At 38.9% G+C, this 57671-nt stretch carries 47 protein-coding genes, 2 tRNA genes and 1 pseudogene (2 of these 50 cut by a window edge); 45 read left to right on the top strand and 5 right to left on the bottom strand.

The genetic code is table 11. The features are described 5' to 3' along the window. From BLO53_RS00505 to rny, 8 genes are all read left to right on the top strand, one after another. Positions 1-1405, top strand: partial view of a peptidoglycan D,D-transpeptidase FtsI family protein gene (locus tag BLO53_RS00505; RefSeq protein WP_092058219.1) — the 3' portion only. 53 nt of this gene lie to the left of the window's left edge; 1405 of the gene's 1458 nt are visible here — the last part of the coding sequence; its start codon lies off the left edge, out of view; the stop codon is at positions 1403-1405. 73 nt (positions 1406-1478) lie between these two features. Beyond that, the gene (locus tag BLO53_RS00500) at positions 1479-1805 is read left to right on the top strand and encodes a hypothetical protein (RefSeq protein ID WP_092058217.1); all 327 of its coding nucleotides are present in this window, start codon (positions 1479-1481) and stop codon (positions 1803-1805) included. 28 nt (positions 1806-1833) lie between these two features. Continuing rightward, complete coding sequence (locus BLO53_RS00495; RefSeq protein ID WP_092058215.1) at positions 1834-2847, top strand: DUF2953 domain-containing protein; 1014 nt, start codon at positions 1834-1836, stop codon at positions 2845-2847. Positions 2848-2911: 64 nt separating this feature from the next. Next, complete coding sequence (locus tag BLO53_RS00490; RefSeq protein ID WP_051196755.1) at positions 2912-3256, top strand: GerW family sporulation protein; 345 nt, start codon at positions 2912-2914, stop codon at positions 3254-3256. A 32-nt stretch (positions 3257-3288) separates the two neighbouring features. Beyond that, positions 3289-3825, top strand: coding sequence for a hypothetical protein (locus BLO53_RS00485; RefSeq protein ID WP_092058214.1), 537 nt, complete (start codon positions 3289-3291; stop codon positions 3823-3825). Positions 3826-4160: 335 nt separating this feature from the next. Next, complete coding sequence (recA, locus tag BLO53_RS00480) at positions 4161-5231, top strand: recombinase RecA (protein WP_051196713.1); 1071 nt, start codon at positions 4161-4163, stop codon at positions 5229-5231. Then, positions 5176-5868, top strand: a complete 693-nt coding sequence (locus tag BLO53_RS00475) for a regulatory protein RecX (RefSeq protein WP_092058212.1) — start codon at positions 5176-5178, stop codon at positions 5866-5868. Before recA ends, BLO53_RS00475 begins: the two co-directional genes overlap by 56 nt. A gap of 130 nt (positions 5869-5998) precedes the next feature. Beyond that, positions 5999-7546, top strand: a complete 1548-nt coding sequence (gene rny / locus BLO53_RS00470; protein ID WP_092058210.1) for a ribonuclease Y — start codon at positions 5999-6001, stop codon at positions 7544-7546. Positions 7547-7632: 86 nt separating this feature from the next. On the opposite strand, the gene BLO53_RS00465 is transcribed toward rny, so the two are convergent. Further along, entirely contained in the window at positions 7633-8688 is a 1056-nt protein-coding gene (locus BLO53_RS00465; protein WP_092058208.1) for an acyltransferase family protein, read from the bottom strand. A 177-nt stretch (positions 8689-8865) separates the two neighbouring features. Here BLO53_RS00465 and BLO53_RS00460 point away from each other — a divergent pair, with 177 nt between their 5' ends. The 29 genes and pseudogenes from BLO53_RS00460 to BLO53_RS00325 all read left to right on the top strand — a co-directional run bounded on the left by BLO53_RS00460 (position 8866) and on the right by BLO53_RS00325 (position 45449). Then, positions 8866-9240, top strand: a complete 375-nt coding sequence (locus tag BLO53_RS00460) for a metal-dependent transcriptional regulator (protein ID WP_092058206.1) — start codon at positions 8866-8868, stop codon at positions 9238-9240. Between the two features lie 96 nt (positions 9241-9336). After that, positions 9337-10866: an RsmB/NOP family class I SAM-dependent RNA methyltransferase gene (locus BLO53_RS00455; protein ID WP_092058510.1), complete on the top strand. Its 1530-nt coding sequence runs from the start codon at positions 9337-9339 to the stop codon at positions 10864-10866. 21 nt (positions 10867-10887) lie between these two features. After that, positions 10888-12612: an ABC transporter ATP-binding protein gene (locus tag BLO53_RS00450; protein WP_092058204.1), complete on the top strand. Its 1725-nt coding sequence runs from the start codon at positions 10888-10890 to the stop codon at positions 12610-12612. Then, complete coding sequence (locus BLO53_RS00445; protein WP_092058202.1) at positions 12609-14339, top strand: ABC transporter ATP-binding protein; 1731 nt, start codon at positions 12609-12611, stop codon at positions 14337-14339. Before BLO53_RS00450 ends, BLO53_RS00445 begins: the two co-directional genes overlap by 4 nt. A 73-nt stretch (positions 14340-14412) precedes the next feature. Further along, on the top strand, positions 14413-16059 hold the full coding sequence (locus BLO53_RS00440) for a putative manganese-dependent inorganic diphosphatase (RefSeq protein ID WP_092058200.1): 1647 nt from the start codon (positions 14413-14415) through the stop codon (positions 16057-16059). A 51-nt stretch (positions 16060-16110) separates the two neighbouring features. Then, entirely contained in the window at positions 16111-16413 is a 303-nt protein-coding gene (locus BLO53_RS00435) for a hypothetical protein (RefSeq protein WP_143003186.1), read from the top strand. 16 nt (positions 16414-16429) lie between these two features. Beyond that, a complete protein-coding gene (locus tag BLO53_RS00430; protein ID WP_092058196.1) occupies positions 16430-17032 on the top strand; it encodes an NUDIX hydrolase in 603 nt (200 codons plus the stop codon). Between the two features lie 63 nt (positions 17033-17095). Continuing rightward, a tRNA-Leu gene (locus BLO53_RS00425) sits at positions 17096-17178 on the top strand. A 95-nt stretch (positions 17179-17273) separates the two neighbouring features. After that, positions 17274-18359 carry an HD-GYP domain-containing protein gene (locus BLO53_RS00420; RefSeq protein ID WP_092058194.1) on the top strand — a complete coding sequence of 362 codons (1086 nt, stop codon included), beginning with the start codon at positions 17274-17276 and terminating at the stop codon, positions 18357-18359. A 187-nt stretch (positions 18360-18546) separates the two neighbouring features. Continuing rightward, positions 18547-20016 (top strand): DUF6937 domain-containing protein, encoded by a 1470-nt coding sequence (locus tag BLO53_RS00415; protein ID WP_092058192.1) that lies wholly within the window; start codon positions 18547-18549, stop codon positions 20014-20016. Position 20017: 1 nt separating this feature from the next. After that, positions 20018-20545, top strand: a pseudogene (locus BLO53_RS19915) (MFS transporter); the annotation flags it as partial. Further along, entirely contained in the window at positions 20525-21874 is a 1350-nt protein-coding gene (locus BLO53_RS19825; protein ID WP_092058508.1) for an MFS transporter, read from the top strand. The pseudogene BLO53_RS19915 and the gene BLO53_RS19825, both read left to right, overlap by 21 nt. A 1-nt stretch (position 21875) precedes the next feature. After that, positions 21876-23237, top strand: a complete 1362-nt coding sequence (locus BLO53_RS00405) for an MFS transporter (protein ID WP_092058191.1) — start codon at positions 21876-21878, stop codon at positions 23235-23237. A gap of 205 nt (positions 23238-23442) precedes the next feature. Next, complete coding sequence (locus BLO53_RS00400; RefSeq protein ID WP_092058189.1) at positions 23443-23769, top strand: anti-sigma factor family protein; 327 nt, start codon at positions 23443-23445, stop codon at positions 23767-23769. 42 nt (positions 23770-23811) lie between these two features. Next, complete coding sequence (gene polA, locus BLO53_RS00395; RefSeq protein WP_242875259.1) at positions 23812-26055, top strand: DNA polymerase I; 2244 nt, start codon at positions 23812-23814, stop codon at positions 26053-26055. A gap of 16 nt (positions 26056-26071) precedes the next feature. After that, positions 26072-26695 carry a dephospho-CoA kinase gene (coaE, locus tag BLO53_RS00390; RefSeq protein WP_092058187.1) on the top strand — a complete coding sequence of 208 codons (624 nt, stop codon included), beginning with the start codon at positions 26072-26074 and terminating at the stop codon, positions 26693-26695. Between the two features lie 29 nt (positions 26696-26724). Further along, positions 26725-28899 (top strand): cell division protein FtsA, encoded by a 2175-nt coding sequence (locus tag BLO53_RS00385; RefSeq protein WP_092058185.1) that lies wholly within the window; start codon positions 26725-26727, stop codon positions 28897-28899. A gap of 598 nt (positions 28900-29497) precedes the next feature. After that, entirely contained in the window at positions 29498-30295 is a 798-nt protein-coding gene (locus BLO53_RS00380) for an MBL fold metallo-hydrolase (RefSeq protein ID WP_092058503.1), read from the top strand. 131 nt (positions 30296-30426) lie between these two features. After that, complete coding sequence (locus BLO53_RS00375) at positions 30427-30699, top strand: ACT domain-containing protein (protein ID WP_026487928.1); 273 nt, start codon at positions 30427-30429, stop codon at positions 30697-30699. 53 nt (positions 30700-30752) lie between these two features. After that, positions 30753-32117, top strand: coding sequence for a PFL family protein (locus BLO53_RS00370; protein WP_092058183.1), 1365 nt, complete (start codon positions 30753-30755; stop codon positions 32115-32117). A gap of 293 nt (positions 32118-32410) precedes the next feature. Continuing rightward, positions 32411-32833: a GntR family transcriptional regulator gene (locus BLO53_RS00365; RefSeq protein ID WP_092058181.1), complete on the top strand. Its 423-nt coding sequence runs from the start codon at positions 32411-32413 to the stop codon at positions 32831-32833. Then, complete coding sequence (locus tag BLO53_RS00360) at positions 32826-33731, top strand: ABC transporter ATP-binding protein (RefSeq protein ID WP_092058179.1); 906 nt, start codon at positions 32826-32828, stop codon at positions 33729-33731. The genes BLO53_RS00365 and BLO53_RS00360 overlap by 8 nt, the downstream gene beginning before the upstream one ends. Then, a complete protein-coding gene (locus BLO53_RS00355; RefSeq protein WP_092058176.1) occupies positions 33703-35895 on the top strand; it encodes a DUF6449 domain-containing protein in 2193 nt (730 codons plus the stop codon). Before BLO53_RS00360 ends, BLO53_RS00355 begins: the two co-directional genes overlap by 29 nt. Next, positions 35873-36763, top strand: coding sequence for a carbohydrate ABC transporter permease (locus BLO53_RS00350; RefSeq protein WP_242875258.1), 891 nt, complete (start codon positions 35873-35875; stop codon positions 36761-36763). The genes BLO53_RS00355 and BLO53_RS00350 overlap by 23 nt, the downstream gene beginning before the upstream one ends. An 8-nt stretch (positions 36764-36771) precedes the next feature. After that, positions 36772-37698, top strand: coding sequence for a carbohydrate ABC transporter permease (locus BLO53_RS00345; protein WP_051196710.1), 927 nt, complete (start codon positions 36772-36774; stop codon positions 37696-37698). Positions 37699-37720: 22 nt separating this feature from the next. Further along, positions 37721-39322 carry an HlyD family efflux transporter periplasmic adaptor subunit gene (locus tag BLO53_RS00340; RefSeq protein ID WP_092058172.1) on the top strand — a complete coding sequence of 534 codons (1602 nt, stop codon included), beginning with the start codon at positions 37721-37723 and terminating at the stop codon, positions 39320-39322. Then, positions 39322-40575, top strand: coding sequence for an ABC transporter permease (locus BLO53_RS00335; RefSeq protein ID WP_092058170.1), 1254 nt, complete (start codon positions 39322-39324; stop codon positions 40573-40575). Before BLO53_RS00340 ends, BLO53_RS00335 begins: the two co-directional genes overlap by 1 nt. A gap of 17 nt (positions 40576-40592) precedes the next feature. Continuing rightward, positions 40593-43022 (top strand): ABC transporter substrate-binding protein, encoded by a 2430-nt coding sequence (locus BLO53_RS00330; protein ID WP_092058168.1) that lies wholly within the window; start codon positions 40593-40595, stop codon positions 43020-43022. 312 nt (positions 43023-43334) lie between these two features. Further along, a complete protein-coding gene (locus tag BLO53_RS00325; protein WP_092058166.1) occupies positions 43335-45449 on the top strand; it encodes a cellulose binding domain-containing protein in 2115 nt (704 codons plus the stop codon). Positions 45450-45580: 131 nt separating this feature from the next. On the opposite strand, the gene mscL is transcribed toward BLO53_RS00325, so the two are convergent. Beyond that, positions 45581-46063: a large conductance mechanosensitive channel protein MscL gene (gene mscL, locus BLO53_RS00320; protein ID WP_092058164.1), complete on the bottom strand. Its 483-nt coding sequence runs from the start codon at positions 46061-46063 to the stop codon at positions 45581-45583. A 132-nt stretch (positions 46064-46195) separates the two neighbouring features. Here mscL and BLO53_RS00315 point away from each other — a divergent pair. From BLO53_RS00315 to BLO53_RS00300, 5 genes are all read left to right on the top strand, one after another. Continuing rightward, positions 46196-46266: transfer RNA gene (locus tag BLO53_RS00315), tRNA-Gly, on the top strand. 256 nt (positions 46267-46522) lie between these two features. Next, entirely contained in the window at positions 46523-46699 is a 177-nt protein-coding gene (locus tag BLO53_RS18900) for a bacteriocin (protein ID WP_143003185.1), read from the top strand. 210 nt (positions 46700-46909) lie between these two features. Continuing rightward, entirely contained in the window at positions 46910-47884 is a 975-nt protein-coding gene (locus tag BLO53_RS00310) for a calcium/sodium antiporter (protein WP_092058162.1), read from the top strand. Between the two features lie 37 nt (positions 47885-47921). After that, a complete protein-coding gene (mnmA, locus tag BLO53_RS00305; protein WP_092058160.1) occupies positions 47922-49046 on the top strand; it encodes a tRNA 2-thiouridine(34) synthase MnmA in 1125 nt (374 codons plus the stop codon). A 73-nt stretch (positions 49047-49119) separates the two neighbouring features. Further along, complete coding sequence (locus BLO53_RS00300; RefSeq protein ID WP_092058159.1) at positions 49120-49986, top strand: ROK family protein; 867 nt, start codon at positions 49120-49122, stop codon at positions 49984-49986. Positions 49987-50103: 117 nt separating this feature from the next. On the opposite strand, the gene BLO53_RS00295 is transcribed toward BLO53_RS00300, so the two are convergent. Next, positions 50104-50739, bottom strand: coding sequence for a hypothetical protein (locus BLO53_RS00295; protein WP_092058157.1), 636 nt, complete (start codon positions 50737-50739; stop codon positions 50104-50106). Positions 50740-50959: 220 nt separating this feature from the next. Between BLO53_RS00295 and BLO53_RS00290 the strand changes: the two genes are divergently transcribed. After that, positions 50960-52600: a hypothetical protein gene (locus tag BLO53_RS00290; RefSeq protein WP_092058155.1), complete on the top strand. Its 1641-nt coding sequence runs from the start codon at positions 50960-50962 to the stop codon at positions 52598-52600. A gap of 38 nt (positions 52601-52638) precedes the next feature. Then, complete coding sequence (locus BLO53_RS00285; protein WP_176757089.1) at positions 52639-54297, top strand: glycoside hydrolase family 9 protein; 1659 nt, start codon at positions 52639-52641, stop codon at positions 54295-54297. A 120-nt stretch (positions 54298-54417) separates the two neighbouring features. Here BLO53_RS00285 and BLO53_RS00280 read toward each other — a convergent pair whose 3' ends face one another. Together BLO53_RS00280 and uxaC are read right to left on the bottom strand one after the other, a co-directional pair. Beyond that, entirely contained in the window at positions 54418-55440 is a 1023-nt protein-coding gene (locus BLO53_RS00280) for a LacI family DNA-binding transcriptional regulator (protein WP_242829041.1), read from the bottom strand. Positions 55441-55444: 4 nt separating this feature from the next. Next, on the bottom strand, positions 55445-56863 hold the full coding sequence (uxaC, locus tag BLO53_RS00275) for a glucuronate isomerase (RefSeq protein WP_092058151.1): 1419 nt from the start codon (positions 56861-56863) through the stop codon (positions 55445-55447). Positions 56864-57100: 237 nt separating this feature from the next. On the opposite strand from uxaC, the gene BLO53_RS00270 reads away from it, so the two are divergent. Further along, positions 57101-57671, top strand: partial view of a UxaA family hydrolase gene (locus tag BLO53_RS00270; RefSeq protein WP_092058149.1) — the 5' end (the start) only. 932 nt of this gene lie beyond the right edge of the window; the window shows 571 of its 1503 coding nt (coding positions 1-571); it begins with the start codon at positions 57101-57103; the stop codon falls past the right edge of the window.

Below are 57671 nucleotides of genomic sequence, written 5' to 3'. Positions count from 1 at the left end.
AAGATCAAAGCCAATCATTGTACTATCGGTTTTTTATATTGCTTTATTTGGATCACTTTTGGGATATATCTGTAATTACGCATATAGCAACAAGCAGGAACTTTTTAATAACAGCTATAATACAAGACAGCAGATTATACTTTCCCAGAATTACAGGGGTGAGATATTATCTAGAAATGGCGATGTCCTCGCTTATACAGAAACTGATTCTGATGGAACAGAAAAAAGAGTTTACCCATATGGCAAGGAATTTGCTCATGTAGTTGGCTATTCTACAAATGGTAAGGCCGGAATAGAGGCCATGGCCAACTATTATCTGATAAATACAAATATTGACCTTCAGGATAAGGTTAAATATGAGGCTGCTGGTTCCAAATATCCAGGAGATAACGTTTATACAACTCTTGATGTTAATCTTCAGGAGGTTGCTTTTAATGCACTTTCTGCAAGAAAGGGAGCGATAGTTGTAACTGATCCAAAAACCGGAGAGATACTTGCTATGGTATCAAAGCCTGATTTTGATCCAAATACCATTGCTGATGAGTGGGAGTCTATGATAGCAGATACTTCTCCTGATGCTAAACTTCTAAACAGGGTAACGCAGGGAGTTTATCCTCCTGGATCAACTTTTAAGATAGTTACAGCACTTGCCTATATCAAGGCACATCCAGATGATTACAAGAATTACAGATTTAGCTGTAATGGAAGATATAACTACGATGGTAACACTATTTCCTGCTATCACGGGGAAAATCATGGAGCTGTGGATTTTACCAGTTCTTTTGCCAAGTCCTGTAATTCATCATTTGCTAATATTGGACTAAGCGTAGATAGGGAGACCTTTGACAGGGCCTTGGAGGATCTTTTGTTTAATCAGGAGCTTCCCCTTACAATTAACTATTCTAAATCCAGCGCTGAATATGATGCCGCAACTTCAACCGGCGATATAATGCAGCTTTCAATTGGACAGGGAACAACTAGTGTAACACCTATTCATATGAATATGATCACCTGCGCTATTGCCAATGATGGTGTTCTTATGAAGCCATACCTTGTAACTTCTGTAAAAACTGAGACTGGCAAGGTTGTAAAAAGCTTTTCTTCCGAAGAGTACAAAAGACTTATGTCTTCTGAAGAAGCTACAATCCTTACTGAAATGATGGAAGAGGTAGTTCAAAGCGGTACTGCCAGCAAGCTAAAGGGGCTTACCTATACGGCTGCGGGCAAGACTGGATCAGCAGAGTTTAATTCAGGAACTTCTGATTCCCACGCCTGGTTTACTGGTTTTGCGCCTGCAGATGATCCTGAGATATGCGTCACAATTATAGTAGAGAATGCAGGTAGTGGAGGAAGCTATGCTGTTCCAATTGCCAAAAGAATATTTGATGCATATTTTGATGCGTAATATAATAGGATAAAGGTGTCAGTAGTTAATTTTGTCACCATATGATTTTTGTTTATGATTTGGGGAAGAGAAAATGAGAAAACGCGGGTTTTGTGAGTTTTCCAAGGACCTTTACTGGGGAACAAGTGTCAAAAAAAGGGCCTTGGTAAAATGGAACCTATATCATGGCTGTGGCCAGTTTAATATATTTTGTGTCACTAAGGCCATGAACCAAAATGATCAGCTTGATATCATACACTGTGCCTTTTTGAGGCAACCCTACTACAGGGTTCATCCTGTTTTTATCTATGGGATAGCCTCTAGCTATGAAGAAGCACTTGATATAGTACTTAGGATATCTCAGGAAGCTTCTATTGCAGGTCTTGATGGAAGATTATCAGATTATCTTCTTAAGGCATGATTATCATTTGGGGAAGTGAGAGTTTTGTATGTTGGCGGGAGTATTAACGGTTCTTAGGATAATAGGGATAGTTTTGCTGTGGATATTGGCAATTATCCTTGCAATATTGCTTCTTATCCTGCTTGTTCCTATCAGGTACAGGCTGGATGCAAATGTTCCGGAAATGGAATTTGAGGAAGGCTTTGATACGGATAAGATAAGTTGCAGCGCCAAGATTACCTGGCTGCTTCATTTTATAAGCGCTACTATCGCTTATCCTGATAATAAGGAATTTACGGTTAAAATCTTAGGGATAAAGATATTACCTAAATCCGAGAAAGAGGATGATGACAAAGCCAGGGGCGAGAAGAAGAGAAAAAAGAAAGAAAAAACTGATGATGAAAGCTCCGAAGAGGCTGGTAATAATCTTGAGACTAAGTCACCTAGCAGTCAAAATGATGTTACCGATGCTGAGCAGGCTGAAAATCCAGATATAGTTCCAGAGGAAAAACAGGATTTGGAACAGGATAAAGAAAAAGTCTCAGAATCCGATAATATAGATATAGGATATGAGGACGAAGAAGAAAAAACTCCTATTGAAATAGTATTACAAATTGTTGAAAGAGTTCAGAATTTTCTTACAACACCACTTAATGTGTTTGAAAATATCAGATATACAACATCTAGACTTTATGATAAGATAAGGATGATAAAAACTACACTTGAAAACGATATTTTCAAGCGAGCATTTGAGCTGGTTAAGAGAAAACTTATCAGGCTTTTGAAGATGATAGCACCTGATAAAGCGAGAGTTGATCTTAAACTAGGATTGGGAGATCCGGCAGATACAGCAGAGGTTATGGCATTATATGGAGCTTTTTATCCAGTAATATTCAGGAAAGTTTCGTTTGAACCAGATTTTGACAGGAAAGTTATTTATGCAGATGCTCATTTTAAGGGGCATATAACAGTTGCGACTGTTTTATATTGTGTTGGCGTCTGCTACTTTAATAAAGATGTGAAAAAAGTCATCAGAAGATTTAAGAAAATCTTAAATTCCTGATAGATATCGTTGGAGGTGTGTTTTGGGTAATTTTAATGAGGTTGTAGAGTCTTTACTCGGTGGGATGAACAAAGTTATGGGGGCCAAGACAGTTGTTGGCGAGGCTACTCAGATAGGAGATACAGTTATTGTACCTCTTGTAGATGTTTCCTTTGGCGTAGGTGCTGGATCAAGCACAGCTGACAAGAAAAATGGCGGATGCGGCGGATTTGGAGCCAAGATGTCTCCAAGCGCAGTTCTTGTTATTAAAAATGGTTCAACCAAGCTTGTTAATATCAAAAATCAGGATGCTGTGACTAAGGTTCTTGATATGATTCCGGATGTTATGGATCATTTCTCTGCCAAAAAAGAAAACATGATGGCTGACGATCAGGCAATCGACATAGCTTTCCCTAAAGAGGATAAGTAAATCCTTACAGCCCTTTAAATGGGAGGATTCATATGTTAGATAGAGAAAGAATTGAGGAAATAATACTTAATGGTTCAGAAGATGAACTTTCTGAATTGCGTCTGTGGCTTTTTAAAGAGAGCGTAAGGCTTGAGAATCAGGAGAGTTCTCTAGAGGATAGATATGCCAGATTAGAAGCTGACGAGATGGCTTTTAAAGAGAGAATGGATATTGCCGAGAGAAAGCTTGAGACAGCAACCAAAAAGCTCAATAACGACAAGGCTTTATTTGACCAAAGGCTTCGCATTCTTAACAATGGATTTGACCAGTTAAACGGTGACAAGAAGAAACTTGAAAATGAATACATAAGACTCGAGAGAGAAAAGGCTATACAGAGAGAAAATGAATACGATGCTCTTGATCTTATGTTCAGAGGAGTAGATAATCCTCTTTCATTAAAAAAGAGATATAAGGACCTTATGAAGATGTTCCATCCTGATAATATCGCTGGTGATCAGGAGATGGTACAACTTATCAATGAGGAATATGCTGCTCTTTGTAGACAGTTTAATATAAGTATCATCAACTAAATTACGATATACATAAAATATTAATTTGTTTTACGGGGAATTATATGGTAATCTAATCAAGCCGTTGCTTTTCTTAGCAATGGCTTGTATGTGTTAACGGGGATCATTAATTTGGGATGTACTTTTTATTGGACTTGTTATTTGTTAATATGTGCATGACGGATGACAAGGGAATTTGATAGTACCCCATATCTGGCGTTTCTGCCGGAGTTTTCCAGTTTTATTACTGTAGAATGCAAAATCGTAACTAAAAATGAATTAATATGTTGACACACCCGAACATTTGTTTTAGTATAGTTATATAAACGAACGGGTGTTCTGAAAAGGAGATTAGTATGGAAAGAGAAGAGAAACAGAAAGCATTAGAAGCAGCACTGGGACAGATTGAGAAGCAGTTTGGAAAGGGCGCTGTGATGAAGCTTGGTGATTCATCTGATACCATGAATGTTGAGACTATCCCAACAGGTTCACTTAGTCTTGATATTGCACTTGGCCTTGGCGGAATTCCTAAGGGCAGGATTGTTGAGATCTATGGTCCTGAGTCCAGTGGTAAGACTACAGTAACATTACATATGATCGCTGAGGTTCAGAAGAGAGGCGGTATAGCAGGCTTTATCGATGCAGAGCATGCACTTGATCCTGTATATGCCAAGAACATCGGCGTAGATGTTGATAATCTTTATATTTCACAGCCTGATAGTGGTGAGCAGGCACTTGAAATCACAGAGACGATGGTTAGATCTGGCGCTATCGATATCGTAGTAGTTGACTCTGTTGCAGCTCTTGTTCCTAAGGCAGAGATTGATGGTGACATGGGAGATTCGCATGTGGGACTTCAGGCCAGACTTATGTCACAGGCTCTTCGTAAGCTTACAGCTGTTATCAGCAAATCTAATTGTACTGTAATCTTTATCAACCAGCTTCGTGAGAAGGTTGGCGTTATGTTTGGTAATCCAGAGACTACAACTGGTGGACGTGCTCTTAAGTTCTATTCATCAGTTCGTATGGATGTTCGTCGAATTGAGGCTATCAAGCAGAATGGTGAAGTTATTGGTAACAGAACAAGAGTTAAAGTAGTTAAGAACAAGATTGCTCCTCCTTTCAAAGAGGCAGAATTTGATATTATGTTCGGTAAGGGAATATCTGCAACTGGTGATATTTTGGATCTTGCTGCAGGTGTTGATATTGTAAATAAGAGCGGTGCATGGTATCAGTACGAAGGTGAGAAGATTGGACAGGGTAGAGAGAATGCAAAGCTTTACCTGGAGAATAATCCAGCTGTTCTTGCAGATATTGATGCTAAGGTAAGGGCTAAATATGGGCTTCCAGTAAATGGAGATGTTGTAGCAAATGCAGATGCAGATTCAGAAGCTGCACCAGCTAAGAAGACAAAGGCTTCAAAGTAATAGTACTCGGCATATGATAATATCAGACATTGTTGAACTTGATAAGAAGAGAAATAAGGTCTTTATTGACGGAGAATTTGCTTTTGTATTATACAAGGGTGAACTTAGAACTTACTCTATTAAGCCTGGGAATGAACTCTCAGATGCTGTATACCAGGAAATCATAGGGGTAGTACTTTCCAAGAGGGCTAAGCTTCGCGCTATGAACCTTTTGCAAAAAAAGGATTATACAGAAAGACAACTACGAGACAAACTTGCAGAGGGTTTATATCCTGATGAGCTTATTGATGAAGCGATAGATTATGTTAAATCCTACAAGTATCTTGATGACGAACGCTTTGCCAGGGACTATATAACTTATCATATGTCTCTGCGTAGTCGAAACCGAATTATTCAGGACTTGTCTAATAAAGGAATAGATAAGGAATTGATATCGTCAATTATTGATGAGTTATATTGCGATGAAGATTCGGATGTGGAACTTGATCAGATCTCTAAGCTACTTGCCAAGAAGCATTACGATGACTCCATGGATTTTAAGGACAAGCAGAAAATAATGGCATTTCTCTTGAGAAAAGGCTATTCTATGTCCAATATAAAACATGCAATGGATAATTGTAGTCCCGATATACCTTGACACTGCATTTTATAAAAGGTAAAATTTAAGTGTTGTAAAATTGTATTTAAGTACGCAAGTGATTGATATTTTTTAAGCGTACTATACAAAATATTGTACAATGAAAATTGAATAAGGAGGTGCTCCTGTAATGCCCGGTATTATTATTGCAGTAGTAGCAACTCTTGTCATTTCTGTACTTGTAACTTGGGTTTTGTCAAACTCATACCATAAGAAGGTAACTGAGGGGAAAATCGGAAGTGCTGAGGAAAGGGCAAGAAAGATTATTGACGAGGCACTCAAAACTGCTGAGGAGACAAAGCGTGAGAAACTTTTGGAAGCCAAGGAAGAAGCGTTAAAGACACGCAACGAGTTGGAAAAGGAAGTTAAGGACCGTAGAAATGAGGTTCAGCGCTCTGAGAGAAGAGTTCAGCAGAAAGAGGAAAACGTCGAGAAGAGATCGGAAGCGATCGAGAAGAAAGAGCAAAGCTTGAATGCTCGTGAGGAGGCGCTCAATAAAAAGAGTGACGAGGTTGCTAAGCTTAATGAACAAAGGCTACAGGAACTTGAGAAAATCTCTGGCTTAACCTCCGAACAGGCAAAAGAGTATCTTTTAAAGATCGTAGAAGATGATGTGAAGCATGAATCAGCTGTCATGATCAAGAACATGGAAGCTGAAGCCAAGGAAGAAGCAGATAAGAGAGCCAAGGAAATCGTTGTAAATGCAATTCAGAGATGTTCTGCAGACCACGTTTCTGAGACAACTATATCTGTAGTACAGCTACCTAACGATGAGATGAAGGGTAGAATCATTGGTAGAGAGGGTAGGAATATCAGAACTCTTGAAACAATGACTGGTGTTGATCTTATTATCGATGATACACCAGAGGCAGTAGTAATTTCTGGATTTGATCCAATTCGTAGAGAAGTTGCTCGTATAGCACTCGAGAAGCTTATTGTAGATGGACGTATCCATCCTGCAAGAATCGAGGAAATGGTTGAAAAGGCACAGAAGGAAGTAGCTGCCAAGATCAAGGAGGAAGGTGAGAATGCCGCTATTGAGGCTGGTGTTCATGGACTTCATCCTGAAGTCATCAAGATTCTCGGCCGTATGAAGTTTAGAACTAGTTACGGTCAGAACTGCTTGAAGCATTCCGTAGAGGTTGCACAGTTGTGCGGACTTCTTGCTTCAGAATTTGGACTTGATGTTCGAGTTGCTAAGAGAGCCGGACTCTTACATGATATTGGTAAGGCTGTTGATCATGAGCTTGAAGGCTCACATATCCAGCTGGGTGTTGATATTTGTAAGAAGTACAAGGAATCTCAGATTGTTATCAATGCAGTAGAGGCTCATCATGGAGATGTAGAGCCACAGTCTCTTATAGCAATTCTTGTACAGGCTGCTGATACTATTTCTTCAGCTAGACCTGGAGCTAGAAGAGAAACACTTGAAACTTACACATCAAGATTAAAAGAACTCGAGGAAATCACTAATAGCTTTAAGGGTGTTGATCACTCATTTGCTATTCAGGCCGGACGTGAAGTCAGAGTAATGGTTGTTCCTGAGCAGGTTTCAGACGCTGATATGGTGCTCATGGCTCGCGATATTGCCAAGAAGATCGAGGACGAGATGGAATATCCCGGACAGATCAAGGTCAATATTATTAGAGAGAGCAGAGCAACAGATTACGCCAAGTAATATTTTAAAATTAAAAGACCATCCAGAAATGGATGGTCTTTTTAGTTACACAGATTGGCAAGCAAATGGATATTCGAATAAACAAACTATTTTTTTGTAATTCTAAAGCTTGTTATTTTCTTTAATATGATGGCTAGGACTATTGTTATGAATACTTCGCTTATAAAGAGTAGGAGAATACTTAAATTACTAAATGCTCTGTTCTGACCAAGTCTTGTCATATGAACGATGACTATATGATGTACCAGGAAATACTCGTAGCTATAGGCTGCGAGAAGTGATACTACCTTCATAAATCCATTTGCCCTATCAAGTGCTTTTTCAAGGAAAGAACATATAATGAAAATAGTAAGGCACTGAATCGGAATCTGGAAACTGTCAATGCCTGGAAGTGTGAACGGGCACAGCACAAATATGAGGTTAAGTGGAATGCTGATAAATAGAGCAATCTTAGGAATATCATCTATAACCATGGCAAGGAACATTCCCAGGATGAAATCATAAATCTTTATAGCTATATTCATGTACATATTGACGCCGTTAAATATCGGAATATCCTGATAAAACATATTGATAAGAACGTAATAGGCAGTTGCTGCTATAATTGTCGCATATTTATTTTTTTGCATTGCAAGGCGAAGTAGAGGATACAAAAGGTAAATTAGTATAAGACAACCCAGGAACCATTCTCCAATGCCAAGAGAGCATGTAGGAACACCGAAATTTTCAAGGTAGGCATCCATGCCCAGAAGAGTAAAAATAAAACTTATTGGAAGAAGCTTTTTTTCTCCAAAGGGGTTTGAAACTTGCATTTCACCGATACATAAAAGGAAAACGAAGTAGCATACGTAGACTATATAAAAAGGTATCAGGATCTTTTTGAATCGTTTTATATAAAAGTCTTTTATACTGAAGTGCTTATTGGAATCTTTGGCCCCTAACATAAGGCCGCAGCCTGATAACATAAAGAATAAGCAGACTCCTATCTTGGCTATATGCATATTTCTATTTTCAAAGAAAAATGAAATACTTTCAAGCTGACGAATTCCATAGATGTAAAGTGTGATCAACATGTGATAGAATACTATTGTGAACATTGAAAGAACTCTTAATAAGTTCATGAAGTTATATCTTTTTTTCATAAAAGCTCCATAAGATATTGGATTATATTTCTTATCTGTAATTACCTATGATGATACAACATAGGCGGAGATATTTTCAATTGCTAGCAAAACATATTGCAATATATAAAAAATTGTGTACAATGTAATTTATAGGATTAAGCTTAACCAAAAATAATGCATAAGGGGTGATCAGAAATGCACGAATCAGGTGAAGATTATATTGAGACCATATATCTTTTGAAAAAGAAAAAGGGTACAGTCCGTTCAATTGATGTTGCTAATGAACTTGGATTTTCAAGACCTAGTGTTTCGAGGGCTGTTGGAATTTTAAAAGATAACGGTCTTGTTACAGTAGCTGATGATGGAGAACTGGTGCTTACAGAGGAAGGTCTTAAGACAGCCAAGTCAGTATATGAGAAACACAAGAATTTAACTACATTTCTTATGATGACAACTGGCGTAGATGAGACTATTGCTGAAAATGATGCCTGCAGGATAGAACATATCATTAGTCCTGAGACTTTTAAAGGTATCAAGAAATTCATTAAGGAACATAAAGAGCAGAAATAATTAAGATAGATATTTGGATGCTTATAAAGGCTCTCTTTACTGCATTGCGGTAAGGAGAGCTGTTTTGTGTTATAGTAGTCATTGAGGTGAATGAATATGCTACCAGAATTATTCTTGGAGCGAATGAAAAAGCTCCTTTCTGAAGATGAATATGAAGAATTTGTAAAGAGCTTTGGAGATGACGAAGCCAGATATCATGGCCTTAGGATAAATGCGATAAAGGCTTGTGATAATGTAGAAGAAAAATTAAAGGCGATTGGAATTAGGATTGATGAGCCTTTAAATAAGGTGCCCTGGGAAGAAAATGGCTACTACTACGAAAATGATGCTGCTCCAGGAAAGAGCCCCTATCATGAAGCTGGACTTTACTATATCCAGGAACCCAGTGCCATGTCTCCTGTGTGCTTCCTTGATCCAAAGCCAGGTGAGAGAATCCTTGATCTTTGCGCTGCACCAGGAGGGAAAAGTACTCAGATAGCTGTAAGGATGAAGGGAGAGGGAATCCTTGTTACCAATGAGATAAACAGGGATAGAGCCAAGATTCTTTCTCTTAATGTAGAGAGGCTGGGAATCAGAAATGCTCTTGTATTAAATGAGGACTCAGGCAGCCTTTCCCAGATATTTGAGGGATACTTTGATAAGATCCTGGTGGATGCACCATGTTCAGGAGAGGGGATGTTTAGGAAAAATGCAGAAGCTGCTTTTTCTGAATGGAGTCCTGAAAATGTAACAATCTGTAGCGAGAGGCAAAAAGAAATCCTTGATAATGCTGCTAAAATGCTTTTGCCAGGTGGAACTTTAGTATACTCAACCTGTACCTTTGCTCCTAAAGAAAATGAAGAGTCCATATTTAGATTTTTGGCAACCCACCCTGATTTTAAGGTAAAAGAAGTACCTCTTTATGAAGGCATGGACAATGCAAGAAGTGAGTGGATTTCAGAAGATTGCCTAAATGAATGCAGAGCCCTTTGTGGTCAATATTATGGAACTGAACAGAATCTGGATGAAATAGAAGCTTCCTTGAAAAAACAGGTACAGAGAGCTATAAGACTATGGCCTCACAAACTTCGCGGCGAAGGGCATTTTTTATGTGTTCTAAAGCGCGACGGAGAGCTTCTTGACAGGAATAAGGATAATTATGTTCCCGGAGGAAGAAATGTTCCTGCCAAAAAGGAAATTCAAAAGCTTTTCTGGGAGTTTGCAGACAGCTCTTTATCTTTTGCCAGCAGAAAGGAAATGATCTTAAATAGCGGCATTAGACTTGATGGTACAATGTTTATGTTTGGAGATCAGCTTTATATCTGTGATTCCAAGATGCCTGGAATAAATGGTCTTAAGTGCATGAGGCCAGGGCTCCATCTTGGAACCATAAAAAAGGATAGATTTGAGCCATCACATGCTCTTGCGCTGGCAATCAAGGCTGAAGATGCAAAGGCTTTCGTCTCTTATAAAGAAGACAGCCAGGAAATAAGGCAATACCTAAATGGCCAGACAGTTAGATGCGACAAAGACCTGCAAAAGGGCTGGACACTTATCATGGTTGATGAATATAGCATAGGCTGGGCCAAGCAAGCGGGAGGAATGCTCAAAAATCATTATCCAAAAGGACTACGAATAAATTACTAACTGTTTTGGGAAGGATGAGACTTGAAGAAATTACTAATATATCTAAGAGATTACAAAAAGGAAACAATATTAGGACCGCTATTTAAGCTCCTTGAGGCATCATTTGAACTTATGGTGCCTCTTGTGATCGCAGCCATCATCGATAAAGGCATAGCCAGTAAAGACATGGGATATTGTCTAAGGCTAAGCCTTGTTTTAGTACTTCTGTGCTTTGTGGGATTTGTCAGTGCTGTGACAGCCCAGTATTTTGCTGCCAAGGCGGCAACTGGATTTGCCAAAAAGCTTAAAAGAGCTCTTTTTGATAATATACAAAAACTCTCTTTTTCTGATATGGATAGAGTTGGAACCTCTGCAATGATAACCAGGATCACGACAGATATGAACCAGGTTCAACAGGGCGTCAATATGACGATCAGACTACTTCTACGTTCACCCTTTGTTGTATTTGGCGCTATGATCATGGCCTTTACTATTGATGCAAGACAGGCTCTGATCTTTGCGGTTACAATTGTTTTGCTGTCTGTGGTTGTCGTTTCCATAACTGCCTGGAGTATACCAAGATATGAAAAAATTCAATCTGGCCTTGATGTTCTCCTTAAATTTACAAGAGAAAATCATTCAGGCGTAAGAGTTATAAGAGCTTTTGGGCTTGAGGATGAGGAAAAAGATAAATTCAACAAGCAAAATAATATTCTTCTTGGAATACAGAAATTTGTAGGCTCTGTGACAGCTCTTATGAATCCTTTGACCTATGCTATTTTGAATCTTTCTATAGCATATTTGATCTATAAGGGAGCCATCCTTGTAAATAATGGCGACCTGACTCAGGGCCAGGCTGTTGCTTTATATAACTATATGACGCAGATTCTTGTAGAACTTATAAAGCTTGCAAATCTTGTCATAACAATGACCAAGGCCATTGCTTCTGGAAACAGAGTCCAGGAGCTTCTTGAACTTGAATCTTCTATGAAGGATGGGGTGGTCACAACCTTTGATTCTACAAAGGAGCATGTCCGTTTTGAACATGTTTCTATGAGATATGAGGGTGATAGTGAAGACAGCCTTGCAGATATTTCTTTTACTGCTTCCAGAGGCGAGAAAATTGGTATCATTGGAGGAACGGGTAGTGGTAAGTCCAGCCTTATAAGCCTTATTCCAAGATTCTATGATGCCAGAGAGGGAGAAGTTCTTATTGATGGCAGAAATGTTAAGGATTATAGCCTTGAGGCTCTAAGAGAGAGAATTGGAGTTGTTCCGCAAAAGGCAGTTCTTTTCCATGGGACTATCAGAGATAACATGAAGTGGGGCAAAAAAGATGCTACAGACGAAGAAATATACGAAGCTCTTTCAATTGCTCAGGCCAAAGAAGTCGTTGATGGCAAGGAGGGTGGACTTGACTACATGGTGGCACAGGGAGGTAAGAACTTCTCTGGCGGTCAAAAGCAAAGACTGTCTATTGCCAGAGCACTTGTAAGAAAGCCTGAAATTCTTATACTTGATGACAGCGCCTCAGCCCTTGATTATCTTACTGATAAGAACCTAAGAAAAGCCATATCTGATATGAAAGATGCTCCTACTACTTTTATTGTATCCCAAAGAGCTTCCGCGGTTTTATCCTGTGATAAGATAATAGTTCTTGATAATGGAACAGTATCTGATATTGGAACTCATGATGAGCTCCTGTCAAGGTGCGAGCTTTATAAGGAAATCTATGATTCACAGTTTAAGAAGGAGGGAGCAGTATGAAAAAAGGAACACTTAAAAAAGTACTGAAATATGCTGCTAAATACCGCTTTCTTATAGTAGCATCCATGGCTCTTGCTGTAGTGACAGCCCTTTTATCCTTGTATGTTCCAATTCTTGCAGGACGGGCTATAGACCATGTAATTGGGAAAGGTAACGTGGATTTTGCAGGCGTAATAAAAATTCTCATAAATATGGTCGTATGTGTTGTAGTTATTTCTATTTGTCAGTGGTTTATGAATAAGGCAAATAACAAGATAACTTTTTCAGTCGTAAGAGATGTTCGTACTGAGGCTTTTGACAAGCTTCAAAAGCTTCCCTTTGAGTATATTGATTCCAAGCAGACAGGAGACATTGTATCAAGGATAATATCTGACGTTGATTTGTTTTCTGACGGACTTTTAATGGGATTTACACAGCTCTTTACTGGTGTCGTTACAATTGCAGGCACGCTTGTTTTTATGTTCTACCTAAACTTTAAGATTGCCCTTGTAGTGGTTGTGATGACGCCACTTTCGCTTATTGTTGCCAAGTTTATAGCAGATAAGTCATTTAGCCTCTTTAAAACTCAGAGCCAGGCCAGATCTGATCAGACTTCTTTTGTTGATGAGATGATAGGAAATCTCTCTGTAGTTAAGGCTTTTGCTCATGAAGATGAGAACATGGATAGCTTTGATGAGATAAACGAAAGACTTGAAAAAGCCAGCATCAAAGCCACATTTATTTCATCTCTGACAAATCCAGGAACAAGGTTTATTAATAACCTTGTTTATGCTGCTGTTGCTCTATTTGGTGCATTTTCGTGTATTTCAGGTGGTATGACTGTTGGTGGCCTTACAATATTCCTTAGTTATGCCAATCAGTATACTAAGCCTTTTAATGAGATATCAGGAGTAATAACTGAGCTGCAGAATGCCCTTGCCTGTGCAGAAAGGGTATTTAGTCTCATAGAAGAAAAGCCAGAGACAGCGGATAAAGAAAATGCTTATAAGCTTACAGACGTAAACGGCAATGTAGTGATGAAAGATGTTTCTTTTTCCTACGACAAGAGCAAAAAGCTTATTGAGAATCTTGATCTGAATGTAAAAAAAGGTCAGAGAGTAGCAATTGTAGGTCCAACAGGTAGTGGTAAAACAACACTCATAAATCTTTTAATGAGATTTTATGACGTTGATAAGGGCGCTATTACTATAGATGGCTATGACATACGAGATATCAGGCGAAGTGATATCAGAAATAATTTTGGAATGGTGCTTCAGGAGACCTGGCTTAGAAATGGAACTATTAAGGATAATATAACACTTGGCAGAGAAGGCTTTTCTGATGAGGATATAATTGCTGCTGCCAAGGCTTCCCATGCACATAGCTTTATCAAACGACTTCCTAATGGCTATGATACAGTTATTTCAGAGAATGGAGGTAATCTCTCTCAGGGACAGAAACAGCTTCTTTGCATAACAAGAGTAATGCTGTCTATTCCGCCTATGCTGATATTAGATGAGGCTACTTCTTCAATTGATACCAGCACTGAGATAAGGATACAGAAGGCTTTTAATAAGATGATGAAGGGAAGAACCAGCTTCATTGTGGCTCACAGACTCTCAACTATCAGAGAGGCAGATGTCATACTAGTTATGAAGGATGGCCATATTTTGGAGCAGGGGGATCACCAGACTCTTCTTGATCAGAAAGGCTTTTATTATGACCTTTATAACAGTCAGTTTGCATGAGAATATATTAATGCGATAATATGGAATAAGAATCGTGAAATAACTTTTCGTTATATTAGATCAGGAGATATTTATGAATAAGCAAAATAGACCAATCATAGTAATGGGACACAAGAATCCGGATACAGATTCTATTTGCGCAGCCATTACCTATGCAAATTTAAAGAGACATATAACTCACGGTGACTATATTGCCTGTAGAGCTGGACACCTTAACGAGGAGACACAGTTTGTATTATCTCATTTTGGAGTTGAAGTACCAGCTTATGTCAAGGATGTGAGAACTCAGGTTAGAGATATGGAGATCAAGATGCTTGAAGGGTCAGATAGAAATCTTTCCCTGAAAAATGCCTGGTCTAAGATGCGTGACAACGAGGTTGTTACCCTTTGCGTCACTGAAGGGGAAGAACTTTCGGGAATTGTCACAACCAATGACATTGTAGAAACCTACATGGATGTTATAGATCCTAAGATCTTATCAGAAGCCAAGACCTGCTACAGAAATATTGTTGAGACTCTCGATGGAGAACTTATAGTCGGAGAAATAGAAGACGTTCTTGAAAAGGGTAAGGTTGTTATAGCCGCAGCTAATCCTGATATGATGGAAAATGTTATTGAGGAAGGCGATGTTGTCATCCTTGGTAACAGGTATGATATGCAGTTGTGTGCTATCGAGATGAATGCAGGCTGTATTATCGTCTGCGAGGGTGCTGATGTAGCCAAGACAATCCAGATCCAGGCACGTGAGCATGGAACAAAGATCATAACAACTCCACACGATACTTTCATCGTTGCGAGACTTATCAATCAGAGTATGCCGATTGAGCATGTTATGAAAAAGAACAATCTGGTTGCTTTCCATATGGATGATTACATTGAGGATATCCAGGAAATCATGGCTTCCATGAGGCACAGATATTTCCCTGTTCTTGACAAGAATGATCATTATATCGGTATGATCAGCCGTAGAAACTTCCTGGGTGCCAAGAAGAAACAGCTGATCCTTGTTGACCACAATGAAAAGAACCAGGCTGTAAACGGCGCTGATACTGCAGAAATCCTTGAGATTGTAGATCACCACAGACTCCGCACCATTGAGACATCAGGCCCAGTCTTTTTTAGAAATCAGCCGCTTGGCTCAACCTGTACTATTATCTATCTTATGTACAAGGAGTTTGGAATAGAGATTGACAAGACTACAGCAGGACTTCTTATGGCAGCTATTTTGTCTGATACACTTATGTTCAGATCTCCAACCTGCACAGTTATAGATGAGAATGCAGGCAAAGAGCTAGCCTCTATTGCAGGGGTTGACTATGAATCCTTTGCAAAAGAGATGTTCCATGCAGGATCAAATCTTAGCGGCAAGAGTGCAAAAGAGATCCTTCATCAGGACTTCAAGAAGTTTACAGTTGATGATATGACAATTGGAATTGGCCAGATCAACTCTATGAGCGGAGAAGAGCTTGTTGAGATAAAAGAAAAGATAATGCCTGAGCTTGAAAAGGTGGCTTCTTCAGACGGCCTTGATATGTTGTTCTTTATGCTGACCAATATCATTACAGAGTCATCTGAGGTTGTATTTGCTGGAGCAAAGGCTCAGCATACTCTTTCATCAGCCTTTGGTGTCAGCGTAGAGGGAGACAGCGCTATGCTTCCAGGTGTTGTATCACGTAAAAAGCAGCTACTTCCTTCAATTGTTGAGACAATTCAAAATTAAATTTTTATTTGTATTGGTTCTGAAATTTTTAATCTGGGGGGATTATAAGATATGGACGAACTACGTACTAAATTGCTACATGAGATTATGGGGATTTATGGACCAAATCAGGGGCAGAGCATAGGGGCTGTGATAATTCCGGCCTTTGTATCTGATTTTAAGAGTGTCGTGGAAAAGAGCGATAGCCCTGATGAGGTAACAGAGGAGTACATGACAGAGGACAAGAGAATACATCTTGTACTGTGTGGGCGAAAGACCCTTGGTAAAAAGGGCTATAGCACCTATGTCACCGATGCAAGGTTTAATGGCAAAAGACTTTTTGAAGGGGCAAATGAACTTCATATAGCTATATAAGGAGTATAAAAGATAAATGACAACTGGTAATGACAATTTAGAGTGGAAAGAAGTTCACGTAGATCACGTATGTCAGGATGAATGGATAGACTTCAGGCGCTGCGATTATAAGCTTCCTAATGGGGAAATCATTGGTCCTGTCTACAATTATTCAAAGCATAGCTTTTCTATAGTGGTTGCTACTGATGAAAATGGTGATTTTATCTGTGTTCGCCAGTACAGACATGGAATAGATGAGATTACAACTGAGTTCCCTGCAGGAGCTATTGAATACAAGGAAAAGAGTGATGTGCCTTACATTACCTTTGACAATATCCTCTCAACTGAGGAAGAGGCCTTTGATGCAGCAAAGAGGGAACTTCAGGAGGAAACAGGTTATGTTTCTGATAACTGGAAGCATCTTATGACAATTCCAGCCAATGCAACATTATCAAATAGCTTTGTACATATTTACGCAGCGACAGACTGCCACAAGGTATCTGAGCAGGAGCTTGATGAATCAGAGTTTTTATACGTAAAGAGGCTAAGCGAAGAAGAACTTCTAAAGCGCATGAACGGCGGTGATTTCAAGCAGTCACTTCATGTGCTTGCGTATTATCTTTTTAAGAATACCCCTTGAACTAGCATCTTTCTTGTGTTATATTAAATAAGCTGTTCGTCGCGTGACGGACAGCCAATATACGCCGGCATGTCGGAATGGCAGACGATGCAGACTCAAAATCTGTTGTGGGTAACCACGTGTGGGTTCAAGTCCCACTGCCGGCACTAGAGCCTCCTGTTTTACAGGAGGTTTTTCTATATGTTATAATAATATTCGTAATATTGTGTATTCAAATATCTTTTTACGAATAGGAAAAATTATGAAATTAGTATCTGTTGATAAACTAGAGCCTGGACTTGTAGTATCTGAAAACATTTATACTATTGACGATAGGCTGGTTCTTACTAAGGGCACGGTTCTTGATGACAAGGATATTGCCAGGATTAAAGCACATTCTTTATACAATATCTTTGTAGAAGATCAGAAAAAGGACGTCCCAGTCAAAAAAGAGACTCCATCTTCTGAAAATCTTTCCTATGCAGAAAAGCTTAAGAGTACAGAGGAATTTATCAGATTTAAACAGCATATCGAGGAAAATGCAGAAAAGCTTGAAGAGTCCTTTAGAATGATAGCTAACGATACTATGCCTCTTGATATCGAAAAACTTACGGAACCTGTATATCATCTTTTTGTAGAGGCAGGTGGGACTGCAGGTATTTTCGATATGATCCACAACCTTCGCGACAATAGCGATGAAGTCTACATGCATTCCCTTAACGTTTCACTTATCAGTAATACTCTGGCAACCTGGATGAGACTACCAAGTGATGAAATAGAGCTTGCTACTGCTGGGGGACTTTTACATGACATAGGAAAAATGCTGATACCCCAGGAGCTTGTCAATAAGAAAACACCACTTACAGAATATGAGCAAAGAGTAGTGCGGGAACATGTGGTAAGAGGGTATGAACTAGTTAAAGACAAAGAAATTGATGTTCATATAAAAAACTGTATTTTGATGCACCACGAAATGAGAGATGGCTCAGGATATCCTCTTGCGCTTAAAGGCGATCAGATAGATGAGATAGCATCAATTGTAGTAATATCAAATATCTATGATGAGCTTACTTCAAAAAGACTTCACAGAGAGGCAGTTTGCCCATTTGTAGTTATTGAACAGTTTGAAAAACAGGGGCTTGATAAGTTTAGCCCCAACGCGGTAATGACTTTTTTGTCCAATATTGTTAATACTTTTATTGCTAACCGAGTTCTTCTGAGCAATGGTCAGGCTGGAGAAATCATATTCATAAACCCTGAACATTTATCTAAACCCGTTGTCAAATGCGGAACTGAGTACGTTGATCTTGCAGCCAAAAGAGATATTTCGATTATTTCCGTTATTTAAAAAGAAAATAAGTAAAAATGCACAAAAGCAGGAAACGTTTTTTGTAAAAAGCGTTTCTTGCAGATTTGGTGCGCAAAATGGTATTATTTGAGTGGAAACTGAAATAATATTTCTAAGTTTCCTTTTGCAATGAATAAGTTGGCTAAAGAGGCTTATTTAGGCCATCTTTGGCAGAAATGGAAGTGTTATGAAAGATCTGGCAAAAGAGATTTTTGGAAACGTTATTAGTGACAAAGACTATAACAGTGCGCTCAAATCTAAAAAAAGCTATATGAAGAAGTATGGCGATGATTCAGGGGTTGATTACAAGATCAAGGTTACTGATAATAAGGTTATCGGGCCACTTCTTGGCGTGAAAAATGTTGAGGTGACAGCTAAAGGTAATTCTGAGGGAGAAATGGATACCCAGAAGGGAATCATAGTTGGCAATATCAGAATGGGCTTTGGACATTATCGGATTTCCATGGCTATGGCTTCATACGCCAGACATTTAGGATATACACCATATTGGATGGACCTTAATTCATATCCTGAGACTACCTGTACTAAGGTAATTGGACATCAGAATGATCTTTATTCACTGGGGTCAAGATTATCCAAGAATGCTTTATTTAATAAGCTCGTATGGGAGCCTACTAACTATGAGGGCTTTAGAGCACTTACTTATAATTCCAAGGATCAGAAAAATGCAGAGCTTATGGCTCCTGTATACAAGAATGTACCTAAGGATATTCCGGTTATTGCAACTCATGTATGGCCTGCACAAGCAGCTATTCATGCAGGAATGAAGCATGTTGTAAACGCTATTCCTGATAACTGGCCTATGGCACTTCACCTCTCAGAGGGAAGTCTTCATACAATTCAGTGCAGAAATGCATATATGGGCTATAGAATCTTAAATGGAATGAACAAGAAAAAGGTCTGCAAGCCAATGCCTCAGGACAGCCTTGTTTATACTGGACATTATATAGACTATGAGCTGGTCAGCAATATTGAGAAGGACTGCGAGGCCAGACTTGATAGAAAGAAAAATAATAAGCCAATGCGTTTCCTTCTTACTATCGGAGGAGCTGGAGCTCAGAAGGAAATATTTGCTGAGATCATCAGATATCTTTTACCACATATCAGGAACGGCAAGGCTATGCTATATGTTAATGTGGGAGATTATAGAAATGTGTGGGATCAGCTTGTCTCTGAGATTTCAGATATGAAGGGGCTTTGCACAGAGCATATGGACAATTGGGAAGACACGCTTTCTTTTGCACAGAAGGCTCTTGACCCAGAAGAAGATATCACAGGTATCCACGCATTTTATCACAAGGATATCTTTGAGGCAGTTTATACAACAAATCTTCTTATGAGAAGCTGTGATGTACTGGTTACCAAGCCAAGTGAGCTTGCCTTTTACCCTGTGCCTAAGCTCTTTATCAGAAGAGTTGGCAAACATGAAATGTGGGGAGCAATCCACTCTGCAGAGATTGGGGATGGAACACTTGAATGTAGAGATATTCCACATACTATCCAGATGCTTGATCAGTTCCTTGAAACAAGACTATTGGATGAGATGTGTGAAGCAATTGTTCTTAACAAGAACATGGGAATTTATGACGGAGCAAAGAAGGTAGTAGAACTGGCTATGGGACTCAAGGAGGAATGAGATGTCTGAAAAAAGAACTTTAACAGGGGTTGAAAAGTTTGCATACGGCATAGGTGCTGTTGCCAAAGACATGGTTTACATGCTATCAGCATCCTATGTACTGTATTACTTCCAGGATATTATGGGAGTCAGTGCCATTGCTATGGGTATCATTCTATTGGTGGCACGTGTGTTTGATGCTTTTAATGATCCTATCATGGGAGTTATCGTTGCCAAGACTAAGACCAGATGGGGAAAATTCCGCCCATGGCTTATGATTGGTACAATAACAAATACAGTACTTCTTGTGCTTATGTTTGCTGCACCACCAACACTTGATGCGGGTGGGCTTATAGCATATGCAGCAATTACTTATATTCTGTGGGGTGTTACTTATACAATGATGGACATTCCTTACTGGTCTATGGTACCAGCTTTCACTGAAAGCGGTAAGGAAAGAGAAGGCCTCTCTGCGTTGGCACGTTCCTGCGCAGGTGTAGGCTCAGCCATCATTACCATCGTAACTGTTATGGCTGTAGCTGCCATTGGATCCAAGATGGCTGCTGGAAGCGCAGATAATATCAATAGAGTTTACGACAACTCTAATACAAGCTTTGAAGTAACAGCTATAGAAAGAGATGCAGATGGCAATCCTACTAGCAATATGATCTTTTTAGACGATGCCAAAGTTACACTTTCAGTTTCTGCAACTCAGAAGGTATTTGACGGAACAGTTGGCAATGAGAATGTGGCTGACGGTGTTGTTTACTTAAAAAATGATAATACAGATTACTCATTTACTATTGGAAATATTGCTATGAACGAGAACCTTGGCAATAACGCTATCGAGATCTCAATGGACTCTGCAGATTGCGGCAAGGCTGTTGTAGCAATTTATGTTCCTTCTGATGAATTTAATTTAATTCCTGTTTCAGGACCTACTGATATCAAGATTGATATGAATTCAACAGTAGAAGTTGAGAGACTTGGTTTCAAATACTTCTCACTTATCATTGGTATAGTGTTCATTCTGTTTATTACAATTACTTGTGCTTGCATTAAAGAGAAATCTACAGTTGATATGAAAACTGCATCAATAGGAGAGATGTTCAAGGCTCTTGTTCAGAATGACCAGGCTATGACAATTGTTATTACTATTGTTTTGGCGAACACTGCATTATACATTACTTCGAATCTTTTGATTTACTTCTTTAAATATGATCTTGCTGGAAGTAACTGGCAGGGCAATTACACATTGTTTAATACTTTTGCTGGTGGGATGCAGATTCTTGCAATGATGCTGTTATTCCCTCTTCTTAGAAAAATCTTTTCAACACTTAAGATTTTTTACATCTGCGTAATTGCTGAGATCTTTGGATATTTAGTTCTTTTGGGCATGGCAATTACTGGTATTACAAATGTATTTGCCTTCTTTATTCCAGGATTCTTTATTATGTCAGCTTCCGGAATACTTAATGTAGTTATAACAGTATTCCTTGCAAATACAGTTGATTATGGCGAAATCAAGAACTACCGCAGAGATGAGTCTGTTATTTTCTCTATGCAGACCTTTGTAGTTAAGCTTGCATCAGGAATTGCGGCACTTGTAGCATCTATATGTCTTGCATTATTCAATATTCAGGAGGATAGTGCTAGCGTCCTTGATATGGCAGGACTTGTTGAGAAAGTGCGCAACTCAGGTGTTCTTGCTTCTATCGATAACAGCTCTGTAATGGGGCTTAGAATGATAATGACAATTGGACCTACTATTGTTCTTGTCATTGCAGTGCTATTCTTTAAAAAGAAATATATTCTTAATGACGAGAAACTACAGGAAATCTCTGTAGAACTTGTTCAGAGAAAAACAAAGGGAATGTGATATGAAAACAAAAAAACCAATAACTAATGGTCTGTTATGGATATTTGCTTTGGGACAATTTGGATGGAGCCTTTTATCAGGAATTGTTTCAAACTGGATGGTATATTACTACACAGGAAGTCCAGATGCCCAGAATCCAAATACAGGCTTATTTGCCACAGGAATTACACAGCAGCCTATTCTTTTTAAACTGACCTTATTTGGTCTTGTTCTTGCTGCTGGAAGAATATTTGATGCGATTACTGATCCGCTTATTGCAGGATGGTCAGATAGAAGTAAGTTTAAAGGCGGCAGAAGAATTCCATTTATGAGAGCAATGGCAGTTCCATTTTCTCTTTGCACAATTGGACTTTTTACAATTCCTCAGACTTCTAGCATCCAGATTAACGATGTAACTTTATTTGTTCTTCTTATGGTGTTCTATCTGTTTATGACTATGTTCTGTACACCATATAATGCGCTTATTGCTGAACTTGGAGATACGCAGCAGCACAGAATAAATGTATCAACTTATATTTCATTTACATTTATCGTTGGACAGAGTATTTCATTCCTTCTTCCTAACGTTGCTGGTATGCTTGAGCCATCAGTTGGACAGGCAGGTTCAATAAGACTTGCTGTTGCTATTATGTCAGCAATTGCTTGCTTTGCAATGCTGTTCCCGGCTTTCTATATCAAGGAAAGAGATTATATTGAGAGCAGGCCAAGTGAAACAAAGCCTTTTAAGTCGCTGATCGATACTTTTTCAAATGTTCAGTTCAGACATTTTGTATACAGTGACGTGATCTACTTCTTTGCACTTACTCTGTTCCAGACTGGTCTTGCTTTCTATGAGACCAAGCTCATGGAAATACCTGATACTATGACATTTACACTTACAGCTACTATGACAGCTATTAGTGTATGCCTGTATCCTGTTATTAACGTACTTGCCAAGAAGATTGGTAAAAAGAGCCTTATCATTACCGGATTCTTTGCTTATTCAGTAGTATTTGCTATTACATCTCTCTGCGGAGTTGGAGTTCACTGGGGATTTATAATTGCTGTTACAGCAGCAATTCCTATGGCTATACTTGGCATTCTTCCACAGGCATGTGTTGCAGATGTGGCTGAACTTACAAGACTTGAGACTGGAGAAGACAGAAGCGGAATGTTCTTTGCTGCTAGAACTTTTGCTTTCAAAATGGGACAGGCTATTGCAATGGTTACATTTACTTCCATTACAGTTGCTCAGACCAAGCAGAGCTACAGATTGACAGCTATTGTTGCTTTCATTACCTGCTTTATTGGAGCAGTTATCTTCTTTAGATATGACGAAAAGAACATTATTGGAAAGATAGGCAAATTAAAAGAAGAAAAATAATATTAGTATTCTTAAGCACCCTCTTAACATGGATAATATCCGGTAAGAGGGTGTTTTTATGCCCTGCTAAGCCTTTAATTTTTCGATTTTTTATTGTATTCTATATGTTGTAGATTTCTATATTTTCATTATTGTTGTTTGACTAGATGTTGTTTTTGCAGAAGCTTATACACAGGTGCGTGTATGGCTAAACTTAGGTGATTGCATGACATGTAAAGATATAGATAAGTCCATAACTTTATTTTTAGAAGATGATCTTGATAATCAGGATCTGGCTGATTTTTTGGATCATATTGATAACTGCCCTGAGTGCAGGGAAGAACTGACAATTCAGTTTTTGGTCAGAACTGGTATGCAGAGGCTTGAGGACGGTAATACCTTTAATCTTAAGGAGGAACTTGATAACCTTCTAAAGAGTGCAGAGAAGAGATTAAAGGGGAGGAGAAGGCTTGTGCATTTTAGTTTTCTTTTGGAAGTCCTGGTCCTTGCCCTTGCTGTAACGACAGTGATACTGGCATTTACAATTGGATAGAATAAGGCTTTATCAGACTATAAGAGATTTGAGGAAGAGAAATTGAGTAAGACAAGTATAAGTGTAAATAAATATGTTAGGGATGCTTTTTACAGCATCCCTGATTTTACAAATGGAGATGGTAACCATATTGGTGGCGTATATGGAGCTATGTTTAAGCTTGTAAGCCTTCTTAAAACTGGAGAGAGCGATGAGGTGGAGCTTATCACTGAGACTTCTGATGGTAGCGCGAGCTCTGACCTTGAAATTCAAGATACTCCTTTCGTTAAATGGCAGATAGATTATTTTACAAGTGAGCTAAAAAAGGTTCTTGCAGGCAACATCACAGATACGGATAATGGCTTTTCTTTTACTGTATCTGATGATCTTGTAAATGCTCTTTCAGAGAAGCTTACTGAGCTTTCTCCAACTGGCCAGGTCAAGGCTGCACCAGTGTTTTCTCTTAAGATGCGACAGACATCTGATTTAAATGAAGTAGAAGAAATCTTTAAAAATGCATATGAGTATGGAACGAAAGACATAGACAATTATGTCGCATTTTATTTACTTACAGACAGCGTTGCTCCAAAGAGTGGCAAGCATCACGAGATTCTGGGTCTTTCAATATGCTTTGATGAAAACGAGGCTGTATATATTCCTGTAGAAAATTTCATTACATCAGATTATCTTGGCAAAAAGTTGTCTGTCCTAAGTGAAAAAGTCAGCCTTGTGACTTTTGATATAAAAGAGAGCTATAGAGTTTTTGAACCTTTTGAAATTACAGATAGAACCTATGGCTATGAATATGCTGAGGATGGTACCTGCAAAGATAGGTCCTATAAGGACAAAGCCAGATGCTTTGATACGCTGATAGGGGCTTATCTTGTAAATCCAAACAAGAATGACTATGAACCTTCAGATGTTGCCAAGGAGTATCTGGGGCTAACTCTTCCTAAAAAGGCAGATCTATTTGGAAAAAAGAGTATTAGAGAAACGGATGAGAAGACTATTTGTGATTATGCCTGCAAGATAGCTTTTGTGTGCTTTAAAACGGCACCGCTTCTTAAGAGTAAGCTTTCCAAGCTTGGCATGGAAGATCTCTTTTACAATATCGAGATGCCTCTTTCATATATCCTTTATTCCATGGAAAAAGAGGGTATTATCGCGAAGGCTGATGAGCTTAAAGCCTATGGAGATAAGCTTCAGATCAGGATAACTGAACTTGAAAAACTTATTTTCCAGGCTGCAGGCTGTGAATTTAACATAAATTCACCCAAACAGCTTGGAGAGATCTTGTTTGAAAGACTAGGACTTCCTGCAGAAAAGAAAACAAAATCAGGCTATTCAACTGCGGCAGATGTTCTTGAAAAGCTAGCTCCGGAGTATCCTATTGTTTCGGACATTTTAGAATACAGAGGACTTACCAAGCTAAAGTCAACCTATGCTGATGGTCTTGCTGCCTTTATTGAAGAGGATAACAGGATACATACCAGCTTTAATCAGACAATAACAGCGACAGGGCGAATCAGCTCCACAGAACCTAACCTTCAGAATATTCCTATGAGAACAGAGCTTGGAAGACTTATCAGAAAGGTCTTTGTTCCAAGGGAAGGCTATGTATTTGCAGATGCAGATTACTCTCAGGTTGAGTTAAGAATCCTTGCTCATATGGCTGATGACAAGGAACTTATAGCCGCTTATCACGAGGGTAAAGATATCCATACGATCACAGCATCCAAGGTTTTCCATGTTCCGTTTGATGAAGTAACTCCTCTTCAGCGTAGAAATGCTAAGGCAGTTAACTTTGGTATTGTATATGGAATCAGTTCTTTTGGACTTTCGCAGGATCTTTCTATTTCTGTTGGCGAAGCCAAGGAATATATGGAGAAATATTTTGAAACTTATCCGGGAGTTAAGGCATATCAGGAAAAAGCTATCAGAGAGGCTAAAGAGAAAGGTTATTCTCTTACAATATTTGGAAGGAGAAGGCCTATTCCTGAACTTAAGGTATCAAATTTTAATGTGAGGCAGTTCGGAGAGAGGGTTGCGATGAATGCTCCTATTCAGGGAACTGCAGCTGATATCATGAAGATAGCCATGATAAACGTCTTCTTTGAACTTAAAAAGCTTTCTCTAAAGTCAAGGCTTATATTGCAGATTCACGATGAGCTTGTGATCGAGACTGCTCCAGATGAAGTGGAGACGGTTTCAGTTCTTTTGACAAGGCAGATGGAAAGGGCTGCAAACCTTTCAGTGCCTCTATTGGCAGAATGCCAGATTGGATCAGACTGGTACGAAGCTAAATGATTTTTGGAGATGCTTTATGGGAGAAATAAAAAAAGGAAAAACTAATATTATTGGCATTACTGGTGGAGTAGGGGCCGGCAAGAGTACTGTGCTTGGATACATCAGGGATAATTATAAGTGCCGCATTATTTTTTCAGATGATGTGGCTAATGACATTAAAAAGAAGGGATTTCTTGCCTACGATCGACTTGTTGAGCTTTTGGGACCTGAAATTCTTGGGGATGATGGAGAAATAGACAGGGCAAAAATGGCCTCTGCTATTTTCAATAATAAAAATAAACTAAAATCTGTTAATAACATTTTGCATCCTGCAGTAAATGAATATATTATTAATATAATAGAGGATGAAAAATCCCGTGGCGAGCTGGATTTTGTTTTTGTAGAGGCAGCTCTTTTGATAGAAAACGGGTATGACAAGATTGCAGACGAGCTGTGGTACGTATATGCATCAGAGGACGCAAGGAGGCAGAGACTAAAAGACTCAAGGGGATATTCCGACGAGAAGATATCGGATATTTTGAGTAAGCAGCTAGATGACGCGACCTTTAGGGCACATTGTCAGTTTGTTATTGATAATTCCGGGACTCTGGAAGAAGCAGCAGAGCAGATTGACCGAAAACTAAAGGGTTTTGAGCTTTAACTAAACTAAAAGTATGAGGGGAAACGAATATGCCTAGTTTGGAACAAGCGGATCAGAAGGTTGTTTTTGGCCTTGATATTGGAACCAGAAGTGTTGTTGGAACAGTAGGTTACATGAGCGATGGACAGTTTAATGTAATTGCCCAGGCAGTCGAGAAGCACCAGACAAGAGCTATGCTGGATGGACAGATCCATGACATTGGCAAGGTTGGCATGACAATTCGTCTGGTAAAAGAAAAGCTTGAACAGCAGACAGATATCCATCTTACGGATGTATGTATTGCTGCGGCTGGTCGTGTGCTTAAAACTGTAAGGATCATGTATGACCATGAGTTTACTGACAATCATGATCTGACTGAGGAAGATATTTATAACCTGGACTCCGCAGCTGTTGAAAAGGCATATGCGCAGTTTCTCGAGGAGAACAGTTCTGGACTTAAATTCTATCTGGTAGGATATTCGGTAATGCATTATTACCTGGATGGTTACCAGATCGTAAATCTTGAAGGACACAGTGCAGGAAATGTAAGTGTCGAGCTGATTGCTACTTTCCTTCCTGATGACTGTGTTGACGGTCTATATAAAGCCTGTGAAAGAGCAGGTCTTAATGTCGCAAATTTAACTCTTGAGCCAATTGCAGCTATGATGGTTGCTATTCCGGACAGATTCAGGATGCTGAACCTGGCTCTTGTTGATGTGGGAGCTGGAACATCTGATATATGTGTAACTGATGATGGATCTATCACTGCCTATGGCATGCTACCTATAGCTGGTGATGATATTACTGAGATCATAGCCAAGAAATGTCTTGTTGACTTTAATACTGCTGACGAGATAAAAATCTCTTCAAGCCATCAACCTGAAGTGAAATACGTAGATATCATGGGGCTTGATAAGACTATTACTGCAGATGAGATAGCTGTTATCGTAAAGCCTCAGGTTGAGATGATGGCTAAAAAGGCAGTTGAGGAGATAAAACGTCTAAATGGTGATCAGCCTGTCAGTGCTGTGTTCGTTGTAGGCGGAGGTGGTTGCGTTCCAGGCTATACAGAGGCTATTGCCAGAGAAATGGGAATTCCTGATGAGAGAGTTGCTCTTAGAGGTGAAGAGGTTATGAAGAACATAACCTTCCTCAATAATGATGGTATTGAACGAGACTCACTTCTTGTAACGCCGCTTGGTATTTGTTTTAGCTACTATGAAGAGGCAAATAACTTTATCTTTGTATCTTTCAACGGGACTCAGACCAAGCTCTATGACAATGGCAAGCTTCAGATTGTTGATGCTGCTATGCAGGTTGCATTTCCTAATGAAGATCTTTTCCCAAAGAGAGGCGAAGAGCTTAAGTTTACAGTAAATGGAAAAGAGAGAACGCAAAGAGGCCAGTCGGGTGAAGCTGCAGTTATTTCTCTTAATGGTAAGCCGGCAGATATTCATAGTAAGATCCATGCCAATGATATTATCGATGTAAAGCCATCTACTGCAGGTGAACCTGGTAAAGCTACAATTGATAGTATTCCTGAATTTAAGACAAAATTCAATGTAAATGTAAATGGTAAAAATGTCGAGGCTTCAAGGTATGCGACTGTAAACGGAGAAGCTCAGACTGGCTTTTACAGCATAAAATCCGGGGATGACGTAAAGGTTCTTGATTACAACACTGCTGCTCAGATAGCGGAACTGATGGATATTACTATCACTGAAGATACTGTGATAATAGTTAATAACGAGCGTGGAGATGCCAATACTCCTGTTTATGAGAACTTCAAGGTTGAGTTCAAGGACCAGGAAGAAGCTTTAATGGAGTATTATGATGATCTTCCTGATGCTGACGAAGAGGCAATACGACTTGCCAACGAGGAAGCCTACGAAAGTGATGACAGGGATGTTAAGATCGTAGAGGGCAAGGATGGACAGCTTTCTTTCGAGGATCTTTCCAGTGAAGATGACTCTAAAGCTTTCGAAAATGATCCTGAGCCTGTCAAAAACATTTTAGCTCACGATCTTCACGTAACCATAAACAACGAGCCTCACACTCTTCACGGCAAGGCAGATTACATCTTTGTTGACATCTTTGATGCCATAGATTTTGACCTTTCAAAGCCTCAAGGCAGAGCAATCGTCACTACCCTAAACGGCGCCACTCCTGAATACATGCAGCCAATCCATGAAGGCGACCGCATCGAAGTCTACTGGAAAACCTGACAGAGCCTTGCTTGCTGATACTGGCTCCACTAAACAACTGCTTCCGCAGCCTTTCTTTTAATGCGCATGCTGCAGCTTAAACTTGCAGGACGGTTAGAAAAACTACAATTGAAAATGCCATGGCCCGCTCTGCGGGCGCTTACAAAAATGCGAAATCAACTTCTTCAAGTATACTTGAAAGATTGATTTCGCATTTTTTTATGGCGCAAGGCGCCAAATGGCATTTTCATATATACGTCTCTTTCCGTCCTGCTTCAAACAAAGCTTCGCATGCGCGGGAAAGGCTGCTTTGGGAGCATTAGAAAATGGCACTTTTTGCTAACGCTCGCGAGTATCAAATCCACCCGCCGAAGGCTCCGGGGCGAGCTGAGTTTAATTCGTAGGATTTTGGGACATCTTTGGGAAGGCCTTAAATCCCAGCGAGTGAACCGACAAAAAATCTTTTTGAACAAGAGGCCCCACTGCGCCGGGTGAAGGCGGCAAGTTTGTGGTGATTAGAAGAGAAAGGAGACTTTAGGTGGGGTGGGCTTTGCAGGTGGTAAAATGGGCGGAGTTTTGGTATGATTAGAACAGCGTTTTTTGAAAGGTTTTTATGTTTATGAGATTTACTAGTATTGCCAGTGGGAGCAGTGGGAATTGTACTTATATAGGGTCTGAGAGGACTCATATTTTGATAGATGCGGGAGTTTCCAAGAAGAGGATTGAAGAGGGGCTTAAGGAGCTTGAACTAGGACTGTCAGACCTTGATGCTATCTTTGTTACCCATGAGCATACGGACCATATTGCGGCTCTTCATACTATCTTAAAGAAATATGATATTCCAATTTATGCTACGAATGGCACTATTGAGGGAATTAAGTTTAGCGACAAAAAAGGTGAAATGCTGGATTCCAGATTTATTCCAGTTGAAACTGATAAAGAGGTTTCTGTTGGGGATATGATTTTAAATCCTATGAGAATTTCCCATGATGCCAATGAGCCTTGCGGATACAGGATCTTTTGCGGGGACAAGAAGATTGGCGTAGCTACCGATCTTGGATGCTATACTGATTATACTGTTGAATGCCTTCGGGACTGCGATGCTCTTTTACTTGAAGCTAATCATGATATCAGAATGCTCCAGACAGGGCCTTACCCTTATCAGCTAAAGCGCCGTATACTGGGCGACTCAGGACATTTATCCAACGAAAAGAGTGGAGAACTCCTATGCAAACTCCTTAATGATAAGATTAAGGGAATCTTTTTGGGACATTTATCAAAAGAGAATAATCTTCCGGAACTTGCTTATGAAACAGTAAGAGTTGAGATTGATATGGGAGAAAACCCTTATCATTCAAGCGATTTTGAGATAATGGTGGCTAATAGGTCAGAGATATCCCGAATTATTTATGTGTAGGAGTTTGTTCTGTAGAAATCTTTTTTATTTTTTTAAGTCAGGTTTCTGTATTAGCTGATGCAAAGATTAGTTGACATTTACCATTTATGTTGGTAAGTTTGAAGGAAATGAAAACAGTATCGGAGGAGCTTATGAACAAGACTATCATAACAGTTGTTGGTAAGGATACAGTAGGCATTATTGCCAAGGTTTGCACCTATCTTGCAGATTCTGGAATTAATATTCTGGATATTTCCCAGACTATTGTTAGCGGATATTTTAATATGATGATGATCGTTGATATGGCTGGTACAGCCAAGGACTTTAACCAGGTTGCTGACGATCTTGACAAGCTTGGCACAGAGATTGGTGTCGTTATTAAGTGTCAGAGAGAAGAAATTTTTGACTCAATGCACAGGATCTGATTCCTGTTTGTTTGGGTCTTTTCTTTTACATTTTTTTAAACGGAGATTGCTTTATGATAAATGTTAATGAAGTTATAGAAACCAATGACATGATAGAAAAAGAGAATCTGGATGTCAGGACCATCACCATGGGCATTAGCCTTCTTGATTGCATCAGTAATGACCTTCAAAAGCTCAATGAGAATATTTACAATAAGATCTATGAATCAGCCAAGGACCTTGTTAAGACTGGAGATCAGATAGCAAGGGAGTTTGGAGTTCCTATTGTTAACAAGAGAATTTCAGTTACTCCTATAGCGCTTGTGGGCGGGGCTGCCTGCAAGACTAAAGAGGACTTTGCATCAATTGCCAAGACACTTGATAGCGTTGCTAAAAAGGTTGGAGTAAACTTTATCGGTGGCTATTCAGCTCTTGTAAGTAAGGGAATGACAGAGGCTGACAGACTTCTTATTGAGTCTATCCCACTTGCCCTTTCTACAACAGATGTTGTCTGCTCATCTATAAATGTAGGCTCTACCAAGACAGGTATCAATATGGATGCTGTTCGTCTTATGGGCAGTATTGTAAAAGAAACTGCTGAGGCTACTAAGGATAAGGACTCCCTTGGCTGTGCCAAGCTGGTTATTTTCTGCAATGCACCAGATGACAACCCATTTATGGCAGGCGCCTTCCATGGCGTGACAGAAGCTGACAAGATTATTAATGTTGGCGTTTCAGGTCCTGGCGTTGTAAAGACAGCTCTTGAAAAGGTTAGGGGAGAAAGCTTTGAGGTTCTCTGCGAGACCATCAAGAAGACCGCATTTAAGGTTACAAGAGTAGGCCAGCTTGTAGCAAAAGAGGCATCAGAGAGACTTGGAGTTCCTTTCGGAATCATAGATCTTTCACTTGCTCCAACTCCAGCAATTGGAGACAGCGTAGCTGACATTCTTCATGAGATTGGTGTTGAGCATGCGGGAGCACCTGGAACTACTGCCGCTTTGGCTCTTTTAAATGATCAGGTTAAAAAAGGCGGTGTTATGGCATCTTCCTATGTAGGAGGCCTTTCAGGAGCCTTTATTCCTGTGAGTGAAGATCAGGGCATGATAAATGCAGTGGAAGCTGGTTGTCTTACTCTTGAAAAGCTCGAAGCCATGACCTGTGTATGCTCTGTTGGACTTGATATGATCGCTATTCCTGGAGATACCAAGGATACAACAATTGCCGGTATTATTGCTGATGAAATGGCAATTGGTATGATAAATCAGAAGACAACAGCGGTTCGTCTTATTCCTGTTATTGGAAAGGGTGTTGGCGAGACAGTTGAGTTTGGCGGACTTTTAGGCTATGCACCAATAATGCCTGTTAATCAGTTCTCCTGTGATGCCTTTGTAAATCGTGGTGGCAGGATTCCTGCTCCTGTTCATAGCTTTAAGAATTAAAAGCGCAGGACTAATTTAGAGATAGATAACTGTATAAAAATATATAAAAGAGATAAGGATACCTGTATGGATCCTTATCTTTTTTGATATATTAAATCTCTTCAGATTTCCTATGACATTACAATATTTTGGAATATTTACAAAAGGTCTTGCAATTATACGAAAATGAGAATACTATATTAACTGTACTAGATATATTAGTACAGTTAATATGAAACAGTTTTTTTTATCTTGCACAATACACCTGGTCAGTCTTAGTGAAACTATTAACTAATAATTATGGTGGGGATGATATGAATCTAATTGACTATCAGGATAGCAGACCTATCTACGAACAAATTGTTGAAAATTTTAAAACCCAAATGTACAAGGGAATTCTTCAGGCTGATGATCAGATGCCATCAGTCAGGAGCCTTGCTATGGAACTGTCTACAAATCCTAATACAGTTCAGAAGGCCTATGCAGAGCTTGAGAGGCAGGGCTTTATTTATACTGTAAAGGGGCGAGGGAACTTTGTTAAGGGTAATTCCTCGATGATGGACAACAAGAAGAATGAGCTTATAAATGCTATAACTGAGCTTTTTAGGGAAGCGCAGGACATTGGGATTCCAATTGATGAGCTTGTAGATGAAATCAAAAAGCGCCTGAGCAGTATGGGGATTGTAGCATGCGCTGCATCTGAAAAATTAGGGAAAGAGGGAGGTTATCATGATTGAACTTATAGAACTAGTAAAAGATTTTGATGACATCAAAGCTGTCAATCATGTCACTATGTCCATATTAGATGGGGAAGTGTTTGGACTTGTTGGAACAAACGGAGCAGGAAAGAGCACAATACTCAGAATTATTTCTGGCGTTATAAAGCCAGATAAGGGAATTGTCTGTGTGGACAACAGACCGGTTTATGATAACCCTGAAGTTAAAAAGAATATATTTTACATATCAGATGACCAATACTTCCTTCCAAATTCTACACCTGAGGAAATGGCTGATTACTACCAGGAAATCTACGATAACTTCGACAAGCTTCGCTTTTTTAAGCTTTGCGGCGGTTTCGGCCTAGATATTAAGCGTAGGATCAGCTCTTTTTCCAAGGGTATGAAAAAGCAGGTATCAATTCTTCTTGGTATATGTTCAGGAACCAAGTATTTATTATGCGATGAGACTTTTGATGGTCTTGACCCTGTTGTAAGACAGGGGGTAAAGAGCCTTTTTGCTGCAGAGATGGCAGACAGAGGCCTTACACCTATAATTGCTTCCCACAACCTTAGAGAGCTTGAGGATATCTGTGATCATATAGGCCTTCTTCATAAGGGAGGAGTGATCCTTTCAGAGGATCTTAGCGACATGAAGCTCAAGATGCAGAAGGTACAGTGCGTATTTACAAGCGAAGATGATGAAAAGGCAGCTCTTGAGGGAATAGATATTCTGATCCATGAAAAGAGAGGAAGACTTCACACCATCACGATGCGAGGAGAAAGAGAAGATATAGAGGCGGCTTTTAAGAGAGGAAATCCTGTATTTTTCGAAGTATTGCCACTTTCCTTAGAGGAGATATTCATTAGTGAAACGGAGGTAGTAGGGTATGACATCCGCAAGTTTATCCTTGAGTAATAGAATTTCTAATCACAAGAAATACGTAACAAGAACTCTTTGGTCTTCTATAATTGGCTTTCTTTTAATGGCAATTTACTACATTCTTGGTGTGGCAGTAATGGTCTCAAGATCTATCAATTATGGAAAGATATACCACCAGAGCCCTGAGTATATGTATCACGAGATGCAGAATGCTGTGACAAGGGTTATGGGATTTGAGCAGCTTGGATGGATCCTGGTAGTTGGCATAGCTATCGCCTTTGCATTTCAGGGCTTTTCCTACGTCTTTGAACAGAAGAAGCTTGACTTTTATCTGAGTCAGCCAACAACAAGAGCTGAGAGAATGAGGAAAACATATTTTAAAGCAATTTCTACATTCCTCATAATGTACATTTCTGTTAATGCCATTGCACTTTTAGTTGCAACCTGTATGGGAGCCATGAGCAGAGTAGTTTTGGTTTCTGTACTTATAGAAACTCTTCGAAGCTTTGTTTTGTTTTTTACTATATATAACATTACAGTTCTGGCAATCCTCTTGTGTGGAAGCCTTCCAATTGCAATGCTTGTAATGGCATTTTTGATGCTGATATCTGTTGTATATGGTTATGTTTTTACAAGCTACAAGGAGCTTTTTTTCTCAACTTATGCGGCAAGAGGGGATGGATATGTAATAGCATCACCTCTCTATGATAGATTTATTATCATGAAAATGATGCTTGATCTGACTAGAGGGAGAGGAGAATTATATAATACTTCTCTGGGGTCTGTATTTGAATGTTTTAAAGAGACTATTTCTTATGATGTAGATATTCTGGTTGTAGGTCTGTTGGCATTTGTCTGCGTTGCTGTAATCAGCAGATTCAGAAAGGCTGAACATGCCGGGAAAGCTATTGTTTTCAGACCTTTTAGATGGATTGCCAAGATATTATCCTGCGTAGTTATAGGTCTTGCCAGTGGCTTCATATTCTATAGCATGAATGATTATGTCTGGGACAATGGTTCAAAGTTTTTCATCATGATGTTTGGCATAATGGTCCTTGGAACAGTTATTTCCGGATGCATTATCGAGGCAATCCTTGATGGCAACATTAAGAGCTTTATTCAGGGAAAAGCTCAGACAATCATGGCTGTGGCTATAGCTTCACTTATATTTGTGATTTTTAAGGGTGACCTTTTGGGATATGACTGTTATGTGCCTTCCAGGGATAAAATTGAGAGCTGTGCATTTCTTGAATCAGGCTATGAGTACACAATTTACGAAAATGGACAGTTCAAGGACGGCTATAATATGCCGGAAGACTACATGTTTATTACTGACATTGACTCCTTCGTTGAGCTTTCAAAGATTGGAATGAGCACCAAAAAGAAGTGGGCCGAATATGATAGAACAGGAAATTATCACGATCTTGGATGGAGCGAAACTATTGTATACAGGCTAAAGAATGGCAGAAGCGTATATAGAGATATCTGTATTCCTTATGACATTGACGAACAGCTCCTTTCAAAGCTAATAGATTCTGATGAATATAAGAAGGGTTATTTTGTATGCTTCCATGATGAGGATATGAGGGAGTTTGATGCTGCAAATGCCAAGACAGGAACTGTTAGCTATATATCAGGACCTGCTCAGAAAGTTACTTCTGATATTCCTTATGCTGAGCTGAGCGATGCTTATAGAAAAGATATAGATAAATATTTTACTTATGAAATGGCCAAGGATACAGTGCCTGTCGGTCAGATTTCATATGACAATAATACTAATCACGGCTATGCGTCTACTACAATGAACGTATATGACTGCTATACTAATACGATAGATGTACTTAAAAAGTATGGTGTATTTGTAGAAAGCACATTGGACGTAGAACAAATAGAAAGTATAGAGGTAACTAATTACTATCCGGGATATGATCTTGAGAGCCAGGATTTGGATGAAATTGATATAAATGTTGAATCAAAATCAATTACCTATACCGAAAAGGAACAAATTAGCGATATAATAGAAAATGTAGTGTCCGATCCTTACTACAGCAGATGGTATAGACGTGACAAACTGGTAAATGATCAGTTTTACGTTTTGATCAATTTTAAAAAGACTGGGGAGTCTAATAGTAATTACGCATCTTATTATTCTTTTGAAATGGGGAAGGTACCTGATTTTGTTTATTCCGACACCAACTAAACTAACAACACTTCAGAAGAAAAAGCTTATTTCCTGGCTTTTTCTTCTGCCTTCACTACTTGGAGTCATTTTGTTTTTTGTGGCTCCTTTTGGAGTAGTTATTTATTATTCAATGATAAATAACCCCATTCAGAAAGAATTTGTAGGCTTTGATAATTTTATAAATGTATGGAACAATGCAGCTTTTAAGCAGGCTGCCAGCAATTCCCTTATTTTTTCACTTATTGCGGTTCCGTTGGCAGTTGTTTTATCACTGTTTCTTGCAGCTGTTATGGAGTCAAGGATTCCCTTTAAGAGTTATTTCAGGACCTTTTTCTTAAGCCCTCTTATGGTGCCAACTGCTTCTGTTGTTCTTATCTGGCAGGTTATGTTTCACCATAATGGAATAGTCAATAATTTTATGGTTTTCTTTGGACAGAATAAGGTAGACTGGCTTAAATCCGATAAAGCCGCCATCGTAATCGTAGCTCTTTTCCTATGGAAGAACCTTGGATACAACATGATTCTGTTTATGTCAGCTCTTGCAAGTATTCCCAAGGATCTTTTGGAGGTTGCAGCCCTTGAAAATGCCAATAAATGGCAGGTCTTCTGGATTGTTAAGGTAAGATATATGTCATCCACGATATTGTTCGTGGCTATCATGTCACTGATAAGCTCCTTTAAGGTGTTTAGAGAGGTTTATCTTATGACAGGAGATTATCCATATCAGACGTTGTATATTTTGCAGCACTTTATGAATAACACCTTTGCTTCTCTTGACTATCAGAAATTATCATCAGCAGCCATTATCATGTTTATTGTAGTTACTATACTGGTGTACATCATGTATGCAATAGAGAACTGGTTTGGCAAGGATATAGAAGGGTAAAAGAGAAGATGAGCACGCAGGTTGGATTTAGACAAAAAGCTAAAAAGAAAAAAATAAGAATAGATAATTTTAAGACTGTACTTGTTACCGTGGCTGCTATTATATTTGCTTTCATATTTCTTTTGCCAACGATCCTGACAGTTACGAATTCATTTATGTCGGCATCAGAAATAAGCGCCAATTACGGATCAATATTTGCTACGACGGAAAAAGGCGGCAAGGTATTTATTTCAAAGACAGTAAACCTTAAGTTTATTCCGGATATGGTATCTTTCTCCCAGTATTACACAGTTTTGTTTAAGAGCCCGGAGTATTTATTCAAATTCTGGAATTCAATAATATATGTTGGCCCTATTGTAGTGTTTCAGCTACTGATAGCAACGTTGGCTTCATATGGCTTTGCAAGATACTCAGGGAAACTTAAGAATGCAATATTTTTTGCATATATCATTATGATGCTGATGCCTTACCAGGTTACGCTGGTTCCTAATTTCCTGGTATCTAGGGCAATTGGTATATATGGAACCAAATGGGCTATCTGGCTTCCAGGTATTTTTTCACCCTTTGCGGTGTACCTTCTTACTAAGTTCATGAGAAGGATACCAACTGAGGTGATGGAGGCAGCTTCGATTGATGGGGCTGATGAATGGTATATCTTTTCAAGGATATGCTTTCCACTCTGTAAGGGCGGTATAGCTTCTATTTCCATTTTGGTATTCTTTGATTACTGGAACATGGTTGAGCAGCCACTGATTCTTTTACCGGATTCAGATATGCACCCACTTTCGGTGTTCCTATCCAAGATAAATGCAGGCGAGATTTCTCTTGCCTTCGCAGTTGCAGTTATATATCTGGTTCCGCCGCTTCTTATTTTCCTGTACGGCGAGGACTATCTGGTAGAGGGAATCTCTTACCAGGGGGGAATAAAAGGTTAAGTAAAAGGGAGAGTTAATAGAAATGTCAGATTTTAAGGATAATGAAAAAGAGATAGTTGAAGTGGTAGAGACTGATGGAACTTCAGCTCTTGCGCCAAAAGATAATGGCAAAAAGCCGGTAAATAAAAAGGATATGATAAAGAATGTTGCTATCGGATTTTTGTCTGTGATGCTTCTTCTTACATTCTTTTCAAATACCATTATGAATTATTCACTGCCTCAGGTGGCTACACAGAGTATTTCATATGGCTCTATCAGCCCTCAGATAAGAGGGACAGGAACGGTCAGTGCTGAAGATCCTTACAATATTACGGTTAAGGAGACCAGAAAGATCACTGGAGTTGCTGTTAAGGAAGGCGCTCACGTAGAGATTGGCGATGTTATTTACTATCTTGAGGACAACGAATCTGAGGAGCTTAAGACTGCCAAGGAAAAGCTTAATGATGCGCAGACGTCTTATGAGCAGGCTCTTTTTTCAGGGGATGTTCCAGATGATGTCATCTCAAGAGTTAGAAGCGGTAGCACAGCTACAATGGACTCTTACCAGCTTAAGCTTAAAGAGGTAACTACAGCCTACGATAATGCCAAGGCTGTGGCAGACGCAGCAACCAAGGCCAAGGAATATCTTCAGAAATTAAAGACTACAGATGCAAATGCAATTGAATATAACAAGCTTACCTATGAGTATGAAAATGCTATGGCTGCTTATGAGATAGCGAAGATTGAAGGTTCTGATATGTCCAAGGAAGATAAGAATAATGCAGAGAGACAGTGGAATCTTGATACACAGGACAATAAGAGAGAGCAGACTGAGCTTGCTACTTATAAGAGCCAGATAGAGCTTAGCTATGATAGTAAGATTCTTGAAGCTACAGCTAATGAGACTGAAGCCAAGAAGCAGCTTGAGGATGCAGAAAAAGAAAAGACTAAGGTCACAACTGCCATTAAGACAGAGATTTCTCTTTGTCAGCAGAGAGATAAGATAAAGGAACTTAAGGAAAAGATTGCCAAGCTTGAAGAAGAGTCTGTAGGAGCTTCGATCAAGACTCCTGTTGCAGGAATTGTTTCTTCACTTGCCAAGGCATCTGGCGAAACTATAAATGCTGATGAAGCTGCTGCAGTTATTCAGGTTGATGGAAAAGACATGACAACAAGCTTTTCTGTTACTAATCAGCAGGCACAGAAATTAAAGATAGGTGATGCTGCAAAGCCTCAGAATGCATGGATGTTTGGCGATGATTTCAAGGCTACACTGATTTCAATCAAAAACGACAAGAAAGATCCAGCAAATAGAAAGCTTTTAACATTTAAGGTTGAGAGTAAGGATATAACTCCTGGACAGTCTATATCTCTTGCTATCGGAGAGAGATCAGTTGATTATGACATGGTCGTTCCAAACAGTGCAATAAAGACAGGTACTGCCAGCAAGTTTGTTCTTGTAGTTAAGAGTAAATCAAGCCCTCTTGGAAACAGATATATTGCTACCAAGGTTGACGTAGATGTCCTTGCTTCTGATGACAATTATTCAGCTATAACAGCAGCACTTGATGGTGATGAGTACGTTATTACCACATCAAATAAGCCTGTTAAGTCAGGGGAACAGGTGAGGCTTGCAAATAACTAATGATTTTTGAAAAAATTTGGGGATATATAAAAAAATTCTTTTCCAATAGGAAAAGAAATATAGTACTTATCATTGTTTTATGCCTCTTGGTTATTGACCTGGTGCTTGGACTTATCAGCAGAGTAATTATTTCAGGGCTTCCAGATCAGCTCGGGGCAAGTCGCTGGGAGTATGACGGTAAAGTGGCGCAGGTTAGTCTCTTTTTTACCGAGGATAGAGAAATTACACCAAGCGAGATAAGAAAACTTGAATATACCATGGAGCTGGAGCTGCAAAAGGCAGGACTTATGCCTGAGGAAGAGGAAGATGTTCATAGTGATGGCAAGGAAATAGTAGATACCATTGATATAGGACATGAGAATACTCCAAAAGAGGAGGAAGCATCCGTTATATCAGATTTGTATAATAGCTGCTACAGTGCTCAGGGACTTTCAACATTAAGGTTTGAAAACAAAAAAGCGGAGAACGTTGATACAATTGGTGTTGATGGGGATTTTTTCTTTTTCCATCCTATGGAACTTGTGGCAGGGTCCTATTTTATGCCTGATGATGTGATGAAGGATAAGATAGTTATCGATGAGCAGCTTGCATGGGAGCTTTTTGGCTCAAACGATATCATAGGGCAGTGCGTAACTATTGGTGGAATCAATCATTATGTTTCGGGAGTCGTCAAAAGACAGGAAGGAAAATTAAAAGATGCTGCCGGATTGTCAAAGTGTATCGTATATATGTCATATGATTCCCTTTCAAGATATGGCGAGATACTAAGTGGTAAGACAAGTTCGGTTGATTTATCGGAAGATGGCAGCAAGGCTAATATCGGTGGTATTAACTGCTATGAAGTTGTTATGCCAAGCCCTGTAGATGGTATTGCTGCCCAGATTATAAGGACCAGCTCTGGATTCGATGATCAGTATATTACAGTAGTTGATAATTCTGACAGATTTTCTTTTTTCAAGCTCTGGGAAGTATCCAGAAGCTTTGGAAAAAGAAGTATGTGGGACAAGCCAATCTTTTATCCTTATTGGGAAAATCTTGCCAGAGGATATGAGGATATTCTTGCACTTTTAAATCTTGTAAGAACGGTATGCATAGTAGTTATATCTGTGATACTGGCGGTCTTGGTCGTACTTGCTTATAGGAATAAAAAATGGACAGTAAGAGGTATTGTTAATTACCTGGCAGATAAGAAATATGATTTTGAATCTGACAGGCAAAAGAAACTGCTGGAAAAGCAAAATGATACTAAATGAGAGAGGAGATTATGAAAATGAAAGGTTACTTAAAAAGAGGCCTGTGCATAGGAATGGCCATGGCTTTAGCTTTTTCTTTTACCGGATGTGGAAAAGAAAAAAAGCCAGGTAACGAGCTTTTAGAAGAAGCTTCAAAAGCTTCAAAAGACCATGTATTTTCGGCTAATGCTGTTGATATTGATGGCTTATCAGAAAACATTAACAGAGTAGGGGCTATTGGAGACAGAGTTTATGCTGTTTCTTCTTCAGGAGATGATTATGTTTATGTATATACATTTAATCCTGATGGATCAGATTTAAAGACCACTAAGATTCCATCGGCTTATAATATGTATTATCAGAATGCTTGCCCTGATAAGGATGGTAATGTTTATGCTGTCTGCTATAAGTACAATTATGAATATGAGGACGAAGAGACATCTGATGAGTCTGCGGATGAGACTTCAGAAGATGAGGAGATAGGTGTAGCTCATGCAGGCGAAGAAGCTTCTGAGGAAGCATCAGAAGAAGTCTCTGAAGAAGTCTCTGAAGAAGTCTTAGAAGAAGCTTCAGAGGAAACTTCTGAAGAGGTCTCTGAAAATGAAGAAGATAAAGAAATAGTAGATTCTGAGCAGGAAAGCTATTTTGTTAAGTACGACTCTGATGGAAATCTTCTTTATCAGGTTGACTTAATGAAAGAATTCGCAAGCGATGAAGACTACTTTGATGTTCACGACTTTACTGTAACAGATGATGGAATTATCCTGTTTTCTATGGAAAAGGGAATCTTTACCTATTCAGAGGAAAACGGCTTTAAGACTGTGGTAGACAACGCAGGACAGTACATGTATTACTACTTCCAGAAAGGCTTTAATGGCAAGCTTTTTGTTAGCTACTATGGAGATACAGGATATTGCCTTAGCACTTTTGACCCTAAAGATGGAAAGATTGGTGAGCCTTCTAAGGTTTTGGGAAATGGTGATTATTCATTCTTTGGAGGAAACGGATATGATCTGTATATCAGCGATAACACTGCCTTTTATGGCTATGATGCTGCATCCGACACCAAGACCAAAATTTTAGATTATGTTGATTCTGATATTCAGCTTACAAATTCTACCAGCCTTGCAGTTGCAATAAGTGATGTGGAATTCCTTGCTTGTATACCAGATGAGGAGTATAATTTCCATCTTTACAGACTTAATAAGATTCCACCAGAGCAGGTAAAAGACAAACAGATACTCACACTTGGCGGATACTATATTGATTATGATATTAGAAGATTGGTCTATGATTTTAATCAAAAGAGCAATGACTACAAGATTAAGTTTGTAGATTATTCTTCTTTTGATAATGAAGATTCATATGGTGCTGGCGCCGAGAAATTTAATATGGATATTATATCTGGTAATACGCCTGATATCATTGTTGTTGGCAATGAGATGCCTGTAGACAGCTATATTAATAAGGGACTTTTCCTTGATCTGACTCCATATTTTGAAAAAGATCCTGATATATCTGAAAGCGACATGGTTACAAATGTATTTGATGCTCTAAAAACAAATGGCAAGACTTATCAGGTTGTTCCTAAATTTATGATAGGGACTATGCTTGTAAAGACTAAATATGTAGAGGGTAAAGATACAATTACATTTGATGAATGCAAAAAGCTTATTCAAGAGACTGGAGTAAATCAGCAGTATGCTTTTGGAATTATTCCAAGAAGTGCATTTCTTGATGAGGGACTTAAATATGCTGGTAAAAATTATATCGATTGGGAAAACAAGACTTGTCACTTTGACAGCGAGTCTTTTGTGAATTTCCTTGAGTATAGTAAGAACTTCATGGAAGAGATACCAGATAGTGCATATGATTCTGTAAAGGATACAGCTTACCTTAATGATGAGGCTCTGTTTAATATAACAAGCATTAATTCATTTAGAGCTTACAATCAGTATAAGAAGGGATATTTCGGCTCAGATGTAACCATGATTGGATATCCTAATGAACTAGGAGTTAATAGTTCGAGCATTTATCCGCTTCTTAGAGTTGCTGTAAGCGCGCAGAGCAAGAATAAAGATGCAGCCTGGGAGTTCGTCAAGAAATTCTATTCTGACGAATATCAGAAAGAGGTTTATGAATTCCCTATCACTAAAGCTGCTTTTGAGGAAAGTGGAAAGCTGGCAACTCAGAAGCCGTTTTATATGGATGGCGACGAAAAGGTAGAATATGATGATTACTACTACAGGGGTGATGAGGAAATAAAGCTTGAACCTATGTCTTTAGAGGAAGTTGCAGAAGTAACTAATTTCATCAAATCCTTGAATCAGGTTTATAGCAGTAACGATAGTATTGATAGCATCATCACAGAAGAGGCTTCTGCCTTCTATAGCGGACAGAAAACAGCAAAGGAAGTTGCTGATATTATCCAGAGTAGAGTATCAATCTATGTAAATGAAAATAGTTAATAATGAACGTTAAAAAGATAAAATATTAACTACAAAATAACATTTTTGTCGAGAATTTTTCGAAAATACAATATTTTGTTACAGAATTATTTGAAAAATGCACAAATTAGACCCTATCTAAATGGTGAAAGCGCCTAAAGTTACGAAAATTCTGTAAATTAGCAACAAATGGCATGCGGGTAGCAATATCTGACATGCCATTTGTTACGTAAATTGTTACAATTTAGTCACTCGAGTAACGAAAACGTTTAAGCGCTTAGGAACACATTACTTTTTAAACGAGAATAAAAACTAATAGGGGGTTTTTATCGTATGAGGAAAGGTATATCTTTATTTCTATGCGGGTTATTATCTGCATCTGCAGTGGTAGCAAGTAGTTCGGTTACAGCATTAGCTGCTCCTAAGATTGATCCTTACAGCACAGTTCAGGCAGAGCTTAACTTTGGAAGAGAAGGCGTTGTTCAGACTCCTGAAGTATATAATGGCCAAAAGATAACAACACTTTCAAGTATAGAAGCTGGAGACTATTGGCTTGTTAAGGATGTTGATTTTAGCGAAGGCTTATCTAAAATTTCTCTTACTGCCAAGGCTGATACTCCTTCTGTTATTGAGGTAAGAGAAGGCGGCGTTGACGGTGATGTAGTAGCTAATTTCAAGATTGGTGACACTAAGGGTGAATTTAAGACAATCACTTATAAGGTTAAAAAGAGTCTAGAAGGTAAGCATACACTTGCTTTTGTAGGTGCTATCGGTGATGCTACCGCTGATTACTGGGTAGCTGAGAAAGCTGAAGCTACTGTGGAGCCTACTCCAACACCCACTCCTGTATATGGTGATGTTAATCCTTATGAGACAGTAGAAGCTGAGAATTCTGCTGAGATGAAGGCAGCAATTGTTGCTCAGGATGGCGATGTGACATATACACTTATCCGTTCAAATGGATATGTATGTGCTAAAAACGTAGATTTTTCAAATGGTGTTGCAGCATTTGTTGCAACAGCTAAGGCTTATAAGCCAGCAGTTCTTGAAGTGAGAGTTGATGCTCCAGACGGAGAGCTTCTTTCAAACATCATGCTTTCAGCTGGCGATTTCACAACAAAGACAATTAAGGTTAACATGGACCTTTCAGGTAAACATGACCTTTACTTTGTAGCAGCACTTCAGGGTGCTACAGTTCTTTTTGACTCCTGGAAGGTTATGGCTCCTCCAGTTAAGCCAAATCCAGAAGAACCAGTTGTAACAGATAAGATAAACCCATATACAACAGTTGAAGCAGAAGATGCTACTATCATGGAAAAGCTTGATGTTAAGACTGCTGATGGAAGAACATATGTTGAGAGACTTAGACCAAGAGTAACATACGTTGTTAAGAATGTAGAATTTGATGGCGCTTCTAAGATCGCAATCACTTATAAGTCAGATTGTTCTCACGTTCTTGAAATCCATGATGGCGATACATATGGACCAAGACTTGCGTTCCTCAATATTCCTTGTTCAGATTATGAGTGGACAACAGTATATCTTAACTTCCCTGACCTTCACGGAAATTATGATCTGTACTTTGTTCCAAAGCATGGCGTAATTGATTTTGATTCTTGGTCAATCCTTAAGGATGGTCAGGAAGAGCCAGAGCCAGTTGACCCTACACCTGTAGATCCAGAACCTGTTGATCCTACACCTGTTGATCCAGAGCCAGTAGATCCTACACCAGTTGATCCTCAGCCAGTAGCTAAGGGATTAACAACTGAGTATTCATTAAATAACTGGGGTTCAGGTTATCAGGTATCTGTAAAGGTTACTAACTCTTCAAGCCAGAAGGCAGAAGATTGGGTAGTAAAGATCAACAAGAACGATGTTGGCATCGATGCTAGCTGGAATGTAAACATTACAGAAGAAGGCGACTATTATGTAGTTACTCCTGTTGAATGGAATAGAGTAATTGAAGCTGGAAGCTCAGTTGAATTTGGATTCCAGGGTTCATCCCATGTTAAGGATGCTATTGAGATTTTCGCTGAAGGCGAAGTTAAAGATGAGCCACAGCCTGAGGATCCTACACCAGTTGATCCTGAGCCTGTAGATCCTACACCTGTAGATCCAGAACCAGTTGACCCAGAACCTGTAGATCCAGAGCCTGTTGTAGTTAATGATGATCTTGCACTTGATTATACAGTAAATGGACAGGGTTCATTTACAATCAACATGGCAGTTGTTAACAATGGTAAGAGCACAGTAAATAACTGGACACTTAAGCTTAAAAAGAGTCAGCTCACAATTGATAATAGCTGGTGCGTTAAGGTTGCTACAGAAGGCGACTACTATGTAATTACTCCTGAGTCTTGGAATGCTACTATCAATGCAGGTGGCAGCGCATTCTTTGGAATCCAGGGAACAGGAACATTCACTACTCTTGATTATACTCTTGAGTAATAGCAAATATCTCTTTCTCATAAATTAAAGAAAACGGCTATCGCAATTTGAATTTTGCGGTAGCCGTTTTTTTTGAGGAAAAACAATAATCTAAAATATTAAAGCCGAATTGAAATATTACAATTCTAAGTTTAAAGATCTGAAGTACAGCAAGGGCACTTTGTAGCCTCGATATTGATCTCGCTCTTACATTTAGGGCAAATCTTTGTTGTCTTGGGTGCCTCAGCCTCTTCCTTTGCAAATTTGTTGGATACGCTGTTCATAAACTTAACAAGAAGGAAGATCACAAGTGCCATCAGGATGAAGTTGATAACTACAGTGATAAAGGTTCCATAATTAAGAGTTGCTGCGCCAGCTTCCTTGGCAGCTTCTAAGGTGGCGTAGCTTCCGCCATCAAGCACTACAAATTTGTTGTTGAAATCAATTCCGCCTGTTAGAAGGCTTATTACTGGCATTATAATGTCATCAACAAGTGAAGAGATGATCTTCTGAAAAGCACCGCCGATGATAACACCGACTGCCATGTCCATTACATTGCCGCGCATGATAAATTCACGAAATTCCCCTGCAAGGCTCTTGCCCTTGCCTGCTACTTTTTTTACTTTGTCTGTCATTTCTCCTGCTTTCTACACAAATCGTCAGTTTGTGTTCCCCAAAAAGTCTGATGGTTACTTGAATTTGTACAATTCATACTTGAAATTATACCATAATTTCGGTACTATTAAATAGTCGGCTAATTCAAATATGCAGGATTAGTACATCGGTAGTATATCAGCTTCCCAAGCTGAGGAGGCGGGTTCGATTCCCGTATCCTGCTGAATAACAAGCGATGCAAAGAAAGCCCAATATGAAAACTGCAAATTTATTTGCAATGTTTTTCATGTTGGGCTTTCTTTATACCGCGCCAAAGCGCGGACAAGAATTGCGAAGCAATTCTTGTATGCATCGCTTGCTATTCAGCAGGAGAGTATATTGATTATACGGCGCCATTTTTTCCCTTTTTTGTTTTCTTTCGTATAAAATATTATGATATAGGTGTCAAATATATTAGTATCGCTAGGGGGGAACATTAAATGAATACAGAAATCTTAAATGAAACAGAACTTGAAAACATCACTGGTGGAGCCAACAAGAAGATCAAGTTCATGAAAGTATCCTGCAAAAAATGCAGCAAGAACTTTGAAGTAAACATGGATGTAACAATTGCAAAATGCCCATTTTGTAAGACTCTTCACACATTTGAAGGATAAATGTTCATAAAATTTTCAGTTTTATAATTTTACTTAAAGTGTTATAATTTCAAAAGGTATTAGGGAGTAGCTGGCATGTAGAGATACATGTAACATATATCGTCAGCACAGGAGTAATCCTCGGGATATGTTATAATTAGCGAGACTTTTACCACAATTTTTGTTGTGGAAAAAAGTCTCTTTTTTTCTGCATATTTTAAGGAGGAAAATATGTTATTAAACTTATTGTTACTTGTTGTTGGTTTTGTTGCTCTTGTTAAGGGCGCGGACTTTTTTGTCGATGGAGCAGCTTCTCTTGCTAAGGTATTCAGAGTACCAAGTCTAATTATTGGTCTTACTATAGTAGCCATGGGAACCAGTGCTCCAGAGCTTGCAGTCAGTTCTACAGCTGCTCTTGCCGGTTCCAATGAGATTGCTATCAGTAATGTAGTTGGATCCAACATGTTCAATCTTCTTGTGGTTCTTGGTGCCTGTGCGCTGTTTTGTACAGTTCCTGGTGGTAAAGAAATCTTCCACAGAGATTTCCCTGTTTCAATCATCGCAACAGTAGTTGTATTTCTTTTCACACTTTCATCAGCTGTTTTTTCAGGTAATATTCTTGGCCATAACATGGCTGATCAGGCTGGTGTTATTGGAAGAGTAGAGGGCATCGTTCTTTTAGTTTTCTTTGTTGCTTACATGGTTTGGCTCATCAAGGCTGCCAAGGAGAACAAGACAGAAGAATCAGATGAGAAGCTTATGCCAGTATGGAAGTGCGCACTCTTTATCCTGGGCGGACTTGTAGCTATCGTAATTGGTGGTAACCTTGTCGTAAACAGTGCCAAGGAAATTGCAAGAGCTCTTGGAATGACAGAAACACTTATCGGTCTTACAGTTGTTGCCTTTGGAACATCTCTTCCAGAGCTTGTTACATCAGTTATTGCAGCAACCAAGAAGGAAACTGGACTTGCAGTTGGTAATGTTATTGGATCAAATATTTTTAACCTACTTTTGATCCTTGGAGTGTCTGCATCACTTCATCCTGTAGCCGTAAATTTTGCCTCATTCTATGATCTTATTATTCTCATTATAATGATGATCACCACATACTTTTTCCTTAGAAGTAAGAGAGAGTTGAACAGACCAGAAGGCATTATCATGATTTTAATTTACGTAGCGCAGGTTGCATTTGCTATAGTAAGATAAGATAGCAGATACAAACTAAGTTATTATTGGTATAAGTATGGAAGATTTTGAATTTAGATCAGTACAAGATAAAAAGCTTGAAAAAGGCTCAGCTCTTATTGCCATGAGTGGTGGAGTAGACAGTTCGGTTGCAGCGGCCCTTACTCAGAAAAAGGGATATAACTGCGTTGGCTGTACTATGCGTCTATATGAAAATGACATGGTAGGTCTTGATCTTCTTGGCACCTGCTGCAGTATTGAAGATACCAAGGATGCAAGAGCTGTCTGTGACAGGCTTGGAATAGATTATAATATTTATCACTACGAGGCGGAGTTCAAGAACAAGGTAATTGAGCCCTTTGTATGTAGCTACGAGAGGGGAGAGACACCCAATCCTTGCATCAGATGTAATAAATATCTTAAGTTTGACAGTCTTTATAAGAGGGCTTTAGAACTTGGGTGTGACTTCATTGTTACTGGACATTACGCCAGAATAGAGGAAAGAGATGGACATTTTTACCTTCTAAAGGCTAAAGACCTTAATAAGGATCAGAGCTATGTTTTATATGACCTTTCTGAAGAGCAGCTTCGTCACACTCTTTTTCCTCTTGGTGAATTTACTAAGCCAGAGGTCCGCGGAATTGCTGAGAAATATGGTTTTGTCACATCTCATAAGAGTGAGAGCCAGGATATTTGCTTTGTTCCTGATGGTGACTATGCTGGAATGATAAAAAGATATAGAGAAAAAGAGTATCCAAAGGGCGATTTTGTCGATAAAGAAGGAAATGTCCTTGGAAAACATGACGGAATCATAAATTACACGATTGGCCAGAGAAGAGGCCTTGGTATTCCGGCAGACAGAAGGCTCTATGTAACTAAGCTCGATGTTGAGAATAATAAAGTAATCCTTGCAGATAATGAGGATTTATTTAAAAGAGAGCTTGTAATCAGGGAGTTTCACTGGATCACAGGAGATATGCCGGCAGAAGACTTTAGATGCAGTGCCAAGATAAGGTATAAGCACAAGGAACAGCCTGCTACTGTTTCTTTACTTGACGGAGGCAAGGCAAGGGTAGTATTTGACGAGCCACAGAGAGCTGCTACTGCAGGTCAGTCCTGCGTACTTTATGATGGTGATATCGTTCTTGGCGGTGGTATTATAGATTCTGTAGGTGATAATTGAAATTAAAAGTGATATTCATTTAGTTTGAATATCACTTTTAAAATATGAGAAAAACATAATTGGGGGTAAAGCTATGTTATATGGAGCATTAGAGGCTGGCGGAACCAAGATGGTCTGTGCAATTGGGGATGAAAATGGACATATTATAGAGCAGGTTTCTATTCCTACTACTACACCGGATGAGACAATGCCAAGGATCATCGATTACTTTAAGGACAAGGATATAAAGGCTATTGGAGTTGCTTGCTTTGGACCTATAAACCTTGATAAGAAATCTGAGACCTACGGATATATTACATCAACACCCAAGACAGCCTGGAAGAACTTTAATATAGTAGGCTGCATCAAGGACGCTCTTGGAGTGCCTGTAGGCTTTGATACAGACGTTAATGGGTCGCTCCTTGGAGAAATCACCTATGGCTGCGCCAAGGGGCTTACAGACGCTATTTATCTTACTATTGGAACAGGAATTGGTGGTGGAGTTATGGCTAATGGTAAACTACTTCACGGTATGCTACATCCTGAGCTTGGACACATCATTATTGAGAAAAGAGCTGATGATAAGGGCGAGTGTGTTTGCCCATATCACAAGGCATGCCTTGAAGGCCTTGCTGCAGGCCCATCTATTGAGAAGAGATGGGGAAAGAGTGCCAAGGAACTTTTTGATGACTCAAAGGTTTGGGAACTAGAAGCTGATTATATAGGAACTGCCCTTGTAAATTTCTGCATGACTCTCAGCCCTCAGAAGATAATTTTAGGAGGTGGCGTAATGCATCAGTTGCAGCTATTTCCCCTTATTCGAAATGTTTTTAAGGATAAGATGGCTGGATACATTAACACTAAGACTCTCGAGAAGCTCGATGAATACATCGTTCCTGCTAGCTTAAATGATGATCAGGGAATCATGGGAGCAATAAAACTTGCAATTGATGCTCAGTAGGGTAAGCTTTAGCAAATATCTTATGAAAAGACATAGCCTGACTTGATGTATTTGATACTTCAAGCCAGGCTTTTTATTGCAGAGCCGCTGATATGAAATATGTCAGCTAAGCTGACCTTAAAATAATACTTTCTTAAATAGCTCTGTGGTTTTTTCTTTACCTACACTGTTTAGGAATACGTCTGTGGCAGGACCTCCATTATTAAGAAGACCATCAACGTAGACAGATGTCTTTTTTTCTTTTGTTTCGTGATCTGTGACATCTTTTGCATCGATACTAACGAAGGCGTTCATAAATTCAAGAGCCATCTTATCAAAAGCATCGCTATCTTTCTTTTTACCTACAAAGGTAGTGGTCTGAGATAGCTTTATGTCATCGTACCACTGCTTTTTAGCTTCGGCCTTAGGAATATCGCTGTATTTGGATAAGAGGTCGTCAATTGGTTTTAAATTAGGGTCTTCAACGCAGGTGTCATAGAACTCAACGTATAATTTATCATTGCCCATAGCTTTTATTCTATCATAGGAAAAAAGAGGAAGATCTTTATCTTTGGGTGTAATGATGAGAGTATCCATTTTCATAAGACCAAAAAAGCCCTTGGCACACATGGTTGAAACATGGCCAAGCCCCTTTGCTTCATAGGAATTAATGTCAAACTTCATTCCCTTGACCTTCATCTGTTCAAATCCAGATGCACCTTTTTCTGTAAGTGGATACTTGTCTGAAATAGCATTAAGTAGTTTTGATATCATGTGATTTCCCCCTGGAATAATAGACTTTTATGTGACTAGATTACTGGACATACGGCTATTTGTAAAGATTAGCGCCGCTTGAAAGTATAAAATTATGCTGATAAACTTATACACTGTCAAAAGTAAGATATAGATAAAATAGAAAAATTGCCAGATTCTGGATGTGTTAAAGTTGGATCTGATGATGTATTTAGATATGTGATCTTGGAGGTATAATCTTTTGAAATCATTCCAAAAGACGAATAAAAAGAAAGAAATTATTAGTGAGAAAAATAGTCCTAAAATAGGAATAAAGTTAATAAGAATCGGATTGATCCTTCTTGTCATTGCCACGGTGTGGTTAGTTATCTGCTTATTTTTTTATAATCATAAAAAAGAACAGGAAGCTATCTATGAAAAAGAGCGAATTCACGAGGCTACAGGTGAAGCGCTTTGGAAGATGGATGAGTGTTTTGTAACAGTCTATGGCGATTATCTTTTTAGCAGCAATGGTAAAAAAGTAAATATCATAGAAGATACCATAGAGGCCAACTATTCAAATCCCCATTACACCTCATACAAGGTTTGTACTGATGCATCAAGAAAACGCGTGCTTATCCTTACCACTTATGACGAACTATACTTGTATAACACTGACCTTGAGAAAACACTTATTTCTGAAAAAGTTGAAGATGCAGGGATGAGCCTTGATGGAAGCAGGATATTTGTAATTAAGGAGGCTCCTACAGGCAAATATACAAGAGAAAATAACCTATATCTTTATGATCTTAATAAAGATATCTGCGAATTAGTACATTTCCATGACGAGGATGTTTTTAGAGGGGCTATTTCTCCAAACGGTCGTTATTTTGCAGCACTGTCACTTGGAGAATCTAACAAGGTAACTGTGTGGGACCTTGAAGATAATTGTAAGCATCTGTATAGCTTTAATGCTGGTGATGCGTATTGGAATATTGATTATCCAAGGTATGTATCTTCTGATGGCAAGACTGTTTATTGTGAAAAGAAGGTTACCGGCTCAAATGATAAAAACCCTGATTACTATATCAATATATATAAAAATGGCAAAAATCAGTATCTTGGCAATAAAATGAACTATTCATTTGCTGTTTTTAGCAGAGACATGAAACAGATGATCTATGGTCAGTATGGAAATACATATTATTATTCGGAGAATCAAAAAAAGATTAAGGTAATTGAGTCAGAAAAAAATTCATTATATTTTGCTAAGGATTATTTTTCTCCAAATGGTATAAATCCTAACATAAAAGTAATCACGGATCGAGATTTTGGCGGATTTGGTTTCATTAGCGATAAAAAAACTATATATTTCAATAACGATATGAACTGCATAGAGATTTTTGGTAGACCCAGTGAGTGTTATTTAAGCTTTTACGATGATGCTATCACAACATTTTATTATAAAAGTGATGATGGTCTATTGCATAGATATGTTTATTCAGCGGGCGCCACTGATTCCTATTATCTTGAAAAGGAAATAGAGGCTAAAAGGGTTGTTTCTAACGAAAAATATAATGAACAATACATTCTGACAACGGATTTAGAAATATATCTATATGATGGAAGTAACGGAAACTATAACCTGATTGATAGGTTAGATAATAACTATGATTACAAAGGTCTTATAATCAAATATTCAAGGGCTGATCATAAGCTTTATTACCAGAATGGGGCATCGCTTTATAGTTATGATCCGCTTAGCACAAAAAGTGCCCTTGTTCTTGAAGACATTCTTTTGATAGATGAACCAGATGATGAAAAAGATCTTTTACATTATCATGTTGATTCTTATCAAAATCATTATGTTCTAATAGGGGGCGAATCTGTTAAAATAGAATAGTGACAATATAAACAATTTACTAGTTGGGGGTAATTACGGTGAAAAAAGTATTGATTGATCAGGTTGGATTTTTGCCTGAAAGTGCCAAGAAAGCAGTGCTTACCTTTGAAGCATCAGAATTTGAGGTTGTTTCAGATCAGGGGAAATCTGTTTTTAAGGGCAATGCAACACACTTTGGAAAAGATGAGATATCTGGTGAAGACACTTATGTGGCAGATTTCTCAGAATTAAAGGAAAATGGCAGATATAAGGTTGTGGCTGGAGGAGAAGAGAGTCTTTCATTTGAGATTTCCGGAAGTGTATATGACAAGCTCATGAAGGATATCTGCAAATGTTTCTATTTCCTTCGTTGCGGAGATGCTCTTGATAAAGAGCATGCAGGCATATATTACCATAAGCCCTGTCATATGAGTATGGCAACTGTCTATGGGGAGGATGTTCCTCCTGTAGATGTAACAGGCGGATGGCACGACGCAGGAGATTATGGCAGGTATTCTACAGCTGGAGCTGTGGCTGTTGCACATCTTCTTTATGGCGTAAGATTTTTTGATAACCTTCTTAAGGTACAGTTTGATATTCCAAAGGTGAAGGGAGATAAGGGGAATCTTCCGGACATTCTTGCAGAAGTCAAGGTTGAACTTGATTTTCTTATGAAGATGCAGCGCGAGGATGGATCAGTATGGCATAAGGTTACAACCTTTAATCATGCAGATTTTATTATGCCTGAGGATGACAAGAACGAACTGTTCCTTTTTGCAACTTCTTCAATTGCTACAGCTGATATAGCGGCTGTATTTGCTCTTGCTTATACAATCTACAAGGATTATGACAAGGCTTATGCAGATAAGCTAATGGAGAAATCACTTCTTGCTTATAAGTGGCTTTTGGATAATCCCAAGGAGAAACTTTTCTTTAATCCTGAAGGTTCTAATACTGGCCAGTATGATGAGGCTGAAGATGGCTCTAACAGATTCTGGGCTGCATGCGCTTTATATGAAGCAACCTCGGATGGCAAGTACTATAGTGATGCCTTAGAACTTAGAAACAGAGTAGAGGATTTTGATAAAAAGGCTGAGAATAAGCTTTATCACTGCGGTGTATTTGCAAGTCTTGGATGGGCGGAAGTTGCCGGACTTGGATGTATGTCCCTTATTCTTAAAAAAGAGGATAATGCTCTTACAATGCAGGCTAGGAAGTATTTCTTTGATGAGGCTGAAAGGTTATGTGATGTAGCTTCAAGAAATGGATTTAATCTGTGTATGGCCAAGGAAGACTTTATATGGGGCAGCAACATGGAACTTCTTAAATACATGATGGTACTTAGTGTTGCTAACACTATGAGTTTCAAACAAGAGTATTATAATGCTATCACTTCCGGACTTGACTATATTCTAGGTTGTAATAGCATGGATATCAGCTATGTATCAGGAAACGGAGAGAAGGCCTTTAAGAATCCGCACCTTCGTCCAACTGCTGTAGATGATATAGAAGAGCCATGGCCAGGACTTGTATCTGGTGGACCAAATGCAGGACTTCATGATGAGCGTGCTCAGAGCCTTCGTGGTCAGAACCTTCCTCCTATGAAGTGCTATTTAGATCACGTAGAGTGCTATTCACTTAATGAGATCACTATTTATTGGAACTCACCACTTGTATTTGTTATGGCAGGGCTTCTTTCTACAGTAAACGCTAGATAAATCTTCCGTTTACTATATAGCCTTAGGCAGATAGCAAATAATAGAGTGAGTTAGATAATTATTTAGATGAAAAAAGAGAATCTTTTCATTAGTTTAACTGAAAAGATTCTCTTTTACTTTTTAGAAAGATGTTGATCCTCTCTTTATAAGTTCTCCAGAGAAGATAGTTTTCTGAGGCATCTCATTGGATGAAAGAGTACCTATAAGTGTCTTGACCAGCTGAATACACATATCTTCAAGACGATTGTCTATAGAAGAAATAACAGGTTCTGAGCACTTGGTCAAAATGGAATTATTATATCCTATTATCTGAAGATCCTTGGGAACATTGATGTTATTTGCTCTTGCAAAATTCATTGCTCCAACTGCAAGGAAATCATCACTGGTAACAATACCGTCAAACCTGATTCCTTTTTTATAAAGGTTTTCAACAAAGTTTTTTACACCATCTATATCTTCATGGCTTCCCTTAAAACACTGCTGCATTTCCTTTTTAAGAGGAATGTCGTGTGTGAGGAGAGCATTCTGAAATCCTGCAAGCTTCTTGAGACCTGAATATGAATTACTGTTGTATAAGTAAAGGATATTCTTAAGCCCTGCATCAAGCATTTTCTCTGTGGCGTCCTGAGTTGCCTTGTAATCATCGCAAAGGGTGCAATAAACATTAGGACAGTCAAAGTCAGCGTTTAGCAGCATGATAGGTACAGAAGCAGAAGCATCCTTGACATACTGATTGTCTTCTGCATTGTTCATGATAAAGTTAGAACCTACCATTACAACACTGTCAACATGCTGAGAGAGCAGGAGATTAAGGGACTCTTTTCTGGCGTTCATATCATATCCGGTACAGCAAAGAACAGAGTGATAACCATTTTCTCTAAGGTTCTGCTCAATGAAGTAGATAGCCTTGGCAAGATAAAGGTCGGAAGCATCCGCGCACAGAATACCAATTGTCTTCATGGAATTAAGACCAAGACCTCTTGCAAAAGCATTGGGCTTATAGCCATACTGTTCGATGATGTCCATTACCTTTTTCTTGGTGCGTGGCTTAACGTTAGTGCTACCATTTAATACTCGTGAGACAGTGGCAATTGATACGCCAGCTTTTTTGGAAATATCATAAATTGTCATCTGATTACTCATAATATTATCTCGTTTCTAAAGGAAATTTGAAATATCTTACTGCATTATTGTAGGAAATATCAGCAGCAATCTCTCCGAGAATATCAAGATTCTCTTCTGGATATTCACCGTTTTCTACGAAGTTTCCGAGGAAATTGCAAAGAATTCTACGGAAGTAATCGTGTCTTGTATAGGAAGTAAAACTTCTGGAATCTGTGAGCATTCCAACAAATCCTGAAAGATTTCCTGATTCTGCAACAGAAGCAAGCTGATCTTCCATACCCATCTTAGTATCGTTGAACCACCAAGCACTTCCCTGCTGAATCTTGGCTACTACAGGGCCTTCATTGAAGGCGTTGAGGGTAGTATTGATGATCTTGTTATCATTAGGGTTAAGGCTATAAAGAATAGTCTTAGGAAGGCTTTTTTTGCAGTGGAGAGCATTGAGGAAATCAGCAAGCTCGCCCATTGGATAGTAAGCATCAATTGTATCAAAACCAGTATCAGGACCAAGCTTCTCAAACATAGGAGTGTTGTTATCACGCTTACAACCAAAGTGAAGCTGCATTACCCAATCTCTCTTGGCAATTTCTTCACCTTCAAAGAGCATGAATGCTGTCTGATACTTAAGATCTTCTTCATAAGAAAGATCCTGGCCAGCAAGTCTCTTGGCAAATATAGCCTCTACTTCCTCATCAGTAGCAGGGCGGTACATTACATATTCAAGAGCGTGATCTGTAACATTGCATCCCTTTGAAGCAAAGAAGTCAAGTCTTACTCTGAGGGCCTCTTTGAGGCTGGCAAAGGAATCAACCTTAACACCACTAACCTTTGAAAGGGTATCAAGATATGAAACGAATTCTGGCTTTCTGATATTCTTGGCCTTATCTGGACGCCAAGCAGGAAGAACCTTAACATCAAAAGATGTATCATCCTTGATCTTGTCGTGCCATTCAAGGCTGTCTACAGGGTCATCTGTTGTGCAGATAAGTGTAACATTACTCATCTTGATGAGCTTACGTACACCCATGTCTGGTTGCTGGAGAACTTTATTACAAATATCGTACACTTCTTCAGCAGTTTTCTCATTAAGTACTCCGTTGTAACCAAAGTACTTGCGAAGCTCTAGATGAGCCCAGTGATATAATGGATTGCCTACGGCTTTGCCAAGGCACTTTGCAAACATAAGGAATTTATCTTTGTCTGAAGCATCCCCGGTCATATATTTCTCATCAAGACCAAATGCTCTCATAAGACGCCACTTATAGTGATCACCACCAAGCCAAACCTGAGTGATGTTGTCAAAATGACGATCCTCAGCAATTTCCTTGGGGCTGATGTGACAATGATAATCGAGAATAGGCATGTTTTCAGCATAGTTGTGATAAAGCTTTTTAGCAGCTTCACTCTGAAGCAAAAAGTCTTCATCCATGAACTTTTTCATCCCATTTACCTCCGAATTTTATTAAATAAGTAGTTATTAGCAAGTGAAACTAGTCCTACAAGACTTACAAAATGTAAAAAATATGTAAGCGATTTCATAAAAATAGACAAAAATATTATACAAGACGAACCTAGTAAATACAATAGAAAAATTTGTTGACTCTAGGCATATATGATTATATATTGGAATTGTAAACGCTTACATTATGTAACAAAAATGAAACAAGGGGTAGGTTATATGAGCAGATTTTTACAGATTCATCCAGAAGATAACGTTGTTGTATGTTTAGAGCCTCTTTCACAGGGTGAGAAGATTACTCTTTCATATGGAAGAGAGGTTGTGGCATTAGACGAGATTCCTGCAGGCCACAAAATTGCAATAAAAGATATTGATAATAATGAAAATGTGATCAAATATGGCTATGCAATAGGCCATGCTACAGAGGATATAAAGGTTGGTAGATGGGTTCATACTCATGATATCAAGACTAACCTTGAGGGAATCCTTGATTATAAATATGAACCAGATACTAAAAATATAGAAAAAAAGATTGCGCAGATGGGCACCAAGAAGAGAACATTCCAGGGCTTTGTAAGAGAAAATGGCAAGGTTGGAATTAGAAACGAAGTATGGATCATTCCTACTGTTGGATGTGTCAATAACATTGCTACAGCGCTTGCCAAAAAGGCAAATGAATTTGTTAAGGGAAGTGTTGATGAAGTAGTTGCCTTTACACATAACTATGGCTGCTCACAGACAGGGGATGATCAGGAACATACAAGAACTATACTTGCGGATCTTATCAATC

This window comes from Butyrivibrio sp. INlla14 (assembly GCF_900102515.1).
GTDB lineage: Bacteria > Bacillota > Clostridia > Lachnospirales > Lachnospiraceae > Butyrivibrio.
Note: the sequence above shows the minus strand (reverse complement) of the source record. Positions and strands in the feature narration are given on the sequence as shown.

What these genes read in the sequence shown, in the direction of transcription:
- BLO53_RS00330 (WP_092058168.1), top strand. Translation starts at nt 40,593, where the DNA reads ATGAAAGGTTACTTAAAAAGAGGCCTGTGCATAGGAATGGCCATGGCT.
- BLO53_RS00405 (WP_092058191.1), top strand. Translation starts at nt 21,876, where the DNA reads ATGAAAACAAAAAAACCAATAACTAATGGTCTGTTATGGATATTTGCT.
- BLO53_RS00415 (WP_092058192.1), top strand. Translation starts at nt 18,547, where the DNA reads ATGAAAGATCTGGCAAAAGAGATTTTTGGAAACGTTATTAGTGACAAA.
- BLO53_RS00365 (WP_092058181.1), top strand. Translation starts at nt 32,411, where the DNA reads ATGAATCTAATTGACTATCAGGATAGCAGACCTATCTACGAACAAATT.
- coaE (WP_092058187.1), top strand. Translation starts at nt 26,072, where the DNA reads ATGGGAGAAATAAAAAAAGGAAAAACTAATATTATTGGCATTACTGGT.
- BLO53_RS00485 (WP_092058214.1), top strand. Translation starts at nt 3,289, where the DNA reads ATGTTAGATAGAGAAAGAATTGAGGAAATAATACTTAATGGTTCAGAA.
- mnmA (WP_092058160.1), top strand. Translation starts at nt 47,922, where the DNA reads ATGGAAGATTTTGAATTTAGATCAGTACAAGATAAAAAGCTTGAAAAA.
- BLO53_RS00500 (WP_092058217.1), top strand. Translation starts at nt 1,479, where the DNA reads ATGAGAAAACGCGGGTTTTGTGAGTTTTCCAAGGACCTTTACTGGGGA.
- BLO53_RS00465 (WP_092058208.1), bottom strand. Translation starts at nt 8,688, where the DNA reads ATGAAAAAAAGATATAACTTCATGAACTTATTAAGAGTTCTTTCAATG.
- BLO53_RS00375 (WP_026487928.1), top strand. Translation starts at nt 30,427, where the DNA reads ATGAACAAGACTATCATAACAGTTGTTGGTAAGGATACAGTAGGCATT.
- BLO53_RS00385 (WP_092058185.1), top strand. Translation starts at nt 26,725, where the DNA reads ATGCCTAGTTTGGAACAAGCGGATCAGAAGGTTGTTTTTGGCCTTGAT.
- BLO53_RS00495 (WP_092058215.1), top strand. Translation starts at nt 1,834, where the DNA reads ATGTTGGCGGGAGTATTAACGGTTCTTAGGATAATAGGGATAGTTTTG.
- BLO53_RS00435 (WP_143003186.1), top strand. Translation starts at nt 16,111, where the DNA reads ATGGACGAACTACGTACTAAATTGCTACATGAGATTATGGGGATTTAT.
- BLO53_RS00355 (WP_092058176.1), top strand. Translation starts at nt 33,703, where the DNA reads ATGACATCCGCAAGTTTATCCTTGAGTAATAGAATTTCTAATCACAAG.
- BLO53_RS00475 (WP_092058212.1), top strand. Translation starts at nt 5,176, where the DNA reads ATGCAGATGCAGATTCAGAAGCTGCACCAGCTAAGAAGACAAAGGCTT.
- BLO53_RS00345 (WP_051196710.1), top strand. Translation starts at nt 36,772, where the DNA reads ATGAGCACGCAGGTTGGATTTAGACAAAAAGCTAAAAAGAAAAAAATA.
- recA (WP_051196713.1), top strand. Translation starts at nt 4,161, where the DNA reads ATGGAAAGAGAAGAGAAACAGAAAGCATTAGAAGCAGCACTGGGACAG.
- BLO53_RS00440 (WP_092058200.1), top strand. Translation starts at nt 14,413, where the DNA reads ATGAATAAGCAAAATAGACCAATCATAGTAATGGGACACAAGAATCCG.
- BLO53_RS00300 (WP_092058159.1), top strand. Translation starts at nt 49,120, where the DNA reads ATGTTATATGGAGCATTAGAGGCTGGCGGAACCAAGATGGTCTGTGCA.
- BLO53_RS00490 (WP_051196755.1), top strand. Translation starts at nt 2,912, where the DNA reads ATGAACAAAGTTATGGGGGCCAAGACAGTTGTTGGCGAGGCTACTCAG.
- BLO53_RS00460 (WP_092058206.1), top strand. Translation starts at nt 8,866, where the DNA reads ATGCACGAATCAGGTGAAGATTATATTGAGACCATATATCTTTTGAAA.
- BLO53_RS00325 (WP_092058166.1), top strand. Translation starts at nt 43,335, where the DNA reads ATGAGGAAAGGTATATCTTTATTTCTATGCGGGTTATTATCTGCATCT.
- BLO53_RS00455 (WP_092058510.1), top strand. Translation starts at nt 9,337, where the DNA reads ATGCTACCAGAATTATTCTTGGAGCGAATGAAAAAGCTCCTTTCTGAA.
- BLO53_RS00280 (WP_242829041.1), bottom strand. Translation starts at nt 55,440, where the DNA reads ATGAGTAATCAGATGACAATTTATGATATTTCCAAAAAAGCTGGCGTA.
- BLO53_RS00380 (WP_092058503.1), top strand. Translation starts at nt 29,498, where the DNA reads ATGAGATTTACTAGTATTGCCAGTGGGAGCAGTGGGAATTGTACTTAT.
- BLO53_RS00310 (WP_092058162.1), top strand. Translation starts at nt 46,910, where the DNA reads ATGTTATTAAACTTATTGTTACTTGTTGTTGGTTTTGTTGCTCTTGTT.
- BLO53_RS00295 (WP_092058157.1), bottom strand. Translation starts at nt 50,739, where the DNA reads ATGATATCAAAACTACTTAATGCTATTTCAGACAAGTATCCACTTACA.
- BLO53_RS18900 (WP_143003185.1), top strand. Translation starts at nt 46,523, where the DNA reads ATGAATACAGAAATCTTAAATGAAACAGAACTTGAAAACATCACTGGT.
- BLO53_RS00340 (WP_092058172.1), top strand. Translation starts at nt 37,721, where the DNA reads ATGTCAGATTTTAAGGATAATGAAAAAGAGATAGTTGAAGTGGTAGAG.
- BLO53_RS00400 (WP_092058189.1), top strand. Translation starts at nt 23,443, where the DNA reads ATGACATGTAAAGATATAGATAAGTCCATAACTTTATTTTTAGAAGAT.
- BLO53_RS00420 (WP_092058194.1), top strand. Translation starts at nt 17,274, where the DNA reads ATGAAATTAGTATCTGTTGATAAACTAGAGCCTGGACTTGTAGTATCT.
- mscL (WP_092058164.1), bottom strand. Translation starts at nt 46,063, where the DNA reads ATGACAGACAAAGTAAAAAAAGTAGCAGGCAAGGGCAAGAGCCTTGCA.
- BLO53_RS00360 (WP_092058179.1), top strand. Translation starts at nt 32,826, where the DNA reads ATGATTGAACTTATAGAACTAGTAAAAGATTTTGATGACATCAAAGCT.
- BLO53_RS00370 (WP_092058183.1), top strand. Translation starts at nt 30,753, where the DNA reads ATGATAAATGTTAATGAAGTTATAGAAACCAATGACATGATAGAAAAA.
- BLO53_RS00445 (WP_092058202.1), top strand. Translation starts at nt 12,609, where the DNA reads ATGAAAAAAGGAACACTTAAAAAAGTACTGAAATATGCTGCTAAATAC.
- BLO53_RS19825 (WP_092058508.1), top strand. Translation starts at nt 20,525, where the DNA reads ATGGCTGTAGCTGCCATTGGATCCAAGATGGCTGCTGGAAGCGCAGAT.
- uxaC (WP_092058151.1), bottom strand. Translation starts at nt 56,863, where the DNA reads ATGAAAAAGTTCATGGATGAAGACTTTTTGCTTCAGAGTGAAGCTGCT.
- BLO53_RS00430 (WP_092058196.1), top strand. Translation starts at nt 16,430, where the DNA reads ATGACAACTGGTAATGACAATTTAGAGTGGAAAGAAGTTCACGTAGAT.
- rny (WP_092058210.1), top strand. Translation starts at nt 5,999, where the DNA reads ATGCCCGGTATTATTATTGCAGTAGTAGCAACTCTTGTCATTTCTGTA.
- BLO53_RS00335 (WP_092058170.1), top strand. Translation starts at nt 39,322, where the DNA reads ATGATTTTTGAAAAAATTTGGGGATATATAAAAAAATTCTTTTCCAAT.